Here is a 41220-nt window from a genome sequence, read left to right as displayed (position 1 = left end):
TACCGTGGTTTAGTGAATAAAACTGTGTTGTTGTATGCTTATAATTTTTATACTAAGTCCTCAAGAATGAGAAAAAAATAAAAGGCGGGGAACCCCCGCCTTACTCTCTGATGTACCTCTGTGAATCATCATACTCTTCTATTACACCGTTCAACACATTCTGTATATACTCTATGACGGCGTCTGACATGAGATAACCCGTGTCGTATCCTCCCCATTCTTTTAGCATTGTATAGCCATCTCCACCACCCGCCATGTAGTTGTTCGTCACAACCCTGTATGTTTTTTTCGGATCCAGAGGTTCTCCATTCACCAGAACTTCTACGACCTTTCCGTCTTTGCTCTTCCATGTGAGTCCTGAGACCTGAAGAAACGCTCCCTTCCCTTCCGGTATTGTGGCGGCGTATTCGAGGACTTTCATGATCTGTTCACCGGTGAGTTCCAGCACGTAAAGAGTGTTGCCAAAAGGAAGGACCGTAAGGATGTCCCTCACAGTGACCTTCCCTGGTTTTATAGAGGCTCTTATTCCTCCACCGTTTGTGAGTGCTATGTCTGCTTTTACTTTCCATCTCATGGCATCTGTTATCAGGTTGGCAAGATTTGTAGTTCTCGATCTTACGTGTTCTCTTTCTCCGTCAAGGAAGATCTTTGTCTCTCCGATCACAGTATCGAGTTTTTCATCACCGACTTTCTTGAAATATTCGAGCGCTTTTGCAACGTATCTGTTCTCAAGGTAGGGCTTTTCAACGTACTCGTACTTTCCGTCTCTGTACACCTTCAAATTGACGGGAATGGCCTGCCAGTGCCATGCCACAATTTCTCCATCCTCTACATCCAGATCAAGCCTTCCCACGTATTTCCCATATTCACCCGCAGAAACTATTATCTTCCCATCCACTACCTCCGAGCCAAGGACATGACTGTGGCCCGCCACAACCACGTCTATTCCATCAACTTTCGCCAACTGGTGCGTCGTGGTGATGCCTTCCTTTTCCGGCTCTCCCCAGTCAAGGTGAGCAAGAGCGATCACAACGTCTGCCTGGTTTTTCAACTCAAGTGCTATCTTCTGTGCCACATTCAGGGTGTTTTCAAACTTCAGACCTTCAAGATAGAGGGGCTCAAGGATAGTTGTCTCCTCCGTGGTGAAACCGATTACAGCGACTTTCAACTCACCGAAATCTTTGAGTATGTACGGTGTGAAGAACGGCTCTCCGTTTTCCTTTACGATGTTTGCAGAAAGAAACGGAAAATCAGCGAATTTCATCTGCTTGAGAAGAACGTCCCTCGGATTGTCGAACTCATGGTTTCCTACTGCCATGGCAGAAAGTCCTATCATGTTGTAGCCCACGATGTCCGGTATCGCGTCCTGAAGATCGGACTCAGGAACTCCTGTGTTCAAATCACCTGCGTGAAGGAAGATCACATATCCTCCCTGACCTTCGACTTCTCTTTTCACTTCCTCCACTATCGTCGCGATAGCGGCAAGTCCCCCTATTCCTGGATTTTGATATTCGTCGAATGCCCAGGCGTGTCCATGGGTGTCGTTAACATGAAGAATCGTGAGTCTGACACCAAGAAGGAACACACTGATCAGAAGAACAAGAAACAGTACCAGATACCTTCTCATACCATCACCCCCAGAAATTTTAACTCCAAAATGGTATCATTTTGTATGATCTTCTAAAAAAAGAGGTGTTGTCCGTGACGGTCGATCCATCCCACACGATCCCTGTGAGTGTAACGGGAACGTTTTGCACTCTGAACTGTCCTCACTGCGGTGCTCACTATCTGAAACACATGATCTCCGTTGAGGAGATACCAGTTTACGTAGAAAAAGGCTACAGAAGTTTTCTGATAAGTGGTGGAATGCTTTTTGACGGCTCCATCCCCTTTGATCGATATGAAAATGAATTGCGAGAATACAAGAAAAAGTACGATCTTCTCTACAACTTTCATGTGGGCTTTCAAAAGTCTCATCTGGCAAGAGATCTTGCAGATGTGGTTTCCATGGATTTCTTCGGAGATTCAAGTGTTTTAAAGAAAATCTATCGGCTCGATCTTACACCTGAAGACATTCTGAACATTTCTCGTTTTTACAGGAAAGTGGTGTTCCACATCACAGTAGGAATACTCGGTGGACGGATCAGTCACGAGGAAAAAGCACTGGAGATCCTCTCGAAGGAAACAGATTCCGTAGTTTTGAACGTTTTCATCCCAACATCGAACACTCCGTTTGGCAAACACTCCCCACCGGATCCGAAAGAAATCCTTCGTATCTTCGAAAAAGCAAGAAAACTGTTCAAAACGGTTGTCCTTGGCTGTATGCAACCAAAGGGTGTGTACAGAAAAGATCTTCAAATCATCGTGAAAGATCTGGTCGATGTTGTAACAAAACCTGTCGATGGATCTGGAAAGTTCAAAGGATGCTGTGCCTTTGCTATCTCAGAGTGAATGTGACTTTTCCCGGTCCCATATCGAACGTTTGCCCGAGAGCCAGAACCGTTGCAAGTTCGATCGGAAGACCTTTCTTTACGATCTTTTCTACTGTGGTCTTCACGTCATAGGCCACCCTTATCGTCTCAAAAGAGATCACACCACTTTTGACATCTACAATCATGTAAGAGGCCCTCGGGTCGCCGTCTTTTGGTCTTCCAACACTTCCCGGGTTCAGAATGAGTTTGCCCGAAACCCATCTCACCATAGGAAGATGCGTATGCCCGTTCACGATTACATTTTCTTCGACTTTACTGGCTATCTCTTTCAACCTTTCAGAAGGAGTGTTTGGTTTTACGTACTCCAAAAGTTCGTTGAAGGGACTCCCATGAACAAGGAGAAACCTGACTCCCTCCACTTCGAAACTCATTCTTTTTGGGAGGGATTTCAGGAATTCTTTTGTCTCTTTGGAGGTGTTTTCAATGGACCAATTGAGTGAGATGTCACCCACTTCCGTTTCTCTGCCTGGTGCGTAAGAACATCCACAGCTTTCTTTCGAATAACCCACCGCATCGTCGTAATTTCCCATGATCGTTTTGATGTTTCTTTCCTTCACCAGTTGAACGACCGCCTCAGGGTCTGGACCGTATCCCACAAGATCTCCCAAACAGAAGATCTCGTCCACACCTCTTCTCTGTATATCTTCCAGAACAGCGTTTAGAGCTTCAAGGTTACCATGCACATCACCGAAAAAGGCTAACCTCATTTTCTCACCCCTGTTTGTTTTAACATATGTATTTTACAGATCTTTTAAGAAACGTAAGGTTCTTTCGAGTCTTCTCAGTGTCCTTTCCTTTCCAAGCACCTCTATCGTTTCAAAGAGCCCTGGTGTGACCAGTTTCCCCGTCACAGCTCCCCTCACCAACTGAAAAACCACCTTTTTCGAGGCAATGCCTCTTCCTGCAACCTCTCTCAAAACTCTTTCTATTTGTTCCATGTTCCAGTTGTCCAGTTTTTCCAGTTCTTCCCTCACTTCTTTCAGGATCCTTTCGGATTCTCCTTTCTTCAAGAACTTTTCGATGTAATTTTTTTCGTACTCGTACTCTTCGCTCAAGAACGGATACATGATATCGTACAGTTGAGAGAGTGTGTTCACCTTCTCTCTGCATATACGAAGAGAGTTGAGGAAGTAATCGTCGTCAACATCGGGTATTCTTTTACCCACGTACTCTGCCCATTCTACGAATTCTTTTTTCAGATCGTCCAGTTCGATTCTTCTCATGTGTTTTCCGTTCACCCACTCGAGTTTCTGATAGTCGAAGATCACACCTTTGTTGGAAATATCTCTTGGATCGAAGGACTGGAGCCGCTCTTCTATGGTGAATATCTCGTCTCCTTCTACTTTCCAACCAAGAAGGGCAAGATAGTTCATCAAAGCCCTGCTCAAAATTCCCTCTTTTCTGAAATGCTCAACGGAGGTTGCACCGTGTCTTTTGCTGAGGGGAGTTCTGTCCGGTCCCAGTATGAGAGGAATGTGCATGAAAACAGGTGTTTTCCAGCCGAACGCCTCATAAATCATGATCTGCTTTGGTGTGTTGGAAAGGTGGTCTTCTCCTCTGAAGACATGGGAAATCTCCATCAAATGATCGTCCACCACGACGGCGAAGTTGTACGTAGGAAACCCGTTCGATTTCATGATGATGAAATCCTCTATGGTGGAGTTGTCGAATACCATCTGTCCTTTCAGCAAATCTTCAAATGTGGTCTTTCCTGGAAGGACTTTGAATTTCACTGTGACAGGATGGCCTTTTCTGGCGTACTCTTCGGGATAGTCAAACGTGGAAAACATCTCTCTGGTGGGGTCTTCTTTATCGTATACAACGTAATAGGCCCTTTTTTCTTCCACCAGTTTTCTAGCGTGTTCCCGATAGATATCGAGCCTTTCGCTCTGACGGTACGGACCGTAATCTCCACCCACATCGGGACCTTCATCCCAGTCAAGTCCGCACCATCTCAGAGAGTCAAGGATTTGCCTTTCGAATTCCATGGAACTTCTCTCCAGATCGGTGTCTTCTATCCTCAGAATGAATTTTCCACCCTCTTTTCTTGCGAACATCCAGTTGAAAAGGGCAGTCCTTGCTCCTCCAACGTGAAGGTGTCCCGTTGGGCTAGGTGCAAATCTAACTCTGACCAAATCGAGCACCTCCCGATTTTTTTGAGTCCGATTTCTAATATATCAAAAAAGCCCCGGTGATGAACACCGGGGCCTGGATTGGTTTCGTCCTCGATTATCTAACAGGTCTCACATTGACAGCCTGAGGGCCCTTGGTTCCCTGTTGGACATCGAACTCAACTGGTTCGTTTTCCCTGAGGGTCTTGAAACCATCCATCTGGATCGCCGACCAGTGAACGAAGATGTCCTCTCCGTTCTCCATAGTGATGAAACCGTAGCCTTTCTTAGAGTCAAACCACTTAACCGTACCTCTCATGAAAAAATCACTCCTTTTCAAAATCTTTCCGCTCAATGCGGTACTTCCTAAGTGTACACCCCAGAACACGCTTTGTCAAAACGTTTCTTTTTCTCTCTCAATGAGGAATACCCCGTTTTGTAATACCATCGTTCATTATACGTCAGATCATTTTAACGTAAATTTACTTTTTAAAGAGGACATCTTCCACTATTCTTTATATGCAAAAACCGTTCAGGGAGGATCTGAAATGGAATACTGGGTGCGAAGAGCTCTTGAAGTAGCAAAAACACCGTTTCTTCTTTTTGATCTTTCCGTTGTGGAGAAGAAATTCTTCGAGATGAAAGCAGCGCTGAAGGGTGCCGATATTTACTACGCCGTGAAAGCAAACTCCCATCCCCGTATTCTCTCACTTTTGGCAAAACTGGGATGCAATTTTGATGTGGCATCGAAAGGGGAGATAGAAAAACTCCTTGCCCTCGGAATTTCGGGCAAGCGAATGAGTTTTGGTAACACCATAAAGAAAGAAGAAGACATAGCGTTTGCATACAAAAACGGGATCAGACTTTTCGCTGTTGATAGTGAAATGGAGATAGAAAAAGTAGCGATCAGTGCACCGGGCAGCAAGATCTTTGTGAGAATAGCAACGGATGGATCCGATGCGGACTGGCCCCTTTCCAGAAAATTCGGTACCGACCCGGATCACGCTCTGGATCTCCTTTTCTATGCAGCAAAAATGAAACTGATTCCCTCTGGAGTGAGTTTCCACGTGGGGTCTCAGAATCTGAACCCTGAAAGCTGGAGGAAAGCAATCTCTGTTGCTGGAAAGATCTTCAAAAAAGCCATGAGGTCCGGTTTGAATCTCTTTCTGTTGAACGTCGGAGGAGGTTTTCCGGTTCAACACAGAAAGCCCATCCCAGCGATGGAAGAAATAGGAAGAGTCATCGAAGAAACCATCGATGAGAACCTCTGGTTTGTTCACGGATTGAAACTCATAGCAGAACCTGGAAGATACATGGTGGGAGAAGCAGGTTGGCTGGTCACAAAAGTGCTTTTGAAAAGCGAACGGAATGGAGAAAAGTGGGTCTATCTGGACGCCGGTGCGTTCCATGGCCTTGCCGAAACCATGCAAAACTTCGAGTACGAAGTGAGGGTGCTGGGAAAAGAAAACGACGAACTGGAAGAGTATCATCTTGCAGGACCAACTTGCGACAGTGTTGACGTTATATACGATAAGATCCTTCTTCCAAGGACCATCACTTTGAACGATCTTGTCTGCTTTGTCAATGCAGGAGCGTACACAGTGGAGTACAACACGTATTTCAACGGAATAGAACCACCGAAAATGGTGTTTGTGGAGGAACTCACTGAGATTTCTCTGGAAGAGAAGATGAAGGCAAATCTTCTCTGATCAGTCTTCTATAACTTTCACATAGACGCTTCTTGTCCTTGGACCATCGAACTCGCAGAAATAAATCCCCTGCCATGTTCCAAGCAGTGGCCGGCCGTTCTCTATTATGAGTGTAACGGATGAGCCAACGAGAGAAGCCTTTATGTGGGAATCTGCGTTTCCTTCAAGGTGCGTATAATTCGCCGCGGCAGGAACGAGTTTTCCAATCGTGGTCATTATATCGTGTCTTACACTTGGATCCGCGTTTTCGTTTATCGTAACACCCGCGGTCGTGTGTGGAACAAAAACCACACAGATGCCGCTTTTCACCTTCGATTCTTCTATCGCCCGAATAACCTCTGAAGTGATATCGATGAACTGAGTACGGGAGGAAGATCGTATCGTCAACTTTTTCATCATATTCTACACCCCCTACTTGAAGAACACGTTTGTGATTATAACAACGTGGCCTTCCCTTTCTTCCAGGTCTATCTTTATCTTGTCTTTTTCCACGTTGAACGTTTCAGAGAGCCAACTTGCGATCCTCTCCTTTATCTTGTCGGAGTTTTTATCGAGGACTTCCTTTGGAATGATCTCCGTTATGTTCATTTGCTTTCTCTTCGTCTGTCCGACGATTTGCTCCAGCCTTTTTCGGGCGGTGTCCCTGCTTTTTCTCTTCTTTCCAAACTCCCAGAACAGAAACTTCATCGTATCATCCCCTCTTGAATTTTGAGAAGAAATCCTTTAGAGAATCAAAGAACCCCCTGGATACGGTTGCGAAATCCTCTTCCAGAGGCACCCTATCTCCCCGTATTCTCCTTGCGAGATTTTCGAAGTTTTTGGAAATCCTGGAACTCCCGTTCAAAGAAACAGGTGTTCCAGTGTTGGAAGCGATGATGATCTCCTCAGAATCCGGTATAACGGCTATGATTTCCAAAGAGAGGGTGTGTTTGATGTCATCCGTGGTGAGCATCTCTCCTTTCTTCACCATGTGTGGCTTGAATCTGTTGATCACGACGTGAATCCTATCATCCGAGAAGCCGAAATTCTCCAAAAGTCCTATCACCCTGTCTGCGTCGGAGATGGCGGGAACCTCCGGGGTGGTGACCACCAGGATTCTTTCAGCCGGTGCCACAGCGTTTCTAAATCCCCTCTCAATACCCGCCGGGGAATCGATGATTATATAGTCAAAATTAGGCACCAGTTCTTTGACGATCGATTTCATATCTTCAGGAGAGACCATCTCTTTTGTGGCGATTTGAGAAGCAGGAAGAAGGTAGAGGTTTTTCAGTACCTTGTGCCTGACCAGGGCCTCCTGGGGGGAGACCTTTCCGTTCACCACATCGATCAGCGTGTAAACTATTCTGTTCTCAAGGCCAAGTACTATATCGAGGTTCTTCAAGCCTATGTCCGCATCGATCAGGCAGACCTTTTCTCCAAGTTTTGCAAGGGCGCATCCAAGGTTGGCGGTGACGGTGGTTTTACCCACCCCTCCTTTACCGGAAGTCACCACTATGATGTTTCCCATCAATCCCACCCTTTCTCGTTTCAACTGAGTCACTTCCTCTTCGAATATTGTACAATAAAATGTGATCACGCAAAAAAGGGGTGACATTATGATCAGAAAACTCAAACCGGAAGAAATAAACAATTTCGACCTTGATTTCATGAATTTCCGCACCACAGAGGAAATTCCCCCCAATGAAGGGTTCATAGGTCAGAAGAGAGCAAGAGAAGCCATAGAGATGGGAATAAAGATCAGGGAGAAAGGCTACAACGTGTTCGTCACCGGTGTCACTGGAACAGGACGACGCACATTCGTTCAGATGATGCTTCAAAATGCAGCGAAAAACCTTCCCATTCCAGAAGACTGGGGCTATGTTTACAACTTCGAAAATCCTTATGAACCGAGGGCGATATCCTTCAAACCCGGTCAGGGCAGGATCTTCAAGAAAAGGCTCGAGGATCTGATAAACGAAGTGGTGGAAGTCCTGAACAAAGCCTTCGAGAGCGAGGAATTCGCCAGGAGGATCTCCGAGATAGAAGAAAGATTCTCCCGTATGAGAAAGGAACTTTGGGAAAGTCTCGAAGCAAGGGCAAGAGAACTTGGTTTTATGGTTCAACTGACACCCGCTGGAGTCGTGATGCTCCCCGTGGTGGATGGTAAACCCCTTTCACCGGAGGCAGTAAACGCTCTACCAGACAGCGCAAAAAGGGAAATCGAGGAAAGACAGATGAAACTGAAACACCTTGTCGATGGTACGCTCTACAGGATCAGAAAACTGGACATAGAGTTTAGAAAATCCCTCGAAGAGTTTCACAAAAGAACTGCTCTTTTCGCTATAGAACCCCTCTTTTCTGAAGTAGAGAGCGAATTCGAAGGAGAAACGATAAGGAAATTTCTTGAGGATATAAAGAAAGACATAATGGAGAACCTGATCGATTTTTTGAAAATGGACGCCAAAGAAAGAAAAGAAATCTACATGAGAAAGTATTCCCTGAACCTGATCGTGGACAACTCTGGTCTGGATGGTGCACCCGTGATTTACGAAACGAACCCCACGTACTCCAACCTGTTTGGGAAAATAGAGTACTACGTGAGAGGGGGATTCCTTCAGACCGACTTCACGATGATAAGATCCGGAAGTATTCACAGAGCAAACGGTGGCTTTTTGATCCTCGAAGCAGAAAGGCTCTTGAGTCAACCCTATGTATGGCACAATCTGAAGAGAGTTCTCTTAGAAGGGCAAATCGGTGTGGAAAACCTGGAAACCACTCTCGGAATTTCCAACACCATCACGTTGAAGCCCGATAAAATCCCTCTTAACCTGAAAGTTGTCGTCATAGGAACACCCTATCTTTACGAACTTCTCTACGAGCTGGATCCGGATTTCAGGAAACTGTTCAAAATAAAGGCGGAGTTCGACTGGGAGATTCCCAGAAATGAACTCAACGTTCAAAAGTACACATCCTTCATATCTGCCGTTTGCCGGGAGAAGAACCTGCCTCATTTCGACAGGGGAGCCGTAAAAAGAGTTATCTGGTATGCCATGAGGCACGCAAAAGACAGCACCAAACTCTCCGCAGTTTTTGGAGACATTGTGAACCTCATAGTTGAATCCGGTGAACTGGCAAGGATGGATGGTTCAACAGTAACCACATCCTCGCACGTCATCAGGGCCTTCGACGCGATGGAGAAAAGGAAGAACCTTCTTGAAGAAAAATACGACGAAATGATAAAGAAATTCGATCTCATGATCGAGGTAACCGGATCAAAAGTTGGTCAGGTTAACGGTCTGACGGTACTCGATCTTGGAGATTACTCTTTTGGAGTGCCTGTGAAGATCACGGCGAAGGTTTATCTTGGAAGACCAGGTGTTGTGGACATTCAAAGAGAAGCAGATCTCAGCGGAAAGATCCACAGCAAGGCGGTGTTGATACTGGAAGGATTCCTTGGAAGCAGATACGCTCAGGAATTCCCTCTTTCTGTGAGTGCGTCCATCAGTTTTGAGCAGGTCTACAGTGAAGTAGAAGGAGACAGTGCTTCTCTTGCGGAAACACTCGCACTTCTTTCAGCCATTTCCAAAGTCCCCATAAAGCAGGGAATAGCTGTAACGGGTTCTATAAACCAGCATGGAGAAGTCCAGCCGGTTGGAGGAATAATCGAGAAGGTTGAAGGATTTTTCAGGGCTTGCAAGAGCCGGGGTTTCGATGGAGAGCAGGGTGTGATCATACCGAAGTCCAACGCAAAGAATCTTGTGTTGAAGGATGAGATCATCCAGGCTGTGAAAAAAGGACTCTTCCACATATGGACCGTAGAAACGGTGGATGACGCGATAGAGATCGTAACGGGAATGAAAGCAGGAAAACTCACCAGAACGGGTAAATTCGAAAGAGGCAGTTTGAACTACTTGGTCTATCGTGAACTGAAAAAGATGAAAAAACTCCTCGACGGTTCCTACGAGGAAAGAAACAAAATGAAAAAGAAAAAGGGCAAAAAATGAGGTTACCAACGGTTCTCATCGGAAGGTACGTTCCAGCAAACTCGATCGTACACAAAATCGATCCACGTGCAAAACTTCTGGGTATGATTCTTCTGATAACTTCCATTCTCATCGTGCCCAGTCTTGTCTTTTACATCGTTCCTGGAGCGGTTGTTCTTCTGCTGATACTTCTCAGCAAAACTGGGTTCAGGATATATCTTGCAGGCTTGAAAAGCCTATGGTTTCTGATAATTTTCGCTGTGGTGGTACAGTTTCTCTCACCCCAGGATGGCAGAAAGATCATCTGGTTTATAACTGACAAGGCGATCCTGTCGGCCGTATACATACTCTTAAGACTGCTTTTGATCATTCTTCTTGCGGAGAACTTCTCTGCCACCACCCCTCCCTTGATGACAGCCCGGGCGATAGAGAGTCTTTTTTCGCTTCTTGGGGCAAGAAAACTGGGCCATGAGATCGGCATGGTGATGACGATCGCTATGAGGTTTGTTCCCATTCTAGCTCTGGAAGCAGACAGGATACTGAAGGCCCAGATATCCAGAGGGGCTAATTTTGAAAGGGGAAGATTCATCGACAGATTGAAAGCCCTCATAGTGATCATCGTTCCTTTGCTAGCTTCTGCTCTGAGAAAGGCAGAAGAACTCGCAACGGCAATGGAAGCCCGCCTTTACACGGGAGAGCCTCCCAGGGTAAAGTACAGAGACATAGAGTGGAAAGCTGCTGATACTCTGTACGTTCTGTTTACCCTGTGTGTTTTACTCTTTGTTCTCTTCAGCCAGAATCTCTTCAATGGCGTTCTTTAATATTTTTGCTGATTCTCTGAAGGCTTTCAGTTCCTCATCGTTCAACTCAAGTTCCAAAATCCTCTCCACACCATGTCTACCAAGAACTGCAGGAACGCTGATACACACGTCCTGTATTCCAAGGTAATCTTCAAGGTACACTGAAAGCGTCAAAACTCTTTTCTCATCGAAGAAAATCGTTTCCACGATGTCTGTTACCGCAAGGGCAATAGCATAATGTGTTGCCCCCTTTCTTTCTATGATCTCATACGCTGCTCTTTTTGTCTTCTCTGCGAACTCTTCAAGGATATGAGAATCGCACCTGTTGCAGATCTGACACATGTTTCGAAGAGGTATACCACCGATCATGGCACCGCTCCAGATTGGAACCTCAGAATCACCGTGTTCTCCTATCACGTATACGTGAACGCTTCTTGGAGAAAAACCACAGTGCTGGGCAATCAGGGTTCGAAGTCTTGCGGTATCAAGAACAGTTCCCGATCCAAAAACCTTCCTTGGGTCCATACCAGATTCCTTGAGGAAAAAGTAGGTTAGCACGTCAACCGGGTTTGTAACAACTATGACAATAGAGTCAGGAGCGTATTTTGAGACATTTACGGCAATCTCTTTCATCACCCTGGCGTTTCTTCCAAGAAGCTGAAGCCTGGTTTCTCCGGGCTTTTGTGGAACACCCGCAGCAACCACTATCACATCGGCTCCTTTCAGGTCTTTATAATCTCCTGCGTAGATGTTCGTACGCCTTGTGAACGGTGTTCCATGTATGAGGTCGAGAGCGTCTCCTTCGGCTCTTTTTCTGTCGACGTCGATCAGCACCATTTCCCTTGCCAGTCCTTTCATCAAAAGGGCAAAAGCGGTACTGGACCCCACTCTTCCAAGACCAACGATACCTATCTTCATGGATATCACCTCCATAGTGATAGAATACAGACAGGGTGATGTCATGACGAAGAAAGTCCTACTTTTTCTGTCAATTAGTTTAGCCTTCTTTTTAATTATATCATCCATATTTTTCCTGAATAGAGTGGTGTCTTCTCTTTTCAAAGGAGAGGTGACCAATCCTTACGTCTTTCTCGTTCTCGGAAAAGACGAAGAAATCGAACACACCATTCGAACCGATGTGATAGTGCTCGGTGTGCTCGACTGGAAAAAGGGAGTGCTTTCCTTTGTTTCCATACCCCGTGACCTGATAATTGATGGAAGAAAGATCAACTCCATTTATAACTCCTCTGGAATTGAAAAACTCTTTCAGATCGTCGAGTCGATTTTCGGAATGAAGATAGATTCCTACGTGGTTTTCGACTACAGGGCATTCAGGGTTCTCGGAGATGAACTCGGACCAGTGAAGGTAGTCCCGAACGAAGTAATGTTCTATGAAGACCTTTCTCAGGATCTTGTCATAGACTTCAAACCCGGTGTACCCTACATGTTGTCTGGCAAACAGCTTCTTGCGTACATAAGATACAGGAAGGACTCCATGGGGGATCTTGCACGAATAGAACGTCAGAAAGACGTTCTCAAAAAACTTCTCAGCAAGGCCTTGATCAAAAGTCCTTTTGAGATCTCGAACATATACAGAAAGGTGAGTCCCTACATCGAAACGAACATAAAACTCTCCGAACTTCTAACGCTCTTTTTGAAGGTAAGGGAAGGATTGAAGATGCAGTTTTTCACGCTTCCCTACGTTGTGAGTGAAAACGGAGAGGTCTTTGTGAACGAGAAGGAGCTTCCCATGTTCAGGGAAAAATTGTTTGAAGAAAGCAACATGGAAACTTCTTCGTTGAATCTGGTGATTCTGAATATTTCTTCACTTGTCTCAAGGGTTTTCGAGGCGAATCTGAGAGGTGTCTGGAAGGAAAGGGTGGGATTTGAACCAGATCGGGTCGTCTGGGAGGATGTTGGAATATCCAGAGAATTCGAGGGTGATCAGGTCTTCATAGCGCAGATGGAGAAAGAAAAAGAAATCCTGGAGATTCTCAGAAAAGCCCACCCGTCGAGGAAGTTCAAGGTTCATCGATTCGACAGAAAAGAAGACTTTGAAAGATACTACTTCATTCTGAAGAAACTGGCAGAAAACAGGATATACCTGGATTTTCCTGTTTCAGCGCTGATATTGATAGATGATTTCAGGGAGTGAGAAGAGGTGACTTACAGAAAACTTCACGAGTGGAATCTGCCACCAGAAGAGGCGATGAAGATCCAGAATGTCCTGAGAGAGAAGGTTCTCTTCAAGCCCTTTGAGGGCGAACCAAAGTACGTGGCAGGGGTCGATCTTTCGTTTCCAAAAAGAGAAGAAGGACTTGCCGTGATCGTCGTGATGGAATACCCCACCTTCAAAATAGTGGAACTCGTCTCAGAGAGAGGAAAAGTTGATTTTCCATACATTCCAGGACTTCTTGCTTTCAGGGAAGGACCTCTGTTTTTGAAAGCATGGGAAAAACTGAAGACAAAGCCAGACGTTGTGGTCTTCGATGGACAAGGCGTCGCACATCCAAGGAAACTCGGTATCGCATCACACATGGGACTCTTCATAGAGATACCGACGATCGGTGTGGCAAAGTCGAGGCTCTATGGAACCTACAGAGAGCCGGAGAACAGAAGATGTTCTTGGAGTTATCTCTACGATAACGAAGGGATAATAGGCTGCGTGATGAGGACCAAAGAAGGAAGTGCCCCCATCTTCGTTTCTCCTGGCCATCTCATGGATGTGGAAAGTTCCATCAGGCTGGTCAAGTCGTTCACCCTGCCCGGAAGAAGGATTCCAGAGCCCACCAGAATGGCACACATCTACACCCAGCGCTTGAAGAGAAGTCTCTTCTGAGAAGTTTTTCCAGGCTGTGATAAAATAGATTCAGCCTCGAGCCAGACGGATGTCTGGAGGGATATTGTTTTGGGCGAGAAATGGAAAGAAATGGGGGAAATTTTCAGGAAAAAGCGTGAAGAAAAAGGCATCACGCTTCTTGATGCATCTTTGTTTACAAACATAAATCCCTCTAAACTGAAACGCATCGAAGAGGGGGATCTTCAAAATCTCGATGCAGAAATCTATGTCAAAAGCTATATAAAGCGATACGCAGAATTTTTAGAACTCTCTCCAGAAGAGATGCTCAAAATGTACGAGGAGGGAAAAGGCGACATAGCACCGGAAGAAAAGAAAGAGAAGAGAAGAAAAGAAGGGGAAAAAAGCAGAAGTCACAATCTTGTTCTGATTCTGTTTCTGGTGATAGGAGTGGTGCTTCTTGTTTTTGCGATTTTTGAAAATCTCAGACTGCAAAGAACATCACCAGCGTACCTGATCACTTCAGATGAAGTGACTCTAAATGGCAAAACGTTGAAAGGAACAATCCCACTTTCGGAGGGAAAGTACACGGTGGAGGCTCAGGGCGAGGTCATCTTGAGAACTGCATCGGAAGAGTGGAAGATAAAACTCAAAGAGTTCGAGGTGAGAGTCCAGTGGGAGAGGTGAAGGTACCGGATCTGGTGAATCTGGTTATGTTCATATTCGCATCTCACATAGATTACTGGTTCAACGAGTTAAAGCCCGTTCTCGAGGAAAGATTTGGACCAATGGATTACGTTTCCGACAACCTCGACTTCGAAAAGTACACCTTTTACTATTCAGAAGAAATGGGACAGGGTCTGAAGGGAAAACTGGTGAGTTTTGAAAGACTCATACATCCTCACCAGCTTGCAGATATAAAACTGGAGACGAACTCCATAGAGAAGATGTTTTCCATAGAGGGAAAAAGAAAAGTGAACATTGACCCAGGATACATCCATCATACACAGTTTGTCCTCGCATCAACGAAGCACTGGGGAAACCGCATCTACATAGGAAAGGGAATCTACGCTGAGGTGACGCTCGCTTATGTGAGAGGAAAATTCAAAGACATGGAGTTTACCTATCCAAACTACAGAGAAGAAGAGTACAAGAAACATCTGGAAAGGATCAGAGAAATCTATCTGAAGAAGAGGAGGAAAATCCTGAAGTGAGAGTTGGTATAAAGGTGCTTGGCTGTCCAAAAAACGAAGCTGACTGTGAAGTTCTGGCAGGTATTCTCAAAGAAAGAGGACACGAAATCGTCTACAAGGTGGAAGAAGCAGACGTTGTTGTGTTAGACACCTGTGCCTTCATCGAGGATGCCAAGAAGGAATCGATAGATGAGATCTTCTCGTTTGTTGAAGCAAAAAAAGATTACGGCTACAAAATTGTTGTGAAAGGGTGCCTCGTTCAGCGATACTACAGAGAACTGAAAAAAGAAATCCCGGAGGTGGACCAGTGGATAGGAGTTGTCGCTCCGGAAAAAATCGCCTTGCTCCTTGAAAGCGGAGGAGATCTGGTACCACAGCGTCCTGAGACTGTCTACAGTTACAGAAAGAGGGTAAATCTGGAGGAAAAGCCCTATGCGTACGTGAAAATATCCGACGGTTGCGACAGAAAGTGTACTTTCTGTTCCATACCCATCTTCAAAGGGAACCTGAAAAGCAGAAGCATGGAAGACATAGTCCACGAGGTGGAAGATCTTCTTGCAGAGGGAAAAAAGGAAATTATTCTGGTTGCCCAGGATACAACCTCTTACGGTGAAGATCTCTATGGGAAACAGGCCCTGCCTGATCTTTTGAGACGACTGAACAGTCTAAAGGGTGACTTCTGGATCAGGGTCATGTACCTTCATCCCGATCACCTGACAGACGAGATAATAGACACCATCCTGAAACTGGAAAAGGTTGTGAACTACTTCGACGTTCCCGTTCAACATGGAAGTGATAAGATACTGACCCTCATGGGAAGGGTCAAAAGTTCCAAAGAGTTGAAAAACATGCTGATGAAAATAAGAGATAAAGCCCCAGATGCCGTTCTTAGAACCAGCGTGATAGTAGGTTTTCCAGAAGAAACGGAAGAGGATTTCGAAGAGTTGAAGAGATTTGTGGAAGAGGTGAAATTCGACAAACTCGGTGTTTTTGTTTTCTCGGACGAAGAAGGAACAGTCGCTTCTTCTCTGAAGAACAAAGTCGATCCAGAGACAGCCAGAAGAAGACAGGAAGAACTCCTGCTTCTTCAGGCAGAGATCTCCTACGAAAGACTGGATAGATTCGTGGGAAAAAGCATGAAGGCACTCGTTGAGGGAAGAGAAAACGGCTACCTGATAGGGCGCACCTTTACAGAAGCTCCCGAGGTGGACGGGGTTGTTTTCATAAAAGGAAGGGGTGAGATAGGGAATTTTCTCGAAGTAACCATAGAAGAGCACGATGAATACGACATGTGGGGGATTGCTCGATGAATCTGGCGAACTTCTTTTCTATTCTGAGGGCAGTGTTGACGATACCTGTTGTCTGGTTCTACATGGAAGGCTGGTACACTCTGGCGTTTTTTGTTTTCCTGTTTGCTGCGTTCACAGACTACCTGGACGGCTTCTTCGCAAGAAGAAGGAACCAGGTAACAGACTTCGGAAAGGTCTTCGATCAGGTGGCAGACAAGATCCTCGTGATATCCACGGCCGTTGCGATGATGAATGTTCTTCCGATCTGGTATGTTCTAACCGTCTTTTCAAGGGACACCTTCGTGAACGGCCTCAGGATCCTGGCAGCGAGCAGGGGAAACATCGTTCCAGCCAGATGGACAGGAAAGGTGAAAACCGTATCTCAGTTTGCGGTGCTCATAGGAGTTTTTCTTTTCAAACTGGAGTTCCTTGAACCACTGATTCTGCAGGCACTTGTGATTATATCGTTTGCAGTAACAGTTTTGTCCGGGATCACGTATACAATGGACCTTGCAAGATTCATGAAAATGGAGGGATAGTACATGAGAACCTTCATTGCCATCGATGTGAACGATGAGGTCAAAAAACAGGCCTCTGAAGTTATTGAAAAACTCATGAGAAGAGGTTTTGGTGCAAATTGGGTTTCCGAAGAGAACCTGCATCTCACCCTCTTTTTTCTTGGGGAAGTCACTGAGCAGAAAGTTTCCGAGATAGCAGAGCATCTTTGTAGGCGTGTGAGAGGGTTCCCTTCGTTTTCCTTCACGGTGAAAGGTTTTGGATATTTCAGAAGGGGAAAAGCTCCCCGGGTCTTCTGGCTTGGAGTGGAAAACGCAGATCGTCTCAACAGGTTGTACGAGGAGCTGAGATACGAGCTTTCACATCATGGTTTTTCTTTTGAAGAGAAGTTCATACCTCACATCACTATAGGCAGGGTGAAGTACTATCCTGACAAGTGGGAAAAACTGGTTGAAGACATCGATTTTTCCCCCGTTGAGGTGGCGGTGGACAGTTTTAAGATTTATTCCTCCACACTGACACCTTCGGGCCCCATTTACAGAGCACTTTACGAATGTCATTTCGAAGGAGGATTGATCAGACATGGCTGAAGAAAAACAGAAAAAGAGTGTACTGGAGAAGGCTTTGAAGAGGATAGAAGAAACCTTTGGCAAAGGTTCCATAATGATACTGGGTGACGAAACCCAGGTTCAGCCTGTGGAGGTCATTCCAACGGGTTCCATCGCGATCGACATCGCAACCGGCGTTGGAGGATACCCAAGGGGAAGGATCGTGGAGATCTTCGGACCGGAATCCAGCGGAAAGACCACACTGGCACTTCACGCTATAGCGGAAGCCCAGAAAATGGGTGGTGTGGCTGCTTTCATAGACGCAGAACACGCTCTCGATCCCGTGTATGCGAAAAGCCTTGGAGTAGATCTGAAAAGTCTCCTCATATCCCAACCCGATCACGGAGAGCAAGCTCTTGAAATAGTAGACGAACTCGTGAGAAGCGGTGTTGTGGACCTCATCGTTGTTGATTCCGTCGCCGCACTGGTACCCAGAGCCGAGATAGAAGGTGCCATGGGAGACATGCAGGTGGGACTTCAGGCACGTCTCATGTCACAGGCGCTGAGGAAGATCGCAGGGAGTGTGAACAAATCGAAAGCAGTTGTCATATTTACAAACCAGATAAGGATGAAGATAGGCGTCATGTTTGGAAGCCCTGAAACGACAACCGGTGGACTTGCCCTGAAGTTCTACGCAACCATGAGACTTGAGGTCAGAAGAGGAGAAGCGATCAAGGAAGGAAAAGACGTCATAGGCAACGTGGTAAGCGTAAAGATCGTGAAGAACAAAGTAGCACCCCCGTTTAAAACGGCCCAAACTTACATCATCTACGGAAAAGGTATCGACAGAGAGTACGAACTGTTCAATCTCGGAGTGGATGAGGAAGTCATAACCAGAAAGGGCAGCTGGTACTACTACACCACACTGAAAGGAGAAGAAATCTCCCTGGGACAGGGTGGATCCAACGTCGTTCAGTTCCTCAAGGAAAATCCACAGATAGCGGAGGAAATCGAAAGGAGAATAAAGGAAAAATATGGCTTACTACGGCAAACGGAGGAGGAACCAGAGAAAGCAGACGAATCCTCTTAAGTACGCTTTGAGACTTTTAAAATATCGCGTCAGGTTTGAAAACGAACTGAGAAATCGTTTGAAAAACCAGGGTTTTTCTGATGAAGAGGTTGAAAACACGATCGCCACATTGAAAAAGCAGGGTTACATTGACGATGAGAAGGCTGCTTATCTTTTCGCAGTGGACGAGATCCGTTTGAAACTCTTTGGACCGAAGATCGTGAAGATGAAACTGAGATCACTCGGAGTGGACGAAGAAACATCCGAAAAGGCGATAGAAAAAGCTCTCTCTGAGATTGATTTTTCTGAAGAGTTGAAGAGATTGAAAACACGTTTTGAAAGTCGTCAGGAAATGAAAGACTACCTCTACAAAAGAGGGTTCGAGATTTCTCAGATCGAGGAAATTCTCGATCAAATAGATGGAGGTGAACGATGATGTTGTGGTATGTACTCGCGGGTGTCGGAGGACTTCTGGTGGGATATCTAATCGCAAGCTATCAGATAAATCAAAAACTCAAAAAGGCAGAAAAAGACGCAAAGTCCATTCTCGAAAAAGCAGAAAAGGAAGCAAACGAGATAAAGAAAAAGGCCATCGTAGAAGGTAGAGAAGAAGTTCACAGATTGAGGGAAGAGTTCGAAAGGGAAAGAGCACGAAAGGAAGAAGAACTCAGATCACTCGAGGAAAGGCTTCTAAAAAGAGAAGAACTTCTCACCAGAAAGGAAGAGAATCTGGAAAAGAGAGAAACCCATATCGAGGAGATGAAAGCAATCCTGGAAGAGAAGATGAAAGAAGTGGAGGAAAAAGAAAAACGAATAGACGAGGAACTCAACAAACTCGCGGGTATGACCGTTGAAGAGGCAAGGGAGTTGATTCTGGAGGAAGCAAGACAGAGATACGAACACGACCTTGCAAAGCTCTACAAAGAGATGAAAGAGCAGGTAGAAGAGGAAGCCGAAAAAGAAGCAAAAAAAGTCATAGCGTTTGCCGTACAAAGATACGCACCAGATTATGTGGGAGAAATCACTGTTTCCACCGTTTCTCTTCCATCCGATGATATGAAAGGGAGAATCATAGGAAGGGAAGGAAGAAACATCAGGACCTTTGAAAAGATCACAGGCGTCGATCTGATAATAGACGACACACCAGAAGTGGTTGTGCTTTCCTGTTTCAATCCCCTCAGAAGGGAGATCGCCCGCATCACTCTGGAAAAACTCGTAGCAGATGGTAGAATACATCCTGCAAGGATAGAGGAGATGTACGAAAAGGCAAAACAGGAAGTTGAGAAGGCCATAAAGGAGGCAGGACGGGAAGCCACGTTCAAGGCAGGAGTTATGGGACTCCACCCGGAACTCGTGAAGCTCCTCGGAAAACTCAAATACAGAACAAGTTACGGTCAGAACGTTCTGTACCATTCCATAGAGGTTGCTCTTCTTGCCGGTTACATGGCTTCAGAACTCGGCCTGAACGCTGACAAAGCAAGAAGGGGTGGACTGCTCCACGACATAGGAAAAGCGGTGGATCAGGAACTCGAAGGATCGCACACCACCATAGGGGCAGAACTTGCCAGAAGATACGGCGAAAAAGAAGACATCATCAACATGATACTCAGTCACCACGGAGAAGAAGATCCAAGAACACCAGAAGCGGTGCTCGTGGCAGCTGCCGATGCACTGTCCGCCGCAAGACCAGGTGCAAGAAGAGAAAGCCTGGAAAATTACATAAAACGACTTATGAAACTCGAGGAAATTGCAAAGAGTTTCAAGTATGTTGAAAAAGCATACGCTATTCAAGCGGGAAGAGAAATAAGGGTGATAGTTGAACCGGACAAAGTGGACGATGCACTCGCTGAAAAACTCGCTTATGACATTTCAAAGAAGATAGAGGAGGAACTAGAATATCCAGGTGTGCTGAAGGTAGTGGTCATAAGAGAGAAAAGAAGCGTCGCTTACGCAAAGTAAAAAGGCCCCCCACAAGGGGGCTTTTATTTTTTGTAAAACTGCGATTTTTGAACATAAAACGAAATAATTTCTTCTGTTTGGACATATTGACAGATATTCGCAAAAAATGGGGCTTGATTTAACATGGGAATTTTTTGTATAAAGTTTATGTAAGCGCTTACAGGGGGTGTAGAGATTGCCAACAATAGAAGATGTCGCAAAACTTGCAGGAGTTTCCATCGCCACGGTCTCACGGGTGATAAACGGATCAGGATACGTTTCTGAAAGAACCAGATACAGAGTCTGGAAAGCAATAGAAGAACTTGGATACAGGCCAGAAATCTCGGCGAAAATCCTCGCTTCGAAGGGAAAACTGTTCCACGCTTATATCTTCGCCAGTAAAAGAATTCTCTCACCCCTTCAAACCAGAGGGATTCTCGGTGAGTTCTACGGGGTGATAATAAAAGCCATTGAGGAAAATTGTGAGAAATTGGGAATAAAAGTAGAGTTGAAATTTCTTGAAGAATTTTCGAAATACGTTGACGCAGATGGATACATATTCGTGGGAGGAGACGTCACGAGGGAGTTCATAAGAGAAGTGAAATCCAAGAAGAAACCCTTTGTACTTGTGGATCACTACATACCCGGTGAGAGAGTGGATTGTGTGATAAGCGACGGATACGACGGTGCTGTTTACGCAACGAATTACCTCATATCCAGAGGGTTCAAAAAGATCGTACACATCCACGGACCGCTTCAGCCGTATGGTTTCAAGATGAGATACGACGGCTACAAAGATGCCATGGAAAAATCTGGATTGATGCCTCGTTTTTATGAGTGCGATGATACAGAAGAAGGTACGAGAAAAATTGTAGACATAATGCTGAACTCTTACGGAACACCCGAGGCCATCTTTACATCCAACGACAGTATTGCCTTCTGGGTGATCAAACGACTCAAAGAACACGGCTTGAAAATTCCAAATGACGTTTCCGTTGTGGGTTTCGACGATATCGTTGACGCAGAAAATTTCGATCCACCGTTGACCACTTTGAGGGTATTCAAATACGAAATGGGTTGCGTTGCATGTAAGCGCTTACATGAGTTGTTGACGAAGGTGAATCCTCATCCTCTTCGAACCCTCGTCTTCACTCAATTTGTAAAGAGAAAAAGCACGAAATGACTACAACCTTTCATAGAGGAGGGATCGTTATGTGGAAAAGGGTTCTTTTCATCATTCTGGTAGTTCTTTCGGTCTTTGCACTAGCTGACGTCAAAAAGATCGTGTTCTGGACGGCTCCAAATCCAAACCAGGAGGCCTTCTGGAAAGCCCTCGTTGAAAAGTGGAACGCAGAGCATCCGGATGTTCAGATCGAGTGGTCCGTTATACCAGCGGCTGGAAGTTCTGAAGAGGCCATCCTGAACGCCATCGCTGCTGGAAACGCTCCTGATATCTGTACCAACATCTTCAGTGGTTTTGCAGCTCAACTCGCAGAAGAACTAGACGTTCTGGTTGCCTTCGATGAAGAGTTCGGAGAAGAGTTCTGGAAACTTGCAGATGCAAGGAAAATGAGAAACATACTCGAAGGCTGGAAGCTCAACGGACACTACTACGTGATACCCATTTACTCCAACCCGATGCTCTTCTGGTGGAGAGGAGATCTTTTGAAGGAACTGGGTTACGACAGACCTCCCAGAACTTACTCTGAAGTTTACGAAGTAGCCAAAAAGTGGGTTGTCCCCAAGGAAAGGTACGTTATAAGAGCCGTTGCCGGAAGAAACTGATGGGACAGATGGTTTGATTTCATCACATTCTACTACGCAGCAAGCGGTGGAAAACCCTACATTGAAAACGGAAAAGCAGTTTTCGACAACGAGTACGGAAAGGCCGTTGCTGAGTTCATCTACACCCTCTTCAAAAATGGCTGGACAGCTGTAGATCTGGGACAGGATCCATTTGAAAACGGCACAATCCTTGGCCAGATCATGGGACCATGGCATCTGAGCTACACGAAAGAGCACTATCCCGAGGTTTATCCGCACATAGTGATGACACCACCTCCTGTTCCAGACAACTATCCTGAAGACAAGCCCGTCTACACGTTTGCCGATACCAAAGGCCTTGTGATGTTCAAACACTGCAAACATAAGAAAGAAGCGTTCGAATTCATCAAATGGGTCTTCTCCAATGCCCAAAACGATGCAAGATGGATTGAACTCACAAAGATGCCTCCAGCAAGAGAAGACCTTGGAACGAACCCCACGTTTGCCGAGTACATGAAGGATCCATACTTTGCAAAGATAGCAGAAGCGGTTGCATACGCTGTTCCTCCGGCACTGATCACCAACACGATTGATGCTCAGAACGCCATGAGCACGTACCTGATCGAGCCTCTCATGTATCTGAAAGCCACCCCCGAAGAAGCCCTGAAACAGGCAGTTAAAGAGATCAACGCACTTCTTTGGTGAGGAGAGTATCCCCTCACCTTTTTTATCAGGAGGGATAGAATGTCGCTAAAAAAGAAGGAAGCAGGGTTGGGCTGGAGTTTGATATCGATATATCTTCTCTACACGGCGATATTCTGGGGCTATCCGTTCGTCTGGATGTTGATTCTTGCTTTTTCCAAATGGAAGTTCGTGGGATCTCCCAGATTCGTAGGTCTTCAGAACTTCTTCCGGATCTTCGAAGACAGGATGTTCTGGAAAGTTTTTCTGAACACGATGAATTTTCTTTCCTACTTCATCCCCATGGTGTTCGTCGCCTCCATCCTGTTTGCACTCGCTCTGAACAGAATGAAGTATTTCAAAACCTCTGTGACCCTCAGCTTCTTAGTCGCTTATGTCTCTTCAGGTGTTGCCTACTCCATTATGTTCCAGAGGATCTTTTCAGAGGTGGGACCGATAAACAGGTTCCTGTACAACACCTTCGGTATCACAATACCCTGGTTCACCGACCCACAACTTGCTATGCTGACTATAGCCATCATGGTCACCTGGAAGTTCGTTGGATACTACGGCCTTATTCTTTATTCAGGACTTCAGGCCATTCCAAAGTCCATATACGAAGCAGCGGAGCTGGATGGTGCAACTCCATGGATCAAGTTTTGGAAGATCACACTTCCTCTTTTGAACCCCGCCATTGTAACTGTTTTAATTTTGGCTGTGAACCTCTCCTTTGGTATATTCACCGAACCGTACATGATCACAGGTGGCGGTCCCATGAACAGAACTCTCACGTTCATGCTTTACATGTACAACACCGCCTTTCAGAGGATAAATCCCAGTTACGCGACAACCATAGCGGTCATGACCGCTCTCATAAACTTCTCGATAGTCATCTTTATCAGAAAGGTCATTGAAAAAGAGGTGACCATAGTATGAAGAAGATCAGAGAGGTCATCTTTCACGGAGTGATGTTGATTCTTGCTTTGATATGGATCTATCCATATATCTGGCTGTTTCTCTCATCGATAAAACCGGCAGATGAGATCTTCACCAGGTTCTTTCCAACAAGAATAACTCTTGAACATTACAAGTACATATTTACAATGGCAGAAAAGATGGAGCGTCCCTTTCTGAGGGCTTTTCTGAACAGTGTCTTTGTCACAGTCACTGTGACTTTTTCCGTGGTCTTGACCTCAGCAATTATTGGATACAGCCTGGCAAAACTCAGATTCAAAGGAAGCAACGCCATATTTAATTTCATCATTTTTCAGATGCTCTTTCCAGGTTTCATGTTCATCATCCCACTCTTTGTGTTGATAAGAAAACTTGGCCTTTACAACACTTACCCGGCCATGATCGTTCCCTTTCTCATGAGCGCGTGGAGTCTTTTTATGATAACGCAGTCTTACAAAACGATTCCACAGGATTACATAGAGGCTGCAAAGATTGACGGTGCAAGCACTCTGTGGATAATATTTAAAGTGATGATTCCCCTCTCGAGAAGCACACTCTCCATCGTGGGTCTTTTCACATTCATAGGAATCTGGGACAACTTCCTTTGGCCCCTCATGGTGGTAAAAGACTACAATAAAATGCCTCTTTCTGTTCTTCTAGCCACTTTCAACCATGAGTACGCCGCCTACGTTGGTCCGCTGATGGCAGGGTCTGTGATTCAGACGATACCCATGGTTCTCATCTTTTTGATCTTCAGAAAGCAATTTTTACAGGGAATTTCTATGTCTTTCAAGTAGAGGAGGGAGAACATGGAGCTTAAACTCGAAAGACACCCGGCGAATCCCATTCTGGAACCTTCTCCGTACTTTCTCTGGGAAAGCCGATTTGTTTTCAACCCGGCTGTGGTGTACGACGGAGAACTCTTCCACATGCTCTACAGAGCTCAAGGAGAGGACATGGTTTCAAGGATCGGCTACGCTGTGAGCACCGACGGAATCCACTTCAACAAGTTCGAAAAGCCTGTCTTCTCACCAAAGAGTGACGACGAGCTCTACGGAGTCGAGGACCCCAGGATCACAAAAATCGGTGATGAATACTACATGGTCTATACTGCCTACTCGCCTCGTGGCGTGAGAATCGCCATGGCGTCGACGAAAAACTTCATCACCTGGAAAAGATATGGAGTTGTGATACCGGATATAGACAACAAAGATGCTGCGCTGTTTCCAGAAAAGATCAACGGAAAGTACGTCATGTTTCACAGAATACCACCTGATATATGGCTTGCCTTCTCAGACGATCTCGTACACTGGGACAACTTCGTGAAGATCGCATCTCCACGTCAGGGAATGTGGGATGACCTGAAAATAGGAGTTGGTGCACCTCCGATAAAGACCGAGTACGGATGGCTTGTCCTGTACCATGGTGTTCAGAACACGGGAACCTCCCGGCCAATCTATCGTCTTGGTTTCATGTTGCTTGACCTGGAGGACCCCACAAAGGTGATAAAGAGATCGAAAGAGCCGATCCTTGAACCAGAAGAAGACTGGGAAAAATTTGGCGGTGTTCCAAACGTGGTCTTCAGTGATGCGATGATAGAATACAACGGCTACTACTACGTGTACTACGGTGCAGCGGACAACTGCATTGCCCTTGCCACAATTCCCGTGGAAAAAGTGATGAAGTGGTGTAGAGAATGACAGGAGGCTTTCAACGTGAAGGGAAAACTGTGGAGAATGCTTTCAGAATTACTTCCCTACACTATCTCAAGGAAAGAAAAACTAAAAGACTGGTCTTTCTCCAGTGGTTTAGAAGAAAAAACCGTCACTCCCCCATTTGAGTGGGACGTCAACTCCGCCCCTGTATGGTTCAGGAAAGATTTGGAACCTTTCTCCGTCGCTGAAGGACAAAGGGCCTATCTGGAACTCTGGTTCGGCGGAGAGACCCTTGTTCTTGTAGATGGAAAGCCCTACGGTGAAATCAACGAGTATCACAGAACACTGAACATCACTCCTCTTGCCGATGGAAAACCTCACACGATAGAGGCTCAGGTGGTACCGAGGGGACTCTTTGGAAAACCAGAAAAGCCGGTGTTCAGCGAAGCGTTCTTCGTGGTTGTCGATGAAGAGTTGATGAGAGTGGTAAAAACGCTAGAACTTGTTATAAAAGCAGCAGAGGTGATAGATGACAAGGCATTGTCGAAGAAACTTCTTGACATCTCCGAAGAGTTTCTCTCGAAGATATGGACCCCAAGGGACACAGAAACATATTTGAAAACCGCTCCCATGGACCCTGGAATAGCAGACGAAATCAAAAACACCTGGAGCGCACCTGAGTTTAGAGAGTTTTCCGGAGCGCTGCTTCCAGACGAGTTGAGAAAAAGCATAATAGATGAGTTTGAAAGATTCAAGGAGAAGTTAAAAAAACTCAAAGAAGAATACCCGAGTGCTGGAGTTGTGCACCTTGTGGGGCATGCTCACATAGACTACGCCTGGCTTTGGCCGGTTGAAGAAACAAAAAGAAAGATCCTTCGCACTTTCGCAAACTCTGTTTTACTTTCAACGCTGTATCCGGAGTTCGTCTACACTCAATCTTCTGCCCAGATGTATGAAGACCTCAAGAAAAATTCTCCTGAACTCTTCGAAGTGGTTAAGAAACTCGTTGAAGAAGGAAGATGGGAGCCCGTCGGAGGCATGTGGGTAGAGTCAGACTGCAACGTTCCTTCGTTGGAGTCCCTGATAAGACAGTTCTACTATGGGCAGAAGTTCTTTGAGAAGGAGTTCGGTAAAAAGAGCAGGGTTTGCTGGTTGCCGGATGTGTTCGGCTTTTCCTGGGTTCTTCCCCAGATTCTGAGAGGTGCGGGAATAGAGTACTTTGTTACCACCAAACTCAACTGGAACGACACAAACGAGTTTCCATACGATCTGTGCCGCTGGAGAGGAATAGACGGCTCAGAGGTTCTGTTCTTCAGTTTCAAAAATCCGAACGAGGGATACAACGGAAAAATAGATCCAGACACCATCTACAAAACCTGGAACAACTTCAGGCAGAAGGACCTGACAAACAAGATTCTTCTTTCCTTCGGCCACGGTGACGGTGGTGGAGGACCAACCGAGGAGATGCTGGAAAACTACAGGATAATGAAGCAGATTCCAGGAATTCCGCATCTTGAAATGGGAACAGTCGAAAGTTTCTTTGAGAAGATGAACATCGATGGAGACCTTCCCGTGTGGGACGGAGAATTGTACCTTGAAATCCACAGAGGAACGTATACCTCCCAGTCCAGGGTGAAGAAACTTCACAAAGAAGCAGAAGACGGTCTTTATCTGGCAGAGTTAATATCTGCCTTCACCGATAGCGACTTTTCCGAAGAAATTGACGATCTCTGGAAGGCTGTTTTGAGAAACGAATTTCACGATATCCTGCCGGGATCTTCAATAAGAGAGGTCTATGAGGACGCAGAAAAAGAGCTGACCTTCGTGAAAGAAAGAGCAGAAAAGATCGTCAGAGAGTCCATAGACTCTCTTCGAGTCGAAGACGAAAACACCCTGACCCTTCTGAACGTTTCGTCTTTCCCAAAGAGGTTCTGTTTTGAGCTCAACGAAGATCTGAATCTTTCTTTCCAGGGCAAGTCTCTTTTGAAACAAAGAACGCACGATGGAAAGTACGTGTACTTTCTGGACGCAGAGATCGCTCCTTTTTCAAAGATAGAGTTGGAGGTTCAAAAAAGCACAACCGAAAAGCTCGCAACGAAAGACGAAAGACCCTTCATGGAAAATGAGTACATGAAAGTTGAAGTGAACGAAGACGGAACGATCCAGATCTACGATAAAGAACTGGACAGGTACATCTTCGAAGAAAAAGGGAACATCTTAAAACTCCACAAAAACATTCCTCTCTACTGGGACAACTGGGACATAGCAGAGGGCGTGGAAAAGACAGGATACACCCTGAAAGCAAAAAGCGTGGAAAAAATAGAGTTCGGTCCTGTTCGAGAAGTGGTACGCGTCGAGTACGAAGCAGAAGGAAGCAAAATTAAGCAGTACTACATCCTCTGGAGGAAAAGCAGAAAACTCGATATAAAAACACAGATAGACTGGCACACAAGAAGGGCCCTTTTGAGGGCGTACTTTCCCACCACCGTTTTGTCAAGGAAGGCAAGGTTTGACATTTCAGGAGGTTTCATAGAAAGGCCAACTCACAGAAACACCAGTTTTGAAAAGGCACGCTTTGAAGTGCCTTTCCACAGATGGATGGATCTTTCGCAAACGGATTTTGGAGTTGCCATTTTGAACGATGGAAAGTATGGTGGAAGCGCTCATCAGAACGTTATGGCGCTCTCTTTGATAAAAGCCGGGATCTTTCCGGATTTTCTCTGCGACGAAGGAAAACACGAGTTCACCTACTCCATATACGTTCACCCCGGTGATGACCTGAGAGACGTTGTGAAGGAGGCAGAAGAACTGAACAAACCCCTTCTTGCCGTCTCTGGAAGGCTGGACATTCCCTCTTCTTTTCTGGAAGTTTTTCCACAGAATTTCAAACTCACCTCACTCAGAAAGGTGAAAGGAAAGATCGTTATAAGACTTGTTGAGATCTTCGGAACGTCCGGTAAACTCTCGGTTAAGATCCCCTGGAAAGAAAAGATCTATCTGACAAACCTTCTGGAAGAGGAAAGAAAAGAGGTTTCTTTCCCCTTGAGTTACCGGCCGTTCAAAATCTACACGTTCGTTGTAGAGTGAGAAAGCCTTCCTTTTGCCTTTGAAAGAGCGGGATTTCTTCCCGCTCTTTGTTTAACCTAACTGATCTTGCGTAATCTCCCATAAAAAATAACTTAAGAGATTCTTTTGAGAAATGTTCTCAATTTGTATCACGCTTATGTTATAAAAATACCAGGACGGAAGAAATGAATGTCAATAAGGGCATGACAACTTGAGAAGGAGGTGATACTATGATGATGTTCCTGCCGCCAGAAGTTATAAGGGAGATTCACGAAGAAAGGGTAAAGAAGGCCCTTGAAAACCTCAAAGCCATCGAACTCGAAGAAAAACTCCTTGAAAAAGCAAAAGAGGAAGAAAAAGTCTCCTCCAGAAGGAGGAGAAGGAAAGAGAAAGAAACAGTGGAAGTCTGAAAAGTTCTCATTTCCCATCTTTTAGCGTCTCAGATCTCCCAGGCGTCCCTCCCCCATTTTAATCATCCAGCCTGAGTTCTATGACGTCAGAGTCCTGGATGTACGTGATTGTTGAGTTGCCTAGATAAAAGACCTCCGATGCAACAGGCATCAGTTCTGGCAACCTTTCCTGAATCTCGTTGTTCACGCTCTCCACTTCTTCTTCGTCCACTTCGAACTCGCCTTCATTAGATTCGGTGGCTTCGTGTTCTAGTAGTGTGAATTCGCTGTACACACAGAGGGTATGGGTAGCTTCCTTCAGTTCCTCGAAGGAGAAGCCATCATCCGTGATTTCAAGATCAACGAGCGTACCGGAACAGGTTTCTCCTTCAAAGAGAGCAACAAGACATGGGGTTCCCGCCAGTGTCCCCTTAAGCTCTCCTTCAACTTCGTACCTGTATCTGTGCTCTTCATCCTCGCCTGGGCCGTGTTCATATTCGTGTCTTTCCCTGTGGTACGGAATAATAACCGGTCTGAGTATGTACTGACCTGCTCCCTGAACAACTCGAAAAGACCTTGCCACATCGAAATCAAGGACGATTTCATCACCGCTTTGCACTATGACGGGTTTTATGATCTTGATCTTTTTGGAGGGAACAGTAATACTTTTTTCTTCATTGTTCACAACAGCGGTAGCTTCATCAACCTGTAATCTGATCCACTCCAGTTTTGCTCCTTCTGGGATTTCTATCTCAAAGAATCGAACTTCGGTTCCTGCAAGTGAGAGAAGATCAAACTCATCCTCCAGCAGGGTGACGGCGGCCTCATATCCTTCTCCGCTCAGCGAGTAGTGGTACGTTACATCGGAAATCCTCACCCACAACTCTTCAACGTTAAAATATGGGTTGTCTGTGAGATACACAGGAACTTTTGTTGTATTCGTTCCTGTGGTGAAAAGCACACACCCGGATATCAGACCAAGAAACACAACCGTTCAGAGAACGTACTTCATGATTCCACCTCCTTTCGTTGGAAAATTTTAACTCCGATCTAACAAAATGTCAATATTAAATGCACAGATAGTTTTCTAATACGAGGACGAAAACCTTTTTAAAACGAACATTCATCTATCGCAAAAACTAACAATTTTGAATCTATACAAACCATCTCAGGAAATCAAAACAGAGCAGAATCAGAAGAAAATGGTTTCTTTTCGATGATATTCATCGATAGTTGAGCGTAGGTTCTTTTCTTTGGACTTTGCATGAAAACATTTTCACATTAAAATACTCACGACAACAAGACTCAAAGAGGTGATAGCGTGAAGTTTGGCTACTTCGACGATGAAAACAGAGAGTACGTCATAACAACACCAAGAACACCGTACCCGTGGATAAACTATCTTGGAACGGAGGATTTCTTCTCCATCATTTCTCATATGGCAGGGGGCTATTGTTTTTACAAGGATGCAAGGCTCAGAAGGATCACCAGGTTCAGATACAACAACGTGCCAACAGACGCTGGGGGAAGGTATTTCTACATAAGGGAAGAAGATGGAGATTTCTGGTCTCCCACCTGGATGCCAGTGAGAAGAGACCTTTCTTTCTTCGAAGCAAGACACGGTCTTGGATACACGAAGATCACCGGAGAAAGAAACGGTCTGAGGGCAACCATCACCTTTTTTGTTCCAAGGCATTTCACGGGAGAGGTTCATTACCTTGTACTTCAAAACAGAGCAGAAAAGCCAAGAAAGATCAAACTCTTTTCCTTCATAGAGTTCTGTCTCTGGAACGCCCTCGATGACATGACGAACTTTCAGAGAAACTACAGCACCGGAGAAGTGGAGATAGAAGGTTCTGTGATCTACCACAAAACAGAGTACAGGGAAAGAAGAAACCACTACGCGTTCTATTCCGTGAATCATCCGATAGACGGTTTCGATACAGATAGAGAATCTTTCATGGGCCTTTACAACGGCTTTGAAGCACCTCAGGCGGTTGTGGAAGGAAAGCCCAAAAACTCGGTGGCGAGCGGCTGGGCACCCATTGCATCTCACTATCTTGAACTTGAGATTCCTCCTTCTGGAGAAAAAGAACTCATCTTCATACTTGGATACGTCGAAAATCCAGAGGAAGAAAAATGGGAAAGACCAGGAGTGATCAACAAAAAACGCGCAAAAGAAATGATAGAAAGGTTCAAAACAAAAGAAGATGTCGAACGCGCCCTGAAAGAACTGAAGGAATACTGGGACGATCTCCTAGGAAGAATACAGGTGGAAACACACGATGAAAAACTCAACAGGATGGTGAACATCTGGAACCAGTATCAGTGTATGGTCACATTCAACATCGCACGGAGCGCTTCTTATTTCGAATCCGGAATCAGCAGGGGTATAGGCTTCAGAGATTCAAATCAGGATATCCTTGGATTCGTCCACATGATACCAGAAAAGGCAAGACAGAGGATTCTTGACCTTGCCTCCATACAGTTCGAAGATGGAAGCACCTATCATCAGTTCCAGCCGCTCACAAAAAAGGGAAACAACGAAATTGGCGGTGGGTTCAACGACGATCCCCTGTGGCTCATTCTCTCAACAAGCGCGTACATCAAGGAAACGGGAGACTGGGACATCCTTGACGAAGAAGTCCCCTTCGACAACAATCCAGACAAAAAGGCAACGCTTTTCGAGCATCTGAAAAGATCTTTCTACTTCACCGTGAACAACCTCGGACCCCACGGCCTTCCACTCATAGGAAGGGCAGACTGGAACGACTGTCTCAACCTGAACTGTTTTTCCAAAAATCCGGACGAATCCTTCCAGACAACTGTCAACGCCCTCGATGGAAGGGTGGCAGAATCTGTCTTCATAGCAGGACTTTTCGTTCTGGCTGGAAAAGAGTTTGTGGAGATCTGCAGAAGACTCGGGCTCGAGGATGAAGCAAAAGAGGCAGAAAGACACGTAAAGGAAATGATAGAGACCACTCTGGAATACGGCTGGGATGGAGAATGGTTCCTCAGGGCGTACGATGCCTTTGGAAGGAAAGTGGGAAGTAAAGAATGTGAAGAAGGAAAGATCTTCATAGAACCGCAGGGAATGTGTGTCATGGCAGGAATCGGAGTGGAAAATGGATATGCAAAGAAAGCACTTGATTCTGTGAAAAAGTACCTCGATACACCCTACGGCCTTGTTCTTCAGCAGCCTGCCTACAGCAGATACTACATAGAACTCGGTGAGATCTCGAGTTATCCTCCGGGCTACAAAGAAAACGCTGGTATATTCTGTCACAACAACCCGTGGGTAGCGATAGCAGAAACTGTTATTGGAAGGGGGGACAGAGCCTTTGAGATCTACAGAAAGATTACTCCCGCCTATCTAGAAGACATAAGTGAAATCCACAGAACAGAGCCCTACGTCTACGCACAGATGGTGGCAGGAAAAGATGCACCAAGACACGGAGAAGCCAAAAACTCCTGGCTCACGGGAACAGCCGCCTGGAGCTTTGTTGCGATAACTCAGTACATCCTGGGGATAAGGCCCACCTACGATGGTCTCATGGTGGACCCGTGCGTACCTGAAGATTGGGACGGTTTCAAAATCACAAGAAGGTTCAGGGGAGCAACCTACGAGATAACGGTAAAAAATCCTCACCACGTTTCCAAAGGTGTAAAAGAGATTATCGTCGACGGAAAGAAAATTGAGGGACAGATCCTACCAGTTTTCAACGATGGAAAAGTGCACAGAGTGGAAGTTCTGATGGGATAATCTTTCCTCATACTTCAGAATACTTCAGATTTCAGAAAAGGGGCCACCCCCTTCTTTTTTTTGTGATAGAATAGTTCGGCAAGCAAACCACAGCAAAGGGCGAGGTGATGATCATGAAAAAGTTTCCCGAAGGGTTCCTCTGGGGAGTCGCAACGGCTTCCTACCAGATCGAAGGTTCTCCCCTCGCAGACGGAGCAGGTATGTCCATCTGGCACACCTTCTCCCACACACCTGGAAACGTGAAAAACGGTAACACCGGAGATGTGGCCTGCGACCATTACAACAGATGGAAAGAGGACATCGAGATCATCGAAAAAATCGGTGCAAAGGCCTACAGATTCTCCATCAGCTGGCCAAGGATTCTTCCGGAAGGAACGGGGAAGGTGAACCAAAAGGGTCTGGACTTCTACAACAGGATCATAGACACCCTCCTTGAGAAGAACATAACACCATTTATAACCATCTACCACTGGGACCTTCCCTTTTCTCTGCAGTTGAAGGGTGGCTGGGCAAATCGAGACATAGCCGACTGGTTCGCAGAGTACTCAAGGGTTCTCTTTGAAAATTTCGGTGACCGCGTCAAACACTGGATCACTCTGAACGAACCGTGGGTCGTTGCCATAGTGGGACATCTGTACGGAGTCCATGCCCCTGGGATGAGAGACATCTACGTAGCATTCCATGCGGTTCACAACCTCTTGAGAGCGCACGCAAAATCCGTGAAGGTGTTCAGAGAAATGGTGAAAGACGGAAAGATAGGGATTGTTTTCAACAACGGATACTTCGAACCTGCAAGCGAAAAAGAAGAAGATATCAGAGCCGCAAGATTCATGCACCAGTTCAACAACTACCCGCTCTTTTTGAACCCCATCTACAAAGGAGAGTACCCGGATCTTGTCCTGGAATTTGCAAAAGAGTTCCTTCCCAGAAACTACGAAGAGGACATGGAAGAGATAAAGCAAGAGATCGATTTTGTTGGACTGAACTACTATTCAGGTCACATGGTGAAGTACGATCCAAACTCACCGGCCAAGGTGTCCTTCGTCGAAAGAAACCTTCCTAAAACCGCCATGGGATGGGAGATCGTTCCTGAGGGTATCTACTGGATTCTCAAAAGTGTCAAAGAAGAGTACAACCCACAAGAGGTGTACATCACAGAAAACGGAGCAGCGTTCGACGACGTGGTGAGTGAGGACGGAAAAGTTCACGATCAGAACAGGATAGATTATCTGAAAGACCACATCGAACAGGTCTGGAGGGCGATCCAGGATGGGGTCCCACTGAAGGGTTACTTCGTATGGTCACTCCTTGACAATTTCGAATGGGCGGAGGGATATTCGAAGAGGTTCGGTATAGTTTACGTGGACTACAGCACACAGAAGAGAATCATAAAAGACAGTGGGCACTGGTACTCGAACGTGATCAAAAACAACGGATTGGCAGATTGAAAGGGGCGGAGCAATCCGCCCTTTCTTTTTGATACCTCATTTTCCTTCCTATCTGTCCATCCCGGGTAATTATCCCCAATTATTTTCATTTAACGAAAAAAATCTCCTGTTTTCTCCCGATATCTCGTTTGCATTGAAACGATGAGTCTGGCAAAATATCTAGTAGGTTAATTTGATTGTATCATCATTTAACTCATACTTAAGGAGGTGTTCTCATCATGAGAAAGTATTTTGCTCTACTTCTTACTGTTCTTCTGGTTGGTGGTCTCTTCGCAGTGAAGATCACCATGACATCTGGAGGGGTTGGAAAGGAACTCGAGGTTTTGAAGAAGCAGATCGAGATGTTTCAACAGCAGTATCCAGATATCGAAGTGGAGATCATACCCATGCCGGACAGTTCAACCGAAAGACACGACCTTTACGTCACGTACTTTGCTGCCGGTGAAAGCGATCCAGACGTTCTCATGCTCGACGTGATCTGGCCGGCAGAGTTTGCACCGTTCCTCGAGGACCTGACGGCCGATAAAGACTACTTCGAACTCGGTGAGTTCCTCCCTGGAACGGTGATGGCTGCTACAGTCAACGGAAAGATCGTTGCCGTTCCATGGTTCACCGATGCTGGCCTTCTTTACTACAGAAAAGATCTTCTCGAAAAGTACGGATACGATCATCCTCCAAGAACATGGGATGAACTCGTTGAGATGGCAAAGAAGATCTCCCAGGCCGAAGGTATTCACGGGTTCGTCTGGCAGGGTGCAAGGTACGAAGGACTTGTCTGCGATTTCCTCGAGTATCTCTGGTCCTTCGGAGGAGACGTTTTGGATGAAAACGGAAACGTTGTGATCGACTCACCGCAGGCTATTGATGCGCTTCAATTCATGGTTGATCTCATCTACAAACACAAAGTCACACCCGAAGGTGTTACCACCTACATGGAAGAAGACGCAAGAAGAATCTTCCAGAACGGAGAGGCAGTCTTCATGAGAAACTGGCCGTACGCATGGTCCCTTGTGAACAGCGACGAATCTCCGATCAAAGGAAAAGTAGGAGTAGCACCTCTTCCGATGGGACCCGGCGGAAGAAGGGCGGCAACTCTCGGTGGCTGGATGCTTGGAATAAACAGCTTCTCTTCTCCTGAAGAAAAAGAGGCGGCAAAGAAACTCATAAAGTTCCTCACAAGCTATGAACAGCAGCTCTACAAGGCCATAAACGCTGGTCAGAATCCAACAAGGAAAGCCGTTTACAAAGATCCAAAACTCAAGGAAGCTGCTCCTTTCATGGTTGAGCTTCTCAGTGTCTTCTTGAACGCCCTTCCAAGACCAAGAGTTGCAAACTACAGTGAAGTTTCCGATGTCATTCAGAGGTATGTGCACGCTGCACTGACAAGGCAAGCAACATCGGAAGAGGCGATAAAGAACATCGCAAAAGAGCTGAAGTTCTTACTCAGCCAGTGAGGATGCGAGGGGTCACCCCCTCGCTTATCTTTAGAAGAAGCGAGGAGGAAAAAACATGGAAAAAAGAAGCGGTTGGACAGCGTTTTGGATGATCTTGCCAACCATTCTTGTCATCTCAATAATAGCCTTTTTCCCGCTTTTCAAGACCTTTTATGATAGCTTTTACAGTTTCGGGTTGAGACCCGGTATAGAAAGAAAATTCGTAGGGCTTCAAAATTACTTCAGGCTTTTCCAAGATACTCGATTCATCATGGCTTTGAAGAACACGATCTTCTTCACGGTCGTTTCGGTAGCACTCGAAACGATTCTCGGTGTACTCATTGCCATCGTTGTTCATCAAAGGTTTGCCCTCAGAGGAATTGTAAGGGCTGCTATGCTCGTTCCATGGGCAATACCAACCGCCATCTCTTCTCAGATGTGGAGATGGATGTTTCACGATCAGTTTGGAATAATGTCAAGGCTCTGGGAAAAACTGGGGATAATAGATCCTGGAACCCCTATCCTGGGAACACCTGGACTTGCTATGTGGGCAATCATATTCGTTGATGTTTGGAAGACAACACCATTCATGGCTCTTCTGATACTCGCTGGGCTTCAGGTGATACCCGAGGACATCTATGAGGCAGCGAGGATAGATGGAGCAGGGACAATACAAAGATTCTTCAGAATCACTCTTCCACTTATAACACCAACAATCGGAGTGGCTTTGATCTTCAGAACACTCGATGCACTGCGTGTGTTCGATGTTGTGTACATCATGACAAGAGGAGCGGTGAACACGGAAACCCTGGCCGTGTACAACAGACACGTTCTGATGGACAGGGCTTTCACCGGCGCGTGGTTCGGGTACGGTTCGGCGATTTCTGTGTTCATATTCGTTCTCATCTCGATCTTTGCGATCCTCTACATAAAGTCTTTGAAGTTGAGACTCGACTGAGGAGGGAAAGCAATGAGTCGTTCTTTAACACAGAAGATACTTCTTTACGTTGCCGTTGTCTTCATTCTTGTGTGGTGTGTTTTTCCTCTCTACTGGGCTTTTGTCTCTTCGATAAAACCAGATCAGGATCTTTTCGAAAAGAACCCCTCCCTTTTCCCAAAAAGAGTCACCTTTGAAAACTATGTGAAGGTCTTCAAGGAAAGGCCTTTTCACATAAACATCAAAAACAGTATCATAGTGGCGGGTGTGACAACTGTTGTGGCTTTGACCATTGGGTCTCTTGCCGGATACGCCATCGCGAGGCTCAAATTCAAGGGAAAGGTTGTCGTGATGTCGCTGATCCTTGCGGTGAGCATGTTCCCGCAGGTTTCAATACTTGGTTCACTCTTTTTGATCTTAAGAAGCATGAAACTGATAAACACCTACACCGGGCTCATCATACCCTATACGGCTATGAACCTGCCCTTGACAGTTTGGGTACTTCAGAGTTTCTTTAGAGAACTTCCCAAAGAAGTTGAAGAATCTGCCTTCATTGATGGTGCTTCAAAACTGAGAACGCTCTGGTCCATCGTTCTTCCCATGTCTGCACCAGGACTTGTGGCAACAGGACTTTTGACGTTCATTGCAGCCTGGAACGAGTTCCTGTTCGCACTCACTTTTATGCAAAGGCCGAATTTGTACACCGTCCCAGTTGCAGTTGCTCTCTTCAAAGGTGCTTCCCAGTACGAGATACCGTGGGGTCAGCTCATGGCTGCCGCTGTCATTGTCACACTTCCGCTTGTCATTCTCGTCTTGATCTTCCAGAACAGGATCATAGCAGGATTGAGTGCAGGGGCTGTGAAGGGTTAATAATCAGTCATTTTTGGTGATTATTTACTTTTACAGTGAATTATTTCCAATCATGTTATGAAATCTCCTTCGATCTCCTTTTTTCTAGTCAAAAAGCAATTTGAAAAACAAGGATCCTATGTGCAATAATATAGCACGAATTAATTTGATTCCATCGGAAATTAATAATTTACATCACCGTTTTGCTTTAATAAAGCTTGTTTTCCAAACAATCATAATTATACGTTAAATTTAGATTACACTCTTTGTTGAGGAGGTGTTTTTTATGAAGAAGGGTCTGGTTTTACTTGGACTGATACTTGCATTCTCCGTGTTCGTTTTTGCAGAAGACATCAGTATACTTCTTGCTCCTAAGTCTCTCAACAACCCGTACTGGTTTGCAGTGGAAAACGGAATGAAGGATGCAGCGGAGAAGCTTGGAATCAAAGCAACTTTTGACGCACCCGTTGAAGCAGACGCTGCGAAACAGGCTGAGAAGATACTGAGTTACATTGTGAAAGGTGTCGACGGAATAGGAATCTCTCCAAACGACCCAGAAGCGATAAAAGTTGTGGTTAAGAGGGCATTTGACAAAGGAATCCCAGTGATCATGTTTGACTCTGATTCTCCAGATAGTGGAAGGTATGTGTACATAGGAACCAACAACTACAACGCAGGATACGAGGCAGGAAAATTGATGGCACAATTCATAGAAAAGTACAAACCTGAGAAAAAGACCATCAAACTTGCCATACTCACAGGAGGACTCGCCGCTCTCAATTTGAATGAGAGAATAAGGGGATTCAAGGACGCTCTTGAAGAATATTCCAAACAGAGTGGAAGAGAGATCGTTTATGTAGCTGACCCATTCCCATGCGATGACGACTCCGCAAAGGCTATTCAGATCATCAGAGATGTGACCAGAAAATACACAGACCTTGATGGTTGGTTCATGTCTGGCGGATGGCCTCTCTTTGCTCCAAAGGAAACCGTCATCTCTGCTCTTGGTGGTCCTGAAAGAATGAAAGACTTACTAGTGGTTGGCTTTGATACTCTGCTTCCAGAACTCGAACTCGTCAAAGCCGGTGCCGTCAAAGGACTTGTTGGCCAGAGGCCTTATGATATGGGTTATCTCTCTGTCCTTGTTCTCTATAACATGGCAAAAGTTGGTGTTGAGAACACATTGAAGATATTACCGAAAGTTGTCAGAGAGGATGGAACAGTTGACTACATCATTGACACAGGTGTGGACGTTGTTACAGAAGAAAACGTTGACCAATTTTACGAATACGCAAAGAAGATCTACTCCAAGCGTTAACGATGTAGAATCAACACAGAAGGGGGGTTATCCCCCCTTTATTAAAGAACAAATACAAGGGAGGCGTGGTTGAGTTGTGGAAGAGGTTGTTCAAGGCAAAAGAAGCGGGAATATTTTTGATACTGGTAGCGATCGTGATATTTTTGGGGATAACGACGGAAGAGTTTCTGACGGTGGAGAACATATTCACGGTGATACTGAACGTATCGTTCATAGCGATCATGTCGTTTGGGATGACGATGGTGATCATCACAGCAGGGATAGATCTTTCGGTTGGGTCGGTGTTGGGTGTAGCAAGCGTGGTGATGGGGCTTTTGATGAACGAGAGGGGAATATCACCTTTTTGGAGCGTAGTTTTGGGGCTTTTAGTTGGTGTGGGGTTTGGTCTTGCGAACGGTCTTTTGATCACAAAGGCAAAACTTGCACCGTTCATCAGCACACTTGGTATGCTCAGTGTGGGCAGGGGGCTTGCATACGTACTGAGCGGTGGATGGCCGATATCACCGTTTCCGGAGAGCTTCACGATACACGGTCAGGGAATGCTAGGTCCTGTACCCGTTCCGGTGATCTACATGGCAGTGATAGGTGTGATCAGCCACATATTTTTAAAGTACACAGTGACGGGGCGGAGGATCTATGCGATAGGGGGGAACGAAGAAGCATCCAGGCTGGTTGGGATTAAGACGGACAGGATATTGATCATGGTGTACACAATAAACGGATTTTTGGCGGCATTTGCTGGTTTTCTGTTGACGGCATGGCTTGGTGTGGCACAGCCTAATGCGGGACAGGGATACGAACTTGACGTGATAGCGGCGACGGTGATAGGAGGGACCAGTCTGTCAGGAGGGGAAGGAACGATACTTGGTGCATTTTTGGGAGCGGTGATAATGGGAGTTTTGAGGAACGGGATGATACTGCTTGGCGTATCATCGTTCTGGCAGCAGGTAGTGATAGGAATAGTGATCATCATAGCGATAGCGATAGACCAGATCAGGAGGGCGAAAGAGAGATGAAGCCCATACTTGAGGTGAGGGGGATACACAAAAGATTCCCCGGGGTACACGCACTCAAGGGAGTGAGCATGGAGTTTTATCCAGGAGAGGTACATGCGATAGTGGGAGAGAACGGAGCGGGAAAGAGCACGTTGATGAAGATCATAGCAGGGGTGTATGAACCCGATGAAGGGGAGATCATATACGATGGCAGAAGTGTAAGATGGAGTCATCCGAGCGAAGCGATAAAAGCGGGGATAGTGACGGTGTTTCAGGAGCTATCGGTGATGGATAATCTGTCTGTGGCGGAAAACATGTTCATGGGGGACGAAGAAAAGAGAGGGATATTCGTAGATTACAGGAAGATGTACAGAGAGACGGAAAGATTCATGAGAGAAGAATTTGGGATAGAGATAGATCCTGAGGAGAAACTGGGGAGATACTCCATAGCGATCCAGCAGATGGTGGAGATAGCGAGGGCAGTTTACAAGAGGGCGAAAGTACTCATTTTAGACGAGCCAACATCCTCTCTCACACAGAAAGAGACGGAGAAACTTTTTGAGGTGGTGAAGAAACTCAAGGAGAAAGGAGTTGCGATACTCTTCATATCACACAGACTGGAGGAGATCTTCGAGATATGTGACAGAGTGAGCGTTCTGAGGGATGGAGAGTACATAGGAACAGACAGAATAGAGAACCTGACGAAAGAAAGGATCGTGGAGATGATGGTGGGAAGAAAACTTGAGAAATTTTACATAAAAGAAGAACACGAACCTGGGGAAGTGGTACTGGAGGTGAAGAACCTTTCTGGAGAGGGCTTTGAGAATGTATCGTTCAACTTGAGAAGAGGAGAAATCCTTGGATTTGCAGGGCTCGTTGGGGCAGGAAGGACAGAGTTGATGGAAACGATATTTGGTTTCAGACCAAAGAAGAGTGGGGAGATATACATAGAAGGAAAGAAAGTTGAGATAAACCATCCACTGGATGCGATAGAACATGGAATGGGACTTGTGCCAGAAGATAGAAAAAGACTTGGGCTCATACTCATCATGAGTATCATGCAGAACGTATCGCTTCCCAGTCTTGACAGGATAAAGAAAGGACCATTCATATCGTTCAGGAAGGAGAAAGAACTGGCAAAGTGGGCGATTGAAACATTCGATGTAAGACCTCCGTATCCGGACAGGAAGGTTCTGTATCTTTCCGGAGGAAACCAACAAAAGGTGGTACTTGCAAAGTGGCTCGCTCTGAAACCAAAGATCCTCATACTCGATGAACCTACAAGAGGAATAGATGTCGGAGCAAAGGCGGAGATCTACAAAATCATGTCGCATCTTGCAAAAGAGGGAGTAGGAGTCATCATGATCTCTTCTGAACTTCCAGAAGTTCTTCAAATGAGTGATAGAATCGCTGTGATGAGTTTTGGAAAACTCGCCGGTATCATCGACGCTAAAGAGGCTTCTCAAGAAAAAATTATGAAACTCGCAGCTGGATTGAATGGGTAAAGGAGGTTCACAAATTGCAAAACATGGAAATATATTCTC

Annotated in this window: 38 protein-coding genes and 1 pseudogene (1 of these 39 running past the window's edge); 30 read left to right on the top strand and 9 right to left on the bottom strand. The window is 45.7% G+C overall.

Annotation, left to right across the window (positions count from 1 at the left end):
* Positions 1-100: 100 nt before the first annotated feature.
* Positions 101-1627 carry a bifunctional UDP-sugar hydrolase/5'-nucleotidase gene (locus AS006_RS02870; protein WP_101512870.1) on the bottom strand — a complete coding sequence of 509 codons (1527 nt, stop codon included), beginning with the start codon at positions 1625-1627 and terminating at the stop codon, positions 101-103.
* A 74-nt stretch (positions 1628-1701) separates the two neighbouring features.
* Between AS006_RS02870 and AS006_RS02865 the strand changes: the two genes are divergently transcribed.
* Complete coding sequence (locus AS006_RS02865) at positions 1702-2451, top strand: radical SAM protein (RefSeq protein WP_101512869.1); 750 nt, start codon at positions 1702-1704, stop codon at positions 2449-2451.
* On the opposite strand, the gene AS006_RS02860 is transcribed toward AS006_RS02865, so the two are convergent.
* The 3 genes from AS006_RS02860 to AS006_RS02850 form a co-directional block, all read right to left on the bottom strand.
* Positions 2438-3199: a metallophosphoesterase gene (locus AS006_RS02860; RefSeq protein WP_101512868.1), complete on the bottom strand. Its 762-nt coding sequence runs from the start codon at positions 3197-3199 to the stop codon at positions 2438-2440. The genes AS006_RS02865 and AS006_RS02860 overlap by 14 nt on opposite strands.
* A gap of 33 nt (positions 3200-3232) precedes the next feature.
* Positions 3233-4627, bottom strand: a complete 1395-nt coding sequence (gene gltX, locus AS006_RS02855) for a glutamate--tRNA ligase (RefSeq protein WP_101512867.1) — start codon at positions 4625-4627, stop codon at positions 3233-3235.
* 94 nt (positions 4628-4721) lie between these two features.
* A complete protein-coding gene (locus AS006_RS02850; RefSeq protein ID WP_038067352.1) occupies positions 4722-4922 on the bottom strand; it encodes a cold shock domain-containing protein in 201 nt (66 codons plus the stop codon).
* 229 nt (positions 4923-5151) lie between these two features.
* On the opposite strand from AS006_RS02850, the gene AS006_RS02845 reads away from it, so the two are divergent.
* Positions 5152-6312, top strand: coding sequence for a type III PLP-dependent enzyme (locus tag AS006_RS02845; protein WP_101512866.1), 1161 nt, complete (start codon positions 5152-5154; stop codon positions 6310-6312).
* Here AS006_RS02845 and AS006_RS02840 read toward each other — a convergent pair whose 3' ends face one another.
* The 3 genes from AS006_RS02840 to minD are packed head-to-tail and all read right to left on the bottom strand — an operon-like array spanning position 6313 to position 7819.
* Positions 6313-6711 (bottom strand): secondary thiamine-phosphate synthase enzyme YjbQ, encoded by a 399-nt coding sequence (locus tag AS006_RS02840; RefSeq protein ID WP_101512865.1) that lies wholly within the window; start codon positions 6709-6711, stop codon positions 6313-6315.
* A gap of 12 nt (positions 6712-6723) precedes the next feature.
* On the bottom strand, positions 6724-6999 hold the full coding sequence (locus AS006_RS02835) for a hypothetical protein (RefSeq protein WP_101512864.1): 276 nt from the start codon (positions 6997-6999) through the stop codon (positions 6724-6726).
* A gap of 4 nt (positions 7000-7003) precedes the next feature.
* A complete protein-coding gene (minD, locus tag AS006_RS02830; protein WP_101512878.1) occupies positions 7004-7819 on the bottom strand; it encodes a septum site-determining protein MinD in 816 nt (271 codons plus the stop codon).
* Positions 7820-7907: 88 nt separating this feature from the next.
* Here minD and AS006_RS02825 point away from each other — a divergent pair, with 88 nt between their 5' ends.
* Both AS006_RS02825 and AS006_RS02820 read left to right on the top strand, forming a co-directional pair.
* Positions 7908-10295 (top strand): Lon protease family protein, encoded by a 2388-nt coding sequence (locus AS006_RS02825; protein ID WP_101512863.1) that lies wholly within the window; start codon positions 7908-7910, stop codon positions 10293-10295.
* Entirely contained in the window at positions 10292-11095 is an 804-nt protein-coding gene (locus AS006_RS02820; RefSeq protein WP_101512862.1) for an energy-coupling factor transporter transmembrane protein EcfT, read from the top strand. The genes AS006_RS02825 and AS006_RS02820 overlap by 4 nt, the downstream gene beginning before the upstream one ends.
* Here AS006_RS02820 and AS006_RS02815 read toward each other — a convergent pair.
* Positions 11048-11992 (bottom strand): L-lactate dehydrogenase, encoded by a 945-nt coding sequence (locus AS006_RS02815; RefSeq protein ID WP_101512861.1) that lies wholly within the window; start codon positions 11990-11992, stop codon positions 11048-11050. The genes AS006_RS02820 and AS006_RS02815 overlap by 48 nt on opposite strands.
* A 43-nt stretch (positions 11993-12035) precedes the next feature.
* Here AS006_RS02815 and AS006_RS02810 point away from each other — a divergent pair, with 43 nt between their 5' ends.
* From AS006_RS02810 to AS006_RS02730, 17 genes and pseudogenes are all read left to right on the top strand, one after another.
* A complete protein-coding gene (locus AS006_RS02810; protein WP_199167316.1) occupies positions 12036-13229 on the top strand; it encodes an LCP family protein in 1194 nt (397 codons plus the stop codon).
* Positions 13230-13235: 6 nt separating this feature from the next.
* A complete protein-coding gene (gene nfi, locus AS006_RS02805) occupies positions 13236-13913 on the top strand; it encodes an endonuclease V (protein WP_101512859.1) in 678 nt (225 codons plus the stop codon).
* A 69-nt stretch (positions 13914-13982) separates the two neighbouring features.
* Positions 13983-14558: a RodZ family helix-turn-helix domain-containing protein gene (locus AS006_RS02800; protein WP_199167314.1), complete on the top strand. Its 576-nt coding sequence runs from the start codon at positions 13983-13985 to the stop codon at positions 14556-14558.
* Positions 14546-15085: a DUF4416 family protein gene (locus AS006_RS02795; RefSeq protein WP_199167312.1), complete on the top strand. Its 540-nt coding sequence runs from the start codon at positions 14546-14548 to the stop codon at positions 15083-15085. Before AS006_RS02800 ends, AS006_RS02795 begins: the two co-directional genes overlap by 13 nt.
* Positions 15082-16374, top strand: a complete 1293-nt coding sequence (gene rimO, locus AS006_RS02790) for a 30S ribosomal protein S12 methylthiotransferase RimO (protein ID WP_101512858.1) — start codon at positions 15082-15084, stop codon at positions 16372-16374. The genes AS006_RS02795 and rimO overlap by 4 nt, the downstream gene beginning before the upstream one ends.
* On the top strand, positions 16371-16892 hold the full coding sequence (gene pgsA, locus AS006_RS02785) for a CDP-diacylglycerol--glycerol-3-phosphate 3-phosphatidyltransferase (RefSeq protein ID WP_101512857.1): 522 nt from the start codon (positions 16371-16373) through the stop codon (positions 16890-16892). Before rimO ends, pgsA begins: the two co-directional genes overlap by 4 nt.
* Before the next feature lie 3 nt (positions 16893-16895).
* On the top strand, positions 16896-17459 hold the full coding sequence (gene thpR, locus AS006_RS02780) for an RNA 2',3'-cyclic phosphodiesterase (RefSeq protein ID WP_101512856.1): 564 nt from the start codon (positions 16896-16898) through the stop codon (positions 17457-17459).
* Positions 17452-18507 carry a recombinase RecA gene (gene recA, locus AS006_RS02775; protein ID WP_101512855.1) on the top strand — a complete coding sequence of 352 codons (1056 nt, stop codon included), beginning with the start codon at positions 17452-17454 and terminating at the stop codon, positions 18505-18507. The genes thpR and recA overlap by 8 nt, the downstream gene beginning before the upstream one ends.
* A complete protein-coding gene (locus AS006_RS02770; protein WP_101512854.1) occupies positions 18452-18922 on the top strand; it encodes a regulatory protein RecX in 471 nt (156 codons plus the stop codon). Before recA ends, AS006_RS02770 begins: the two co-directional genes overlap by 56 nt.
* Positions 18922-20445 (top strand): ribonuclease Y, encoded by a 1524-nt coding sequence (rny, locus tag AS006_RS02765; protein WP_199167310.1) that lies wholly within the window; start codon positions 18922-18924, stop codon positions 20443-20445. The genes AS006_RS02770 and rny overlap by 1 nt, the downstream gene beginning before the upstream one ends.
* Positions 20446-20620: 175 nt before the next feature.
* On the top strand, positions 20621-21607 hold the full coding sequence (locus AS006_RS02760; protein ID WP_101512852.1) for a LacI family DNA-binding transcriptional regulator: 987 nt from the start codon (positions 20621-20623) through the stop codon (positions 21605-21607).
* Positions 21608-21636: 29 nt separating this feature from the next.
* Positions 21637-22893: pseudogene (locus AS006_RS02755) on the top strand (extracellular solute-binding protein).
* A gap of 39 nt (positions 22894-22932) precedes the next feature.
* On the top strand, positions 22933-23805 hold the full coding sequence (locus AS006_RS02750; RefSeq protein WP_101512851.1) for a carbohydrate ABC transporter permease: 873 nt from the start codon (positions 22933-22935) through the stop codon (positions 23803-23805).
* Positions 23802-24620 (top strand): carbohydrate ABC transporter permease, encoded by an 819-nt coding sequence (locus AS006_RS02745; protein ID WP_101512850.1) that lies wholly within the window; start codon positions 23802-23804, stop codon positions 24618-24620. Before AS006_RS02750 ends, AS006_RS02745 begins: the two co-directional genes overlap by 4 nt.
* Before the next feature lie 12 nt (positions 24621-24632).
* Positions 24633-25523, top strand: coding sequence for a glycosidase (locus tag AS006_RS02740; RefSeq protein ID WP_101512849.1), 891 nt, complete (start codon positions 24633-24635; stop codon positions 25521-25523).
* A gap of 15 nt (positions 25524-25538) precedes the next feature.
* A complete protein-coding gene (locus AS006_RS02735) occupies positions 25539-28565 on the top strand; it encodes an alpha-mannosidase (protein WP_101512848.1) in 3027 nt (1008 codons plus the stop codon).
* Between the two features lie 209 nt (positions 28566-28774).
* Positions 28775-28954: a hypothetical protein gene (locus AS006_RS02730; RefSeq protein ID WP_101512847.1), complete on the top strand. Its 180-nt coding sequence runs from the start codon at positions 28775-28777 to the stop codon at positions 28952-28954.
* A gap of 58 nt (positions 28955-29012) precedes the next feature.
* Here the strand turns inward: AS006_RS02730 and AS006_RS02725 are convergent, their stop codons facing one another.
* Positions 29013-29894 carry a DUF4382 domain-containing protein gene (locus AS006_RS02725; RefSeq protein ID WP_233185608.1) on the bottom strand — a complete coding sequence of 294 codons (882 nt, stop codon included), beginning with the start codon at positions 29892-29894 and terminating at the stop codon, positions 29013-29015.
* A gap of 360 nt (positions 29895-30254) precedes the next feature.
* Here AS006_RS02725 and AS006_RS02720 point away from each other — a divergent pair, with 360 nt between their 5' ends.
* The 9 genes from AS006_RS02720 to AS006_RS02680 all read left to right on the top strand — a co-directional run.
* The gene (locus tag AS006_RS02720; protein ID WP_101512846.1) at positions 30255-32696 is read left to right on the top strand and encodes a GH36-type glycosyl hydrolase domain-containing protein; all 2442 of its coding nucleotides are present in this window, start codon (positions 30255-30257) and stop codon (positions 32694-32696) included.
* A gap of 107 nt (positions 32697-32803) precedes the next feature.
* A complete protein-coding gene (locus AS006_RS02715; protein ID WP_101512845.1) occupies positions 32804-34144 on the top strand; it encodes a GH1 family beta-glucosidase in 1341 nt (446 codons plus the stop codon).
* Positions 34145-34362: 218 nt separating this feature from the next.
* Complete coding sequence (locus tag AS006_RS02710) at positions 34363-35598, top strand: ABC transporter substrate-binding protein (RefSeq protein ID WP_101512844.1); 1236 nt, start codon at positions 34363-34365, stop codon at positions 35596-35598.
* Positions 35599-35653: 55 nt separating this feature from the next.
* Positions 35654-36535: a carbohydrate ABC transporter permease gene (locus AS006_RS02705; RefSeq protein WP_101512843.1), complete on the top strand. Its 882-nt coding sequence runs from the start codon at positions 35654-35656 to the stop codon at positions 36533-36535.
* 12 nt (positions 36536-36547) lie between these two features.
* The gene (locus AS006_RS02700; protein ID WP_101512842.1) at positions 36548-37384 is read left to right on the top strand and encodes a carbohydrate ABC transporter permease; all 837 of its coding nucleotides are present in this window, start codon (positions 36548-36550) and stop codon (positions 37382-37384) included.
* A 265-nt stretch (positions 37385-37649) separates the two neighbouring features.
* A complete protein-coding gene (locus AS006_RS02695; RefSeq protein ID WP_101512841.1) occupies positions 37650-38681 on the top strand; it encodes a sugar-binding protein in 1032 nt (343 codons plus the stop codon).
* A gap of 65 nt (positions 38682-38746) precedes the next feature.
* The gene (locus AS006_RS02690; protein WP_233185607.1) at positions 38747-39697 is read left to right on the top strand and encodes an ABC transporter permease; all 951 of its coding nucleotides are present in this window, start codon (positions 38747-38749) and stop codon (positions 39695-39697) included.
* A complete protein-coding gene (locus AS006_RS02685) occupies positions 39694-41181 on the top strand; it encodes a sugar ABC transporter ATP-binding protein (RefSeq protein WP_101512839.1) in 1488 nt (495 codons plus the stop codon). The genes AS006_RS02690 and AS006_RS02685 overlap by 4 nt, the downstream gene beginning before the upstream one ends.
* A 14-nt stretch (positions 41182-41195) precedes the next feature.
* Positions 41196-41220, top strand: the 5' end (the start) of a protein-coding gene (locus AS006_RS02680; protein ID WP_101512838.1) for an ROK family transcriptional regulator. It continues 1124 nt past the right edge of the window; only the first 25 of its 1149 coding nucleotides appear in the window; it begins with the start codon at positions 41196-41198; the stop codon falls past the right edge of the window.

This window comes from Thermotoga sp. SG1, assembly GCF_002865985.1.
Lineage (GTDB): Bacteria > Thermotogota > Thermotogae > Thermotogales > Thermotogaceae > Thermotoga.
Note: the sequence above shows the minus strand (reverse complement) of the source record. Positions and strands in the feature narration are given on the sequence as shown.

Coding starts and splice junctions, on each gene's coding strand:
- AS006_RS02870 (WP_101512870.1), bottom strand. CDS start 1,627: ATGAGAAGGTATCTGGTACTGTTTCTTGTTCTTCTGATCAGTGTGTTC.
- AS006_RS02860 (WP_101512868.1), bottom strand. CDS start 3,199: ATGAGGTTAGCCTTTTTCGGTGATGTGCATGGTAACCTTGAAGCTCTA.
- AS006_RS02850 (WP_038067352.1), bottom strand. CDS start 4,922: ATGAGAGGTACGGTTAAGTGGTTTGACTCTAAGAAAGGCTACGGTTTC.
- AS006_RS02845 (WP_101512866.1), top strand. CDS start 5,152: ATGGAATACTGGGTGCGAAGAGCTCTTGAAGTAGCAAAAACACCGTTT.
- AS006_RS02840 (WP_101512865.1), bottom strand. CDS start 6,711: ATGATGAAAAAGTTGACGATACGATCTTCCTCCCGTACTCAGTTCATC.
- AS006_RS02835 (WP_101512864.1), bottom strand. CDS start 6,999: ATGAAGTTTCTGTTCTGGGAGTTTGGAAAGAAGAGAAAAAGCAGGGAC.
- minD (WP_101512878.1), bottom strand. CDS start 7,819: ATGGGAAACATCATAGTGGTGACTTCCGGTAAAGGAGGGGTGGGTAAA.
- AS006_RS02825 (WP_101512863.1), top strand. CDS start 7,908: ATGATCAGAAAACTCAAACCGGAAGAAATAAACAATTTCGACCTTGAT.
- AS006_RS02820 (WP_101512862.1), top strand. CDS start 10,292: ATGAGGTTACCAACGGTTCTCATCGGAAGGTACGTTCCAGCAAACTCG.
- AS006_RS02815 (WP_101512861.1), bottom strand. CDS start 11,992: ATGAAGATAGGTATCGTTGGTCTTGGAAGAGTGGGGTCCAGTACCGCT.
- AS006_RS02810 (WP_199167316.1), top strand. CDS start 12,036: ATGACGAAGAAAGTCCTACTTTTTCTGTCAATTAGTTTAGCCTTCTTT.
- pgsA (WP_101512857.1), top strand. CDS start 16,371: ATGAATCTGGCGAACTTCTTTTCTATTCTGAGGGCAGTGTTGACGATA.
- thpR (WP_101512856.1), top strand. CDS start 16,896: ATGAGAACCTTCATTGCCATCGATGTGAACGATGAGGTCAAAAAACAG.
- recA (WP_101512855.1), top strand. CDS start 17,452: ATGGCTGAAGAAAAACAGAAAAAGAGTGTACTGGAGAAGGCTTTGAAG.
- AS006_RS02770 (WP_101512854.1), top strand. CDS start 18,452: ATGGCTTACTACGGCAAACGGAGGAGGAACCAGAGAAAGCAGACGAAT.
- rny (WP_199167310.1), top strand. CDS start 18,922: ATGTTGTGGTATGTACTCGCGGGTGTCGGAGGACTTCTGGTGGGATAT.
- AS006_RS02750 (WP_101512851.1), top strand. CDS start 22,933: ATGTCGCTAAAAAAGAAGGAAGCAGGGTTGGGCTGGAGTTTGATATCG.
- AS006_RS02745 (WP_101512850.1), top strand. CDS start 23,802: ATGAAGAAGATCAGAGAGGTCATCTTTCACGGAGTGATGTTGATTCTT.
- AS006_RS02740 (WP_101512849.1), top strand. CDS start 24,633: ATGGAGCTTAAACTCGAAAGACACCCGGCGAATCCCATTCTGGAACCT.
- AS006_RS02730 (WP_101512847.1), top strand. CDS start 28,775: ATGATGATGTTCCTGCCGCCAGAAGTTATAAGGGAGATTCACGAAGAA.
- AS006_RS02715 (WP_101512845.1), top strand. CDS start 32,804: ATGATCATGAAAAAGTTTCCCGAAGGGTTCCTCTGGGGAGTCGCAACG.
- AS006_RS02710 (WP_101512844.1), top strand. CDS start 34,363: ATGAGAAAGTATTTTGCTCTACTTCTTACTGTTCTTCTGGTTGGTGGT.
- AS006_RS02705 (WP_101512843.1), top strand. CDS start 35,654: ATGGAAAAAAGAAGCGGTTGGACAGCGTTTTGGATGATCTTGCCAACC.
- AS006_RS02700 (WP_101512842.1), top strand. CDS start 36,548: ATGAGTCGTTCTTTAACACAGAAGATACTTCTTTACGTTGCCGTTGTC.
- AS006_RS02695 (WP_101512841.1), top strand. CDS start 37,650: ATGAAGAAGGGTCTGGTTTTACTTGGACTGATACTTGCATTCTCCGTG.
- AS006_RS02685 (WP_101512839.1), top strand. CDS start 39,694: ATGAAGCCCATACTTGAGGTGAGGGGGATACACAAAAGATTCCCCGGG.